General features: G+C 73.1%; 52 protein-coding genes and 1 pseudogene (2 of these 53 only partly in view). 19 read left to right on the plus strand and 34 right to left on the minus strand.

The window, feature by feature from the left end:
* Together ACFYNO_RS24135 and ACFYNO_RS24140 are read left to right on the plus strand one after the other, a co-directional pair.
* A protein-coding gene (locus tag ACFYNO_RS24135; protein WP_388016042.1) for a DUF3099 domain-containing protein crosses the window boundary here: on the plus strand, positions 1 to 239 show its 3' portion. It extends 115 nt beyond the left edge of the window; 239 of the gene's 354 nt are visible here — the last part of the coding sequence; its start codon lies beyond the left edge, outside the window; it ends in the stop codon at positions 237 to 239.
* A 321-nt stretch (positions 240 to 560) separates the two neighbouring features.
* The gene (locus tag ACFYNO_RS24140) at positions 561 to 806 is read left to right on the plus strand and encodes a hypothetical protein (RefSeq protein WP_388016045.1); all 246 of its coding nucleotides are present in this window, start codon (positions 561 to 563) and stop codon (positions 804 to 806) included.
* Between the two features lie 39 nt (positions 807 to 845).
* On the opposite strand, the gene moaA is transcribed toward ACFYNO_RS24140, so the two are convergent.
* The 4 genes from moaA to ACFYNO_RS24160 form a co-directional block, all read right to left on the minus strand.
* Positions 846 to 1,835 (minus strand): GTP 3',8-cyclase MoaA, encoded by a 990-nt coding sequence (moaA, locus tag ACFYNO_RS24145; RefSeq protein ID WP_388016047.1) that lies wholly within the window; start codon positions 1,833 to 1,835, stop codon positions 846 to 848.
* Positions 1,836 to 1,938: 103 nt separating this feature from the next.
* Positions 1,939 to 3,579 (minus strand): cation acetate symporter, encoded by a 1,641-nt coding sequence (locus ACFYNO_RS24150; RefSeq protein WP_388016050.1) that lies wholly within the window; start codon positions 3,577 to 3,579, stop codon positions 1,939 to 1,941.
* Positions 3,576 to 3,965 carry a DUF485 domain-containing protein gene (locus ACFYNO_RS24155; protein ID WP_388016053.1) on the minus strand — a complete coding sequence of 130 codons (390 nt, stop codon included), beginning with the start codon at positions 3,963 to 3,965 and terminating at the stop codon, positions 3,576 to 3,578. The genes ACFYNO_RS24150 and ACFYNO_RS24155 overlap by 4 nt, the downstream gene beginning before the upstream one ends.
* Positions 3,966 to 4,390: 425 nt before the next feature.
* Positions 4,391 to 5,434 carry a zinc-dependent alcohol dehydrogenase family protein gene (locus ACFYNO_RS24160; RefSeq protein WP_388016056.1) on the minus strand — a complete coding sequence of 348 codons (1,044 nt, stop codon included), beginning with the start codon at positions 5,432 to 5,434 and terminating at the stop codon, positions 4,391 to 4,393.
* 85 nt (positions 5,435 to 5,519) lie between these two features.
* Here ACFYNO_RS24160 and ACFYNO_RS24165 point away from each other — a divergent pair, with 85 nt between their 5' ends.
* The 3 genes from ACFYNO_RS24165 to ACFYNO_RS24175 all read left to right on the plus strand — a co-directional run bounded on the left by ACFYNO_RS24165 (position 5,520) and on the right by ACFYNO_RS24175 (position 8,357).
* Positions 5,520 to 6,551, plus strand: a complete 1,032-nt coding sequence (locus ACFYNO_RS24165) for a DEDDh family exonuclease (RefSeq protein WP_388016059.1) — start codon at positions 5,520 to 5,522, stop codon at positions 6,549 to 6,551.
* A 24-nt stretch (positions 6,552 to 6,575) separates the two neighbouring features.
* The gene (locus ACFYNO_RS24170) at positions 6,576 to 7,397 is read left to right on the plus strand and encodes an SURF1 family protein (protein ID WP_388016062.1); all 822 of its coding nucleotides are present in this window, start codon (positions 6,576 to 6,578) and stop codon (positions 7,395 to 7,397) included.
* A gap of 198 nt (positions 7,398 to 7,595) precedes the next feature.
* Complete coding sequence (locus ACFYNO_RS24175; RefSeq protein ID WP_388016065.1) at positions 7,596 to 8,357, plus strand: SDR family oxidoreductase; 762 nt, start codon at positions 7,596 to 7,598, stop codon at positions 8,355 to 8,357.
* A gap of 57 nt (positions 8,358 to 8,414) precedes the next feature.
* On the opposite strand, the gene ACFYNO_RS24180 is transcribed toward ACFYNO_RS24175, so the two are convergent.
* From ACFYNO_RS24180 to ACFYNO_RS24230, 11 genes are all read right to left on the minus strand, one after another.
* On the minus strand, positions 8,415 to 8,618 hold the full coding sequence (locus ACFYNO_RS24180; RefSeq protein WP_388016068.1) for a DUF397 domain-containing protein: 204 nt from the start codon (positions 8,616 to 8,618) through the stop codon (positions 8,415 to 8,417).
* Positions 8,611 to 9,480: a helix-turn-helix domain-containing protein gene (locus tag ACFYNO_RS24185; RefSeq protein WP_388016071.1), complete on the minus strand. Its 870-nt coding sequence runs from the start codon at positions 9,478 to 9,480 to the stop codon at positions 8,611 to 8,613. The genes ACFYNO_RS24180 and ACFYNO_RS24185 overlap by 8 nt, the downstream gene beginning before the upstream one ends.
* A 342-nt stretch (positions 9,481 to 9,822) precedes the next feature.
* Positions 9,823 to 10,470: an alkaline shock response membrane anchor protein AmaP gene (amaP, locus tag ACFYNO_RS24190; protein WP_388016074.1), complete on the minus strand. Its 648-nt coding sequence runs from the start codon at positions 10,468 to 10,470 to the stop codon at positions 9,823 to 9,825.
* A gap of 52 nt (positions 10,471 to 10,522) precedes the next feature.
* Positions 10,523 to 11,062: a DUF6286 domain-containing protein gene (locus tag ACFYNO_RS24195; RefSeq protein ID WP_388016077.1), complete on the minus strand. Its 540-nt coding sequence runs from the start codon at positions 11,060 to 11,062 to the stop codon at positions 10,523 to 10,525.
* 238 nt (positions 11,063 to 11,300) lie between these two features.
* Positions 11,301 to 11,681 carry a hypothetical protein gene (locus tag ACFYNO_RS24200; RefSeq protein ID WP_388016080.1) on the minus strand — a complete coding sequence of 127 codons (381 nt, stop codon included), beginning with the start codon at positions 11,679 to 11,681 and terminating at the stop codon, positions 11,301 to 11,303.
* Positions 11,681 to 11,872 carry a hypothetical protein gene (locus ACFYNO_RS24205; protein WP_388016083.1) on the minus strand — a complete coding sequence of 64 codons (192 nt, stop codon included), beginning with the start codon at positions 11,870 to 11,872 and terminating at the stop codon, positions 11,681 to 11,683. Before ACFYNO_RS24205 ends, ACFYNO_RS24200 begins: the two co-directional genes overlap by 1 nt.
* Before the next feature lie 36 nt (positions 11,873 to 11,908).
* Entirely contained in the window at positions 11,909 to 12,385 is a 477-nt protein-coding gene (locus tag ACFYNO_RS24210; protein ID WP_388016086.1) for an Asp23/Gls24 family envelope stress response protein, read from the minus strand.
* Between the two features lie 184 nt (positions 12,386 to 12,569).
* The gene (locus tag ACFYNO_RS24215; RefSeq protein WP_388016089.1) at positions 12,570 to 13,379 is read right to left on the minus strand and encodes an enoyl-CoA hydratase/isomerase family protein; all 810 of its coding nucleotides are present in this window, start codon (positions 13,377 to 13,379) and stop codon (positions 12,570 to 12,572) included.
* A gap of 356 nt (positions 13,380 to 13,735) precedes the next feature.
* Positions 13,736 to 13,969 (minus strand): helix-turn-helix domain-containing protein, encoded by a 234-nt coding sequence (locus ACFYNO_RS24220; protein ID WP_388016092.1) that lies wholly within the window; start codon positions 13,967 to 13,969, stop codon positions 13,736 to 13,738.
* A gap of 482 nt (positions 13,970 to 14,451) precedes the next feature.
* Positions 14,452 to 16,050, minus strand: coding sequence for an ABC-F family ATP-binding cassette domain-containing protein (locus tag ACFYNO_RS24225; protein ID WP_388016095.1), 1,599 nt, complete (start codon positions 16,048 to 16,050; stop codon positions 14,452 to 14,454).
* A 159-nt stretch (positions 16,051 to 16,209) separates the two neighbouring features.
* Entirely contained in the window at positions 16,210 to 17,163 is a 954-nt protein-coding gene (locus ACFYNO_RS24230) for a hypothetical protein (protein ID WP_388016098.1), read from the minus strand.
* Positions 17,164 to 17,497: 334 nt separating this feature from the next.
* On the opposite strand from ACFYNO_RS24230, the gene ACFYNO_RS24235 reads away from it, so the two are divergent.
* On the plus strand, positions 17,498 to 18,808 hold the full coding sequence (locus ACFYNO_RS24235; RefSeq protein ID WP_388016101.1) for a glycosyl hydrolase: 1,311 nt from the start codon (positions 17,498 to 17,500) through the stop codon (positions 18,806 to 18,808).
* A gap of 103 nt (positions 18,809 to 18,911) precedes the next feature.
* Here ACFYNO_RS24235 and ACFYNO_RS24240 read toward each other — a convergent pair whose 3' ends face one another.
* The 9 genes from ACFYNO_RS24240 to ACFYNO_RS24280 all read right to left on the minus strand — a co-directional run bounded on the left by ACFYNO_RS24240 (position 18,912) and on the right by ACFYNO_RS24280 (position 29,371).
* The gene (locus ACFYNO_RS24240) at positions 18,912 to 20,093 is read right to left on the minus strand and encodes a GNAT family N-acetyltransferase (RefSeq protein WP_388016103.1); all 1,182 of its coding nucleotides are present in this window, start codon (positions 20,091 to 20,093) and stop codon (positions 18,912 to 18,914) included.
* Entirely contained in the window at positions 20,090 to 20,806 is a 717-nt protein-coding gene (locus ACFYNO_RS24245) for a lipopolysaccharide biosynthesis protein (protein WP_388016106.1), read from the minus strand. The genes ACFYNO_RS24240 and ACFYNO_RS24245 overlap by 4 nt, the downstream gene beginning before the upstream one ends.
* A 1-nt stretch (position 20,807) precedes the next feature.
* The gene (locus ACFYNO_RS24250; protein WP_388016109.1) at positions 20,808 to 21,932 is read right to left on the minus strand and encodes a glycosyltransferase; all 1,125 of its coding nucleotides are present in this window, start codon (positions 21,930 to 21,932) and stop codon (positions 20,808 to 20,810) included.
* Positions 21,929 to 22,726: a polysaccharide deacetylase family protein gene (locus tag ACFYNO_RS24255; protein ID WP_388016112.1), complete on the minus strand. Its 798-nt coding sequence runs from the start codon at positions 22,724 to 22,726 to the stop codon at positions 21,929 to 21,931. Before ACFYNO_RS24255 ends, ACFYNO_RS24250 begins: the two co-directional genes overlap by 4 nt.
* On the minus strand, positions 22,716 to 24,446 hold the full coding sequence (locus ACFYNO_RS24260; protein ID WP_388016115.1) for a lipid II flippase MurJ: 1,731 nt from the start codon (positions 24,444 to 24,446) through the stop codon (positions 22,716 to 22,718). The genes ACFYNO_RS24255 and ACFYNO_RS24260 overlap by 11 nt, the downstream gene beginning before the upstream one ends.
* Positions 24,443 to 25,786: an O-antigen ligase family protein gene (locus ACFYNO_RS24265; RefSeq protein WP_388016118.1), complete on the minus strand. Its 1,344-nt coding sequence runs from the start codon at positions 25,784 to 25,786 to the stop codon at positions 24,443 to 24,445. Before ACFYNO_RS24265 ends, ACFYNO_RS24260 begins: the two co-directional genes overlap by 4 nt.
* A 45-nt stretch (positions 25,787 to 25,831) precedes the next feature.
* Positions 25,832 to 27,313 carry an exopolysaccharide biosynthesis polyprenyl glycosylphosphotransferase gene (locus ACFYNO_RS24270; protein ID WP_388016121.1) on the minus strand — a complete coding sequence of 494 codons (1,482 nt, stop codon included), beginning with the start codon at positions 27,311 to 27,313 and terminating at the stop codon, positions 25,832 to 25,834.
* Positions 27,314 to 27,677: 364 nt separating this feature from the next.
* On the minus strand, positions 27,678 to 28,826 hold the full coding sequence (locus tag ACFYNO_RS24275) for a glycosyltransferase (RefSeq protein WP_388016124.1): 1,149 nt from the start codon (positions 28,824 to 28,826) through the stop codon (positions 27,678 to 27,680).
* A gap of 104 nt (positions 28,827 to 28,930) precedes the next feature.
* Positions 28,931 to 29,371 (minus strand): SRPBCC family protein, encoded by a 441-nt coding sequence (locus ACFYNO_RS24280; protein ID WP_388016127.1) that lies wholly within the window; start codon positions 29,369 to 29,371, stop codon positions 28,931 to 28,933.
* A gap of 140 nt (positions 29,372 to 29,511) precedes the next feature.
* Here ACFYNO_RS24280 and ACFYNO_RS24285 point away from each other — a divergent pair, with 140 nt between their 5' ends.
* Together ACFYNO_RS24285 and ACFYNO_RS24290 are read left to right on the plus strand one after the other, a co-directional pair.
* Entirely contained in the window at positions 29,512 to 30,282 is a 771-nt protein-coding gene (locus tag ACFYNO_RS24285; protein ID WP_388016130.1) for a hypothetical protein, read from the plus strand.
* A gap of 10 nt (positions 30,283 to 30,292) precedes the next feature.
* Complete coding sequence (locus ACFYNO_RS24290) at positions 30,293 to 31,162, plus strand: HipA family kinase (RefSeq protein WP_388016133.1); 870 nt, start codon at positions 30,293 to 30,295, stop codon at positions 31,160 to 31,162.
* Between the two features lie 15 nt (positions 31,163 to 31,177).
* Here ACFYNO_RS24290 and ACFYNO_RS24295 read toward each other — a convergent pair whose 3' ends face one another.
* Positions 31,178 to 34,846 (minus strand): ricin-type beta-trefoil lectin domain protein, encoded by a 3,669-nt coding sequence (locus ACFYNO_RS24295; protein ID WP_388016136.1) that lies wholly within the window; start codon positions 34,844 to 34,846, stop codon positions 31,178 to 31,180.
* 401 nt (positions 34,847 to 35,247) lie between these two features.
* Here ACFYNO_RS24295 and ACFYNO_RS24300 point away from each other — a divergent pair, with 401 nt between their 5' ends.
* The 5 genes and pseudogenes from ACFYNO_RS24300 to ACFYNO_RS24320 all read left to right on the plus strand — a co-directional run.
* Positions 35,248 to 42,510, plus strand: a complete 7,263-nt coding sequence (locus ACFYNO_RS24300) for an RHS repeat-associated core domain-containing protein (protein ID WP_388016139.1) — start codon at positions 35,248 to 35,250, stop codon at positions 42,508 to 42,510.
* Positions 42,507 to 42,935, plus strand: a complete 429-nt coding sequence (locus ACFYNO_RS24305) for a hypothetical protein (RefSeq protein WP_388016142.1) — start codon at positions 42,507 to 42,509, stop codon at positions 42,933 to 42,935. Before ACFYNO_RS24300 ends, ACFYNO_RS24305 begins: the two co-directional genes overlap by 4 nt.
* A 160-nt stretch (positions 42,936 to 43,095) precedes the next feature.
* On the plus strand, positions 43,096 to 43,302 hold the full coding sequence (locus ACFYNO_RS24310; RefSeq protein ID WP_388016145.1) for a hypothetical protein: 207 nt from the start codon (positions 43,096 to 43,098) through the stop codon (positions 43,300 to 43,302).
* A 2-nt stretch (positions 43,303 to 43,304) separates the two neighbouring features.
* Complete coding sequence (locus ACFYNO_RS24315) at positions 43,305 to 43,841, plus strand: DUF6879 family protein (protein WP_388016148.1); 537 nt, start codon at positions 43,305 to 43,307, stop codon at positions 43,839 to 43,841.
* Positions 43,838 to 44,134, plus strand: a pseudogene (locus ACFYNO_RS24320) (helix-turn-helix domain-containing protein); the annotation flags it as partial. The gene ACFYNO_RS24315 and the pseudogene ACFYNO_RS24320, both read left to right, overlap by 4 nt.
* 156 nt (positions 44,135 to 44,290) lie before the next feature.
* On the opposite strand, the gene ACFYNO_RS24325 reads toward ACFYNO_RS24320, so the two are convergent.
* Genes ACFYNO_RS24325 through ACFYNO_RS24335 form a run of 3 tightly spaced genes read right to left on the minus strand, consistent with a single transcriptional unit; the run spans position 44,291 to position 47,951 of the window.
* The gene (locus ACFYNO_RS24325) at positions 44,291 to 44,638 is read right to left on the minus strand and encodes a hypothetical protein (protein ID WP_388016151.1); all 348 of its coding nucleotides are present in this window, start codon (positions 44,636 to 44,638) and stop codon (positions 44,291 to 44,293) included.
* Between the two features lie 17 nt (positions 44,639 to 44,655).
* Complete coding sequence (locus ACFYNO_RS24330; protein ID WP_388016154.1) at positions 44,656 to 45,066, minus strand: hypothetical protein; 411 nt, start codon at positions 45,064 to 45,066, stop codon at positions 44,656 to 44,658.
* 5 nt (positions 45,067 to 45,071) lie between these two features.
* Positions 45,072 to 47,951 (minus strand): hypothetical protein, encoded by a 2,880-nt coding sequence (locus ACFYNO_RS24335; protein WP_388016157.1) that lies wholly within the window; start codon positions 47,949 to 47,951, stop codon positions 45,072 to 45,074.
* Between the two features lie 216 nt (positions 47,952 to 48,167).
* On the opposite strand from ACFYNO_RS24335, the gene ACFYNO_RS24340 reads away from it, so the two are divergent.
* The gene (locus tag ACFYNO_RS24340; protein ID WP_388016160.1) at positions 48,168 to 49,679 is read left to right on the plus strand and encodes an FAD-dependent monooxygenase; all 1,512 of its coding nucleotides are present in this window, start codon (positions 48,168 to 48,170) and stop codon (positions 49,677 to 49,679) included.
* Between the two features lie 69 nt (positions 49,680 to 49,748).
* On the opposite strand, the gene ACFYNO_RS24345 is transcribed toward ACFYNO_RS24340, so the two are convergent.
* From ACFYNO_RS24345 to ACFYNO_RS24355, 3 genes are all read right to left on the minus strand, one after another.
* Positions 49,749 to 50,243, minus strand: a complete 495-nt coding sequence (locus tag ACFYNO_RS24345; protein ID WP_388016163.1) for a hypothetical protein — start codon at positions 50,241 to 50,243, stop codon at positions 49,749 to 49,751.
* A gap of 351 nt (positions 50,244 to 50,594) precedes the next feature.
* Positions 50,595 to 50,783 (minus strand): hypothetical protein, encoded by a 189-nt coding sequence (locus ACFYNO_RS24350; RefSeq protein ID WP_388016166.1) that lies wholly within the window; start codon positions 50,781 to 50,783, stop codon positions 50,595 to 50,597.
* A 102-nt stretch (positions 50,784 to 50,885) separates the two neighbouring features.
* Positions 50,886 to 51,119 carry a hypothetical protein gene (locus ACFYNO_RS24355; protein WP_388016169.1) on the minus strand — a complete coding sequence of 78 codons (234 nt, stop codon included), beginning with the start codon at positions 51,117 to 51,119 and terminating at the stop codon, positions 50,886 to 50,888.
* Positions 51,120 to 51,237: 118 nt separating this feature from the next.
* Between ACFYNO_RS24355 and ACFYNO_RS24360 the strand changes: the two genes are divergently transcribed.
* Both ACFYNO_RS24360 and ACFYNO_RS24365 read left to right on the plus strand, forming a co-directional pair.
* On the plus strand, positions 51,238 to 52,098 hold the full coding sequence (locus ACFYNO_RS24360) for a Scr1 family TA system antitoxin-like transcriptional regulator (protein ID WP_388016172.1): 861 nt from the start codon (positions 51,238 to 51,240) through the stop codon (positions 52,096 to 52,098).
* Complete coding sequence (locus ACFYNO_RS24365) at positions 52,055 to 52,270, plus strand: DUF397 domain-containing protein (protein WP_388016175.1); 216 nt, start codon at positions 52,055 to 52,057, stop codon at positions 52,268 to 52,270. The genes ACFYNO_RS24360 and ACFYNO_RS24365 overlap by 44 nt, the downstream gene beginning before the upstream one ends.
* 18 nt (positions 52,271 to 52,288) lie before the next feature.
* Here ACFYNO_RS24365 and ACFYNO_RS24370 read toward each other — a convergent pair whose 3' ends face one another.
* Positions 52,289 to 52,654 carry a winged helix-turn-helix transcriptional regulator gene (locus tag ACFYNO_RS24370; protein WP_388016178.1) on the minus strand — a complete coding sequence of 122 codons (366 nt, stop codon included), beginning with the start codon at positions 52,652 to 52,654 and terminating at the stop codon, positions 52,289 to 52,291.
* 93 nt (positions 52,655 to 52,747) lie between these two features.
* Here ACFYNO_RS24370 and ACFYNO_RS24375 point away from each other — a divergent pair, with 93 nt between their 5' ends.
* On the plus strand, positions 52,748 to 53,587 hold the full coding sequence (locus tag ACFYNO_RS24375; RefSeq protein ID WP_388016181.1) for an SDR family oxidoreductase: 840 nt from the start codon (positions 52,748 to 52,750) through the stop codon (positions 53,585 to 53,587).
* A gap of 64 nt (positions 53,588 to 53,651) precedes the next feature.
* On the opposite strand, the gene ACFYNO_RS24380 is transcribed toward ACFYNO_RS24375, so the two are convergent.
* The gene (locus ACFYNO_RS24380) at positions 53,652 to 54,284 is read right to left on the minus strand and encodes a dihydrofolate reductase family protein (protein ID WP_388016184.1); all 633 of its coding nucleotides are present in this window, start codon (positions 54,282 to 54,284) and stop codon (positions 53,652 to 53,654) included.
* A 259-nt stretch (positions 54,285 to 54,543) separates the two neighbouring features.
* Here ACFYNO_RS24380 and ACFYNO_RS24385 point away from each other — a divergent pair, with 259 nt between their 5' ends.
* Entirely contained in the window at positions 54,544 to 55,023 is a 480-nt protein-coding gene (locus ACFYNO_RS24385) for a GNAT family N-acetyltransferase (protein WP_388016187.1), read from the plus strand.
* An 85-nt stretch (positions 55,024 to 55,108) separates the two neighbouring features.
* Complete coding sequence (locus ACFYNO_RS24390) at positions 55,109 to 55,321, plus strand: hypothetical protein (RefSeq protein ID WP_388016190.1); 213 nt, start codon at positions 55,109 to 55,111, stop codon at positions 55,319 to 55,321.
* A 17-nt stretch (positions 55,322 to 55,338) separates the two neighbouring features.
* Here ACFYNO_RS24390 and ACFYNO_RS24395 read toward each other — a convergent pair whose 3' ends face one another.
* Positions 55,339 to 55,360, minus strand: partial view of an arsenate reductase ArsC gene (locus ACFYNO_RS24395; protein ID WP_388016193.1) — the end only. 392 nt of this gene lie beyond the right edge of the window; the window shows 22 of its 414 coding nt (coding positions 393–414); its start codon lies off the right edge, out of view; the stop codon is at positions 55,339 to 55,341.

Genomic DNA, 55,360 nt, shown 5'->3' on the forward strand with positions numbered 1-55,360 from the left:
GCACGCTCTGCGTGCTGCTCGCCGTGGTGCTGTGGAACGTCCAGCGCTACGTGGCCTTCGGCGCGCTGGCCGGCGCCGTGCTGCTGCCGTACTTCGCCGTGGTGATCGCCAACGCCGGGCGGGAGCGGGCCCCGGGCCTGCCGAGCACCTTCGACGTGCCGCCCACCACCCCGCTGATGCTCGGCCCGGGCGGCCAGGGCGGCGGCGGCGCGGCCGGCCCCGCGGCCGAGCGGGACTGACGGCGGCCGACCGGCTACCATCCCTGTCAGTGACCTGACAGGCCGTCATGCCTACTCTCCGTACACGGGCGAGTCCGGCCAAGAAGTTGAGCTTTAAGCCAATCTATGCCCGATTCACCCTGCTCAGCCCGGATTTGACCGGCTGCAAACTCAGGAAAACCTCAAATAAATCTTGCTGGGTCTAGCCAACGACCCATCCCTTCGTGACATACTGCGTACGCGCTCCGCATCCCCCGTCGGAGCGACAGACCGACGCCGGGCAACTCCCCCCGTGGTTGCCCGGCGTCGTCATGCCCGGCACCGGGTGAGAGACTGCCGATCATGAACATCGACTTCTTCGGCACCGCCCCGGCCGACGGTCCGCAGGGCCCCCCGAAGTGCTCCGCCAAGGGCTGCCGGTCCGCCGCCGAGTGGGTCCTGGTCTGGAACAACCCCAAGCTGCACACCCCGGACCGCCGCAAGACCTGGCTGGCCTGCGAGGAGCACCGCGAGCAGCTGAGCCAGTTCCTGGGCGTGCGCGGGTTCCTCCGGGAGACCGTGGCGCTGGCCGACTGGACCGAGGACTGACGCCTCGGCGCGAGCATCCCGACCGGCCCTGACGGCCCGTCAGCCGCCGATCGCGGACATCGGCCGGTCCGGCTGGTGGAAGTCCGGCGCGTCGATCCCGCCGCCGGCCTTCTTGCCCCACATCGCGGCCCGCCACAGCTCGGCCAGCTCGGCGTCGCCGGCCCCGTCGCGCAGCGCGCCGCGCAGGTCGGTCTCGCCGGTGGCGAAGAGGCAGTTGCGCACCTGGCCGTCGGCGGTCAGCCGGGTCCGGTCGCAGGCCCGGCAGAACGGCCGGGTGACCGAGGCGATCACGCCCACGGTGGCCGGCCCGCCGTCCACCAGCCAGCGCTCGGCCGGGGCCGCGCCGCGGCCGGCCGAGGGCTCGGGGATGAGCGCGAACGCCTCGCCCAGCCGGGCCAGGATCTCCTCGGCGGTCACCATGTCGGTGCGGTCCCAGCCGTGCTGGGCGTCCAGCGGCATCTGCTCGATGAACCGCAGCTGGTAGCCGTGCTCCAGGCTCCAGGCCAGCAGGTCGGCGGCCTCGTGGTCGTTGACCCCTCGCATCAGCACGCTGTTGATCTTCACCGGCGTCAGCCCGGCGGTCTCGGCGGCGGCCAGCCCGGCCAGCACGTCCTGGTGGCGCTGCCGGCGGGTCAGGGTGTGGAAGGTCTCCGGGTCCAGGGTGTCCAGTGAGACGTTGATCCGGTCCAGCCCGGCCGCCCGCAGCGCCTGCGCGGTGCGGGCCAGCCCGATGCCGTTGGTGGTGAGCGAGAGCTCGGGGCGCGGCTCCAGCTGTGCGCAGGCGGCCACGATCGACACCAGCCCGGGGCGCAGCAGCGGCTCCCCGCCGGTGAACCGGACCTCGCGCACACCCAGCTCGCGCACAGCCAGCGAGACCAGCCGGACGATCTCCTCGTCGGTCAGCAGGGTCGGCTTGGCCAGCCACTGCAGGCCCTGCTCGGGCATGCAGTAGGTGCAGCGCAGATTGCACCGGTCGGTGAGCGAGACCCGCAGGTCCACGGCCTGCCGACCGTAGGTGTCCAGGAGCACGGTGCACACCTCCCGAGTCGCAAGCCGGCGCCCGGTCCGCCGTCCTGCACGGTGGACCGGGCGCCAGCTTAATCGAGACCGCGGTGCGATCCCGCGGGCGGACTCAGTGCGCGCCGATCCCGGTGAAGGAACGGACCTCGAGTTCAGCGTACTTCGCCGGATCGGCGGGCCGGCGGGAGAGCACCGTGCCGAGCCAGCCGGCCAGGAACCCGATCGGGATCGAGACCAGCCCCGGGTTCTCCATCGGGAACCAGTGGAAGTCGCTGTGCGGGAAGAGCGAGGTGGGCTTGCCGCTGCCCAGGGTGGAGAAGAACACCAGGCCCACCGAGCTGATCAGCCCGGCGTAGACCGAGCTGACCGCGCCGGTGGTGGTGAACCGCTTCCAGTAGAGCGAGTAGAGCATGGTCGGCAGGTTGGCCGAGGCGGCCACCGCGAAGGCCAGCGCCACCAGGGCCGCGGCGTTGAACTTGTCGACGAAGAGCGAGAGCACGATGGCCACCACACCGATCACCGCCGCCGCCCACTTCGCCGAGCGGACCTCCTCGCGCTCGCTGGCCCGGCCGCGCCGGATCACGTTGGCCCACAGGTCATGGGCGAAGGAGGCGGAGGAGGTCAGCGTGAGGCCGGCCACCACCGCCAGGATGGTGGCGAAGGCCACCGCCGAGATCACCGCCAGCAGGATCGCCCCGCCGGCGGATCCGGCCCCGCCGCCCAGCTCCTGGGCGAGCAGCGGCGCGGCGGTGTTGCCGGCCGCGTTGGAGGCCTTGATCGCCTTCGGGCCGACCAGCGCCGCCGCGCCGAAGCCCAGCGCCAGCGTCATCAGGTAGAAGACGCCGATGATGCCGATCGCCCAGAGCACCGACTTCCGGGCGGTCTTCGCGGTGGGCACGGTGTAGAACCGGACCAGGATGTGCGGCAGGCCGGCGGTGCCGAGCACCAGGGCCAGGCCCAGGCTGATGAAGTCCAGCTTGGTGGTGCCGGATTCGCCGTACTTCAGGCCGGGTTGCAGGAAGGCGTCGCCCTTGCCGCTGGCGTGCGCGGCGGCGCCGAGCAGGCTGGACGGGTTGAAGTGGTACTTGGCCAGCACCATCACGGTCATCAGTGCGGCGCCGAGGATCAGGAGCACCGCCTTGACGATCTGCACCCAGGTGGTGCCCTTCATCCCGCCGATGGTGACGTAGAGCACCATCAGCGCGCCGACCGCGACGATGGTCCAGCGCTTGGCCGCGTCCCCCTCGATGCCGAGCAGCAGCGCGACCAGCGAGCCGGCCCCGACCATCTGGGCCAGCAGGTAGAAGATCGAGACCACGATGGTGGAGATCCCGGCGGCGGTGCGCACCGGGCGCTGGCGCATCCGGAAGGCCAGCACATCGGCCATCGTGTACCGGCCGGAGTTGCGCAGCGGTTCGGCGATCAGCAGCAGGGCGACCAGCCAGGCCACCAGGAAGCCGATCGAGTAGAGGAAGCCGTCGTAGCCGGAGAGCGCGATGACGCCGGCGATGCCCAGGAAGGAGGCGGCCGACATGTAGTCGCCGGAGATCGCCAGGCCGTTCTGCAGGCCGGTGAAGCCGCGGCCGCCGGCGTAGAAGTCGTTGGCGTCCCTGGTCTGCCGGCCGGCCCAGACCGTGATGCCCAGGGTGACCAGCACGAAGGCGGCGAACAGCGAGATGGTCAGGCCGCGGTGGGAGGCGGCCGTGCTCGCCGCGAGCAGGGCGGGCTGGGCGGAGCTGTGCGGGGCGGTCATGCACCCTCCCTGGGGGTGACGACGGACTGGCCGTGTCGGCGGCGCAGGTCCTCGGCCGGCGGGTCGAGCCGGCGGCCGGCGAACCGGGCGTACCAGGCGGCGATGGCGAAGGTGCTGACGAACTGCAGCAGTCCGAGCACCAGCGCGACGTTGATGTTGCCGACCAGCTTGGTGGCCATGAAGCCGTGCGCGTAGCTGGAGAGCAGCACGTACAGCAGGTACCAGAGCAGGAAGGCCGCCGTCACGGGGAAGGCGAAGCTCCGGAAGGTGCCCCGCAGCGTGCGGAACTCCGGGTCCTGCTCGATCTGTTGGGCCGTGGCCTGGGCGGGGACGGATCCGCTGAGGCTGCCGTCCGGCGGGGAGCCGGGCTGCGGGGGATGGTCCACTCCATCTCTCCTGACGTGTGGGTGAGACAGACCGTGCGGTTGGGACGTGTGGGACGGTTTCCGCGCGGTCTGCACGGTGGAGGGCGCGCGAAGTGAGAGGCGTCACATTCGCAGCATGCCGATGCATGCTAAGAGCGACTACCTCATTACGAACAGCGCCTGAGCACATTCAGCCCACTCTTCACACTGATGCGCCGTCAATCTGGCTGAAACGCGCCGGTTCACGCCCCCGGTTGCCGGAAAGCGAAGGGGGCGGTACCGCATGACGGCACCGCCCCCGCAAGGGAGTTGATGGGTAGTGGGTTCGTGTGAAAGTACGACTTAATGGCGGCGATTAAGGGCTTCCATGCGGCCGGAAATGCCGGTGTCACATGCCTCGGTCACGTGCTCAGCCACCTGCCGTGCACACGCCCCGCCACCTGCGCTCAGAGCGCGATCCGCACCTTCAAGGCCGAACGGTCGTCCATCGCCCGGTAGCCCTCCGGCACACCGTCCAGGCCGACCGTGCGGTCGAAGACCAGGCCCGGCTCGATCCGCCCGGCCAGCACGTCCGCCAGCAGCTCGGGGATGTAGGCCCGGGCCGGCGCCACCCCGCCGCCCAGCGCGACGTTGCGGCCGAACATCTGGCCGATGTCCACGCCCGCGCTGCCGCCGTGCGGCACGCCGACGTAGCCCACCGCGCCGCCGTCCCGGGCGATCGAGATCGCCGTACGCATCGACTCCTCGGTGCCCACCGCCTCCAGCACCGCGTGCGCGCCCTGACCGCCGGTCAGCTCCCGCACCGCCTCGATCGCCGCCTCGCCGCGCTCCGCCACCACGTCGGTGGCGCCGAAGGTGCGGGCGATCGAGGTGCGCAGCTCGTGCCGGCCCAGCGCGATGATCCGCTCCGCGCCCAGCCGCTTGGCCGCCAGGACCCCGCACAGGCCCACCGCGCCGTCGCCGACCACCGCGACCGTGGCGCCGGGCCGCACCCGGGCCGAGACCGCCGCGTGGTGCCCGGTCGCCATCACGTCGGAGAGCGCCAGCAGGCTGGGCAGCAGCGCCTCGTCGGTGGCCGCCTCCTTGGGCAGCTTCACCAGCGTGCCGTCGGCGAACGGCACCCGGACCGCCTCGCCCTGGCCGCCGTCCGAGCCGACGCTGCCCCAGAACCCGCCGTGCGGGCAGGAGGTCTGCAGGCCCTCGCGGCAGTAGTCGCAGGTGCCGTCCGACCACACGAACGGGGCCACCACGAAGTCGCCCGGCTTGACCCCGGTCACCTCGCTGCCGACCGCCTCGACGAAGCCCAGGAACTCGTGCCCGATCCGCTGCCCGGCCTCCCGGGCGGCGACCCCGCGGTAGGCCCACAGGTCGCTCCCGCAGATGCAGGCGTTCAGCACCCGGACCACCGCGTCGGTGGCCCGCTCCACGACGGGGTCGGGCACCTCCTCGATCCGGATGTCCTGGGGACCGTGGATGACGGTGGCGCGCATGTCAGCTGTTCCTTCGTAGTACGACTAATCCCATCCGTCACTCTATGCGCAGGGCTGGGTGCCTCGCCCCTTAAGCTGGTGCACCATGCATGCGCTCCCGCCGACGGCCCTCCCGACCCAGCGCACCGCCGCATCCTCCGCCGGACAGCCGCAGGCTCCCGGTTTCGCGGTGGTCGACGTCGAGACCACCGGCCTCGGCCGCACCGACCGGGTGATCTCGATCGGGCTCTACCGGCTGGACGCCGAGGGCAACGAGATCGACCACTGGTACACCCTGGTCAACCCGCAGCGCGACCCCGGCCCGGTCTGGATCCACGGGCTGACCGCCGCGATGCTGGACGGCGCCCCGAGCTTCCCGGAGATCGCCGAGGAGTTCGCCGAGCGGCTGCGCGACCGGGTGCTGGTGGCGCACAACGCGCTCTTCGACTGGAACATGATCTCCCGCGAGTTCTCCCGCGCCGGGCTGCGCGCACCGGTGGACCACCGGATCTGCACCATGGTGCTCTCCCGCGACCTCGGCCTGCCGCTGGCCAACGGCCGGCTCGCCACCCTCGCCGACTACTTCGGCGTCCGCCAGCTGCACGCGCACAACGCGCTGGACGACGCCCGGGTACTCGCCGAGACCTTCCGGCCCAGCCTGCGGCTGGCCCGCAGCGGGGGCGTGCCGCTGCCGCTGACCAACTGCGTGGCCGTCACCGACCTCGGCGAGGACCCGGCCGCCCTGCCGCTCGGCGGCGCGGCCCGCGGCTCCTGGTCGGCCGGGTCCGCCGCGGTCTCCGCCGGGTACCGTCCGGCCCGCAAGCGGCCGGCCTGCCCGTACCCCAATCCGGGGCGCTGGCGGGAGGGCGGGCCGCTGGTCCAGGGCATGCGGGTGGCGATCACCGGCGACACCGCCACCGACCGCGAGGTGCTGGAGGACCGGGCCATCGCGGCCGGCCTGCACATCGCGAGTTCGGTGAGCCGGCTCACCAGCCTGCTGGTCACCAACGAGCCCGGCAGCTGGAGCGGCAAGGCCCGCAAGGCCCGCGAGGTGGGCACCCCGGTGATCGGCGAGGACGCCTTCCTGCAGCTCCTCGGAGACGTCGTGCCACACTCCGACCCCGGTGCCGTCCGCTGAGGAGTGTGGGCGTAGCGTGCCGGTGTGTACCGTTTTCTGCTCACCGGCCGCTGGGTGCTCACCGTACTGATCGCCCTGCTGCTGATCCCCGCCTGCATCCGGCTGGGGTTCTGGCAGCTGCATCGGCACGAGGCCCGGGTCGCCCGCAACAACCTGATCGGCGCCAGCCTGAAAGCCGCGCCGGTCCCGTTCGACTCGCTGTCGCCGCGCCCCGGCTTCCACGTGCCGGGCGACCTGACCTGGCGCACGGTCACCGCGACCGGTGAGTACGACACCGCCCACGAGTTCGTGGTCCGGCAGCGGACCGCGGCCGACGGCGGCACCATCGGCTACTTCGTCATCACCCCGCTGAAGCTCGCGGACGGCCACGGCGAGGTGCTTGTCAACCGCGGCTGGGTGGACTCCGGCAGCGACGCCACCCAGTACCCGCCGGTGCCGGCCGCCCCCCGCGGCACGATCACCGCCACCGGCCGGATGCGCGCGGACGAGACCTCGGCCAGCAGCGGCATCCGCGACCGCGGCGGGCTGCCGGACCGGCAGTTCATGCTGATCAACACCGCGGAGCAGGCCAAGGCCACCGGCGCCACCCTGCTCGGCGGCTACCTGGAACTCGCGTCCACCGACCCCGCGCCGGCCGACCAACCCCAGCTGATCCCGGCCCCGGACCACTCCGACATCGGCCCGCACATGGCCTACGCCATCCAGTGGTGGCTCTTCGCCGCGATGGTCCCGGTCGGCCTCTGGATCATGATCCGCCGCGAGGCCCGCGAGCGCGCCAACCCCGCCCCGGACACCCCGGCCCCGACGGCACCCCCGATCCCGGCCCCAGCCGCCCCGGCTGCCTGACACCGCCTCCGCACCCGGCCCGCCGCCCCAGCGCGCGCGGGCCGCCGCGTTTCCGGCCCGCATCGCCCAGCGCGCCTCCCCGCCTCTCGCCCGCTCGGGGCCGCTCCCTGGCCGCGGAGCCGGCTGCCCGCCCGCTCCCCCTCGCGAAGCCGACAGCCCTCCGCACGCCACCCACCCCCATCCGGCAGGATGTCCCGCATGGATCTCGGACTGCAGGACAAGGTGTACGTGCTCACCGGCGCCAGCCGCGGGCTCGGCTTCGCCGCCGCCCGCGAGCTGGTGGCCGACGGGGCCCGCGTGGTGCTGACGGGTCGTCAGCAGGACCGCCTCGACGCCGCCGTCGAGGCGCTCGGCGGCCCCGATCACGCACTCGGGGTGGTGGCCGACAACGGGGACGAGGCCGCCGCCGAGCAGGTGCTCGACACGGCCACCGCCCGCTTCGGGCGGCTCGACGGGGTGCTGATCAGCGTCGGCGGCCCGCCCGCCGGCCCCGTGCTCAAGGCCACCGACGCCGACTGGCGGACCGCCTTCGAGACCGTCTTCCTCGGCGCCCTCCGCCTGGCCCGGGCCGCCGCGGCCGTGCTCCCCGAGGGCGGGGTGATCGCGTTCGTGCTCTCCAGCTCGGTGCGCGAGCCGATCGCCGGGCTCGGGATCTCCAACGGGCTGCGCCCCGGGCTCGCCATGGCCGCCAAGTCCCTGGCCAACGAGCTGGGCCCGCGCGGCATCCGGGTCCTGGGCCTGCTCCCGGCCCGGATCGACACCGACCGCGTCCGCGAACTCGACTCGCTCGCCCCGGATCCGGCCGCCGCCCGCGCCGCTGCCAGCGCCTCGATCCCGCTGGGCCGCTACGGCACCCCGGAGGAGTTCGGCAAGGTGGCCGCCTTCGCCCTCTCCCCCGCCGCCTCCTACCTCACGGGCCTGATGATCCCGGTCGACGGCGGCGCCATGCGCGCCCTCTGACCGCACCCCGCGGGCCCGCCCTGGGCGGGCCCGCGGCCGGGAGCCCTCCCCGCACCCCTACCCCCTGAAATCCCCGTGCTGGTCGAACTCCCCCGCCTTCACCCCCGACAGGAACCGCGCGAACTTCACCGGCGTGGTCCGCACGATCACGTCCCCGTTCTCCGACTCCCGCAGCTCCACCACCCCCTCCACCGTGCGCACCTCGATGCAGTTGTTGCTGTTCGCCGTGAAGCTCGACCGCTGCCACTGCGTGCTACGCATGCCCCGCACCGCCGCCCAGCTCCTTCGCCAGCGAGCGCACCAGCTCCCGCGACGCCTCCTCCGACAGCGCGACCGCCGCGATGCGGTCCATGATCTCGCGGTAACTGCCCAGCGTGGCCGGGGAGTCGAAGAGGTGCGAGCCGACCGAGGAGTCCGCCTGCACGGTGTCCAGCGCCGCTATCGGGCCCTCGGCGTAGGCGAAGTTCTCGGCGGGGCCGGGGAAGGCGACGGTGTCGAACGGGACGATCCGCAGCGAGATCGCCGGGTGCTCCGAGTCGGCCACCAGCGACTCCAGCTGCGCCCCGTGCACCTCCGGCCGGCCGTAGCGGATCCGCAGCGCCGCCTCGTGCACCAGCGCCCGCAACGGGGTCTGACGGGATCTCAGGTGCTGTCTGCGCCGTTGTCGGAAGCCGATCCGGACCTCCGCCTCGTGCTGCGGCAGCGGCGGGTAGCCGTTGGCGAAGACGGCGGCGGTGTAGGCGTTGGTCTGCAGCAGTCCCGGGATGAAGGCCATGGTGAAGACGGTGATCCGCCGCGCGTTGGCCTCGATCTCCGCCACGTCCAGGAAGTCGGCCGAGATGACTCCCCGGTACTCCTCCCACCACCCCTTGCAGCGCTCGGTCGCGATCTCGGCCAGCGCCTCCACCAACCCCTGGTCCGCGCACCGGCAGGCCGCCGCCACGGTGCGCAGGCGCTCGGCGCTGACGCCGATCCGGCCGGCCTCCATCTGGGTGACCTGAGTGGGGTTCAGGCCCAGGGCGCGGGCGAGTTGGCTGCCGCCCAGGCCACCGTGTTCTCGCATTCTGCGCAGCTCGGCGCCCAGTCGGCGCTGGCGCAGGGTCGGGTCGCGGCGAAGCGGCATGACGTCCTCTCAGTGGATGTGGAGGCTCAGTCTGCCGTCTGCGGTCGACCGCCGGTCGCCGTTAACCCGAAAGGGGGAACCTCCGGCGGCCGCCTTCAATTGAAGTCGCCACGCACTATGGTCGATCCGACCCGATCCGACGGCCGCCCGATCACCCGGCCGCCCAGCTGTCTGTCCGATCGTTCGTCCGTCCATCCGGACGGCCGCTCACCGGAGGTCCCCATGCGCACCTTCTCCCCGCCTCCCGAACCGGACGGGACCACGTGATCTGGCTGGCGACCGCCGCGCTGGTAGCCCTCGGGGTGGCCGGGCTCGGGGTGGTCGCCGCGCTGCGGATGCCCGTCATTCCACCCGAGGCACCCGACGACCGCGACGGGCCCGGCGCTCGCGTACCGGGTGCTCGGCCGGCTGCGGCGCGACCTGGATCCGCAGGTCCAGCGGAAGCGCGCTCCCCAGTGCCGCTGCCGCGTGATCCAGCGGCCCCGACCGGAACGCCTTGACGGCGGCCACCGGATCCCCGCCCGGCTCCAGCAACAGCTGCGCCCGCAGCGCCAGTCGCCGGCGCCGCCCCACCAGCCGCACCCGGGCGGCCGCCACCCCGGGCAGCAGCAGCGCCGCCTCCCGCACGGCGGCGGTCAACGCGGCGGCGCGCAGCCGCAGGCGCAGCTGCGGCTCGCCCTCGGTCCGCAGGTCGAACTCGGCGACCGCCGAGCGCCGGAACTGCGCGACCAGCCACCAGAGCGACAGCAGCACCACCACCGCCAGCCCCGCGACCACCACCGGCCAGTACCAGCCCTGGTCGTGCCAGCGGGTCCGCGAGGCGTGGCTCAGCACCGGCTGGTCGGGCGAGGTGAGCGGCCACCAGGACGGCGGCACCACACCGAGCCGGCGGTAGGCGTCGAAGCCGCCGAGCAGCACCAGCAGCGCGCCCACCAGCAGCACCAGCCCCACCAGTGCGAGCAGCACCCTGTTCACCGCGGACCGGCTCACCGACCCACCACCTCTCTCCGAAGCACCACCGGAAGCAGCATCCGAAACAGCGTCAGTGCACGTGCGGCCGGTGCTTGGCCGGCCGCCGGCGGATCCTCAGCGACGGCTCCCTGACCAGCTCGACCCGTGCCAGCTCGGCCGCCAGCTGCTCGCGCACCTGCGCGACGTCGGCGCTGCCGTGCACGGTGACCCGGGCCCGCCTCCGCCCGACCCGGACCCGCGCCGAGGCCACCATCGGCTGCTCGCAGGCCCGCCGCTCCAGCAGCGCCGCCACGCCCAGCCGGTCCACCACGGCACCGGGCCCCTGGCGCAGCACCAGCCAGCGCCGCTCCCCGGGGGCGAAGGCCAGCGCCAGCAGCAGGCAGCCGAGCAGGGCGACCACCGAGGCGCCGGCCAGTACCCACGGCGAGTCCAGGTGCCGGGTGGCCAACTGGTGCGCCGGCCACCGGCGCCAACTGCCCGCCTGGTGTCCGGTCCACACCGCCACCGCGTCGTAGAGCAGCACCCCGGCGCCGGCCAGTACCACCGCGGCGACCAGCGCCGACGCCCCGGCCCGCGCGGACCGCGGCCGCGGCCCCGCCTCGGCGCTCACCCGAGCCCCCGTCCGAACCCGTCCCGATCGACCCGACCGTCCAAGCCGTCCGAACCGTCCGAGCCGTCCCGGCCGTCCAGGCCGACCCGCCGCCGCACGGCCCGCAGCACCGCCCGGGGCGGCGCCCCGCCGCCCCGGCGCCAACTGCCCGCGGCCCCCACCGCGGCCGCTCCGACGGGCCGCGCCCGCCACCCCACGCCCGGCCAGCCCTGGCCCGCGAACCGAACCGTCCGCACCGTCACAGCGCGCTCCTCACCGGCACCAGCCGCTCCACCACCACGTCGACCTCCCCCACCGCGATCCCGGTCAGCTCCCCCACCTGCTCGGCCATCGCCGCCCGCACCGCCCCGGCCCGCTCCCGCAGGTCGGCGGGGAACGGCAGCTCCAGGCCGACCCGGATCCGCGCGCGGCCGCCGACCACCGTCACCGAGACCCGCGGCCGCCCGCCCACCGGCTCGGGCCCCAGCGCCTGCGCCGCCGCCACCAGGGCGATCCGCTCCAGCACCCGGTCGGCGATCCGCAGCCGTCCGCGCCGGGCCGGCGGGGTGGCCGCACCGGTGTCACCGCCCCAGCCGGCCTGTTCGGCCGGGCGCTGCGGCGCCGTTTCGCCCGCCGCCATCAGCGGCGCCGGTCGCGGCTGCGCAGCAGGTCGCCGAGGTCGCCCAGATCGAGGTCGCCCTCCAGCAGCCGCCCGGCGACCAGGCCGACGGCGCCGAGCGCGGCGACCAGCAGGAAGGCGGCGAACCCGCCGAAGTAGCCGGCGAAGCCGAGGGCCATGCCGGCCAGCAGGCCGAGGTGGGCGAAATTCATCTGGTGCTCCCGAGCGCTGTGGTTGGGTGGCGGCGGCTACTGGACCCTGGAGCGCCGGTCCGGGGAGGCGACGGCTTCCTCCTCCTCGTCCGGCTCGTCCGGCAGGTGGACGTCGTTGACCGCGATGTTGACCTCGACCACTTCCAGTCCGGTCAGGCGCTCCACCGAGGTGATGATGTTGCGCCGGACGGCGGCGGCCAGCTCGGGGATCACCACCCCGTACTCGACGACCAGGGCGATGTCGATCGCGGTCTGCTTCTCCCCCACCTCGGCCTTGATGCCGCGCGAGACGCTGGTCCGGCCGCCGGGCACCCGGTCCCGCATCGCGCCGAAGGTGCGGGCCAGGCCCGAACCGAGGGCGTGGATGCCGTGCACCTCCCGGGCCGCCATGCCGGCGATCTTCTCCACCACGCCGTCGGCCAGCGCGGTGCGGCCCCGCTGCTCGGCCTCGTACGGGTCGTCCTGGTGGACATGCGGCTTGATCAGGTCGGACGGCTTCGGGGTCTCGGGCATGGGGTGCCTCCAGAGGTGTGGCTCCAGCTATACCGTAATCTGCCCCAACTCTGACATTCCGCCACGAAACGCGCCCCTGGAACTCCGCCCCAGCGTGACGGCACGACCGGCTCCCGGCACGACGGAGCCCCCGGCGACCGAGCAGGTCGCCGGGGGCCCGTACCGCGCGGTGCCCTACGGAGCGTCAGTCCCCGATGCCCGCCAGGTCCCGCAGCCGCCGCGCCTGCGCCGCGCGCTCGGCCGCCACCTGCTCCTGGTAGCTGCGCTGCCCGGCGCCGAGCAGCAGCGCCTTGGTCTCCACCACCGCGTTGCGCGGCGCGGCCAGTAGCGGAGCGGCCAGGTCGCGGGCGGCCGCCTCCAGCTCGGCGGCCGGCACCACCAGGTTGGCCAGGCCCAGCTCGACGGCCTCCTTGGCGAAGACCCAGCGGCCGGTGGCGCAGATCTCCAGCGCCCGGGAGTAGCCGACCAGGTCGGTCAGCGGCTTGGTGCCGGTCAGGTCGGGCACCAGCCCGAGCGAGGTCTCGCGCATCGCGAACTGCGCGTCCTCGGCGCAGATCCGCAGGTCGCAGGCGAGCGCCAGCTGGAATCCGGCGCCGACCGCGTGGCCCTGCACGGCGGCGATGGTGATCACGTCGGGCCGGCGCCACCAGCTGAACGCCTCCTGGAAGGCGGCGATGGCGGCATCGAGCTCCTGGTCGGCGGCGGCCGCCAGGGAGAGGAAGTCGGGCTCGCCGGGGATGCCCTCGGGGGTGAACATCGCCCGGTCCAGGCCGGCCGAGAAGGAGACGCCCTCGGCGCGCAGCAGCACCACCCGCACCGCGGCGGGCAGCTCCCGGCCGACGCCGGCCAGCGCGCGCCACATCGCCGGGCTCTGGGCGTTGCGCCGCTGGGGGTGGCAGAGAGTGACCACGGCGAACTCGTCCTGGACCTCCAGGCGGACGCCGGACGCCTCCCACTCGTCGGGGTGGGAGAAGGCGGGGACGGGCGCGGTCATCGGGACCTCCGGCGGGTTCCGGGCAGGCGTCGGCGCACTGCCCACGGCATCATTTACCGGAGAGTAACTTACTGGGCGGCCATCTGAGTACCATCCCGGGGCGGGCAATCCGCGCGGCATTCACAGCGGACCCCGGACCGGCTTCCGGGCGGCTTTCGCAGCACACCCGGGCGGCTATATTCCGGCGGACATGACGATCGGCGGCCGGACGGAATCGTCTCCCGGTCGCCGATGCGTCGGATCGCACTTCTGGAAACTGACGGAACGTCGGAACGGTGCGCTTCCTGGCGCCGCCGTGACCGCCTCGCACGGCCGGGTCCACCGGCCGGGCCCGGTCGATCCGGGCTGACGGGCCGTCAGGACCCTGCGGCAGCAGCCGCCTTGGCCTTGCCACGCGTGGCACCACCGCGACCCCGGAGACTCACCCCGGTCTCGCTCAGCATGCGGTGCACGAAGCCGTACGAGCGGCCGGTCTCCTCCGCCAGAGCGCGAATACTCGCCCCGGAGTCATACTTTTTCTTCAACTCGGCCGCGAGCTTCTCACGCGCGGCACCAGTTACCCGGCTGCCCTTTTTCAGAGTCTCGGCCACCCGTGCCTCCTCGTAGCTGTGCTCGGTCAGATTCCCATGATCACCCATCCCCTGCCTCCTGGCCACCCATTCGACAAGGTCTGTCCGGGGAAAGGAGCGCGGACGGGGGGTACCTCCAGCGCATCGGGGCGCTCACCCAGGGTGCACACGCCCCCGGGCCGATCCCGCCGCCCGGAGCGAAACCGCTGATCAGCGGGGGCGCTCCGACCTCCTGACGGGTGGATCAGATTAAAACGGAATCCACGGCCCCGGGATTCCCGGATCGCCCCGGCTGATGAGGGGGCATCGGCCGGATGCAGGAGCGCGTGTCTACGTTCCATCGCGCGTCCATCCACCGAGCGTGAGCGCCGCCGGAGGTTTGGCTCCAGGCCGAACAGCGAGCGGAGCAGCGAAAAGGCCGCCATCTCCGACGTCCGAGGACGGAGGAATGGCGGCCGTGCCACCCGGACGGCGGCGGCGGTGGTGGTGACGGTGGCGGCGGATCAGGCCAGCGCGACCAGGTCGTGGTAGGCCGGGGTCCACAGGTCCTCGACGCCGTCCGGCAGCAGGATGATCCGCTCCGGCTCCAGCGCGTCCACCGCGCCCTCGTCGTGGGTGACCAGCACCACCGCACCGGTGAAGGTGCGCAGCGCGCCCAGGATCTCCTCGCGGCTGGCCGGGTCCAGGTTGTTGGTCGGCTCGTCCAGCAGCAGCACGTTGGCGGAGGAGACCACCAGCGAGGCCAGCGCCAGCCGGGTCTTCTCACCGCCGGAGAGCACCCCGGCCGGCTTGTCCACGTCGTCGCCGGAGAAGAGGAAGGAGCCGAGGATCTTGCGGATCTGCACCAGGTCGGTGTCCGGCGCGGAGGAGCGCATGTTCTCCAGCACCGTGCGCTCCGGGTCCAGGGTCTCGTGCTCCTGGGCGTAGTAGCCGATCTTCAGGCCGTGACCCGGGATCACCTCGCCGGTGTCCGGCGCCTCGACGCCGGCCAGCATCCGCAGCAGGGTGGTCTTGCCCGCGCCGTTCAGGCCGAGCACGACCACCCGGGAGCCGCGGTCGATCGCCAGGTCCACGTCGGTGAAGATCTCCAGCGAGCCGTAGGACTTGGAGAGCCCACTGGCCGTCAGCGGGGTCTTGCCGCAGGGCGCCGGGTCGGGGAAGCGCAGCTTGGCCACCTTGTCGGAGGCGCGCACCTCCTCCAGGCCGGAGAGCAGCTTCTCGGCCCGGCGGGCCATGTTCTGCGCGGCCACCGTCTTGGTCGCCTTGGCGCGCATCTTGTCGGCCTGGGCGTTGAGCGTGGCGGCCTTCTTCTCGGCGTTGGCCCGCTCGCGCTTGCGGCGCTTCTCGTCGTCCTCGCGCTGCTGCTGGTACTGCTTCCAGCCCATGTTGTAGACGTCGATGCAGGAGCGGTTGGCGTCCAGGTAGAAGACCTTGTTGACCACCGTCTCGACCAGGTCGACATCGTGCGAGATCACGATGAAGCCGCCCTTGTAGGTCTTCAGGAAGTCACGCAGCCAGGCAATCGAGTCCGCGTCCAGGTGGTTGGTGGGCTCGTCCAGCAGCAGGATGTCGGCGTCCGAGAAGAGGATCCGGGCCAGCTCGACCCGGCGGCGCTGGCCGCCGGAGAGGGTGTGCAGCTCCTGGCCGAGGATCCGGTCCGGCAGGCCGAGCGCGGCGGCGATGGTGGCGGCCTCGGCCTCGGCCGCGTAGCCGCCCTTGGTCAGGAACTCGGTCTCCAGCCGGGCGTACTTCTTCATCGCGGCGTCCCGGGTGGCGCCCTTGCCGTTCGCCATCCGGTCCTCGTTCTCGCGCATCTTCTTCAGCACGGTGTCCAGGCCGCGGGCGGAGAGGATCCGGTCCCGGGCCAGCACGTCGAGGTCGCCGGTGCGCGGGTCCTGCGGGAGGTAGCCGACCTCGCCGGAGCGGGTGACCGTGCCGCCGGCCGGCAGGCCCTCGCCGGCCAGCACCTTGGTGAGCGTGGTCTTGCCGGCGCCGTTGCGGCCGACCAGGCCGATCCGGTCGCCCGGGGCGACCCGGAAGCTGGCGGACTCGATCAGGATGCGGGCACCGGCGCGCAGTTCGAGGGCGTTGGCGGCAATCATGGCTGGAAAGGACTCCTGGAAGGGCGGGCGGGGGCGGACCGGGCGGAGGGCGTGCCGCCGCCGCTAAACGGGAACAGCCATGCCGGCCAGTCTACCGGGCACGCCGGGGGTGTCCGGGGCCATCCGTGCCCGGAGCACCGGACCGGGCCGCCGCCGGGCTCATGGCGCGGGCAGCGCCGAGGGGGCCGGGCAGCCGCCGTTGAGCTGCTCCGCGGCGAACGGCGCCTGCGGGCTGCCGCAGGGCACCTCCACCACGCCGAGGTCGGAGTCCAGCACCTTGCTGCCGACCAGCGGTCCGTCGTCCAGCTTGACCCGGCGGCCGTCCAGCTTGGTCAGCTGCACCTTGGAGCCGGTGGTGAGCACGTAGCCGTGGCCGTCCAGCTTGAAGCCGACCACCGAGCCGGCCAGCGGGCGGCCGGAGCCGTTGGTGCCGGTGCAGGAGCGCGGCAGCAGCACGGCGGTGTCCATGCCGACCGCCGCCAGCGGGTCCAGCAGGCAGCCGGCCGACGGGCGCAGGTTGAATCTGAGATCTCCGTCACGGTCCCGGAAGCCCATGGTCAGGCTCGGGACGAGCACCTGGACCCAGGGCTCGGGCACGGTGACCACCTGCACGGCGGCCGCGGCCCGCTCCAGCTCGATCTGCTTGCGCTGGGCGTCGGTGCGCTGGTCCGCCCCCTGGTCGCCCTCGCCGTGCAGCCACTCGGACAGGCCCGGCACCCCGCGGTGCCAGCGCACCTGGTGGTCGCTGACCCGGACCGAGGTGACCATGCCGTCGTCCCAGACCACGACGGCGCTCTGGTCCGGCGAGGAGTTCGCGCCCAGCATCGACAGGTGCAGCGCGGTCGCGCCGTCCCGGCGGTAGGACCAGAGCAGCGCGCCGGTGTTCGGGTCGTAGGCCTCCAGGCCGGGCCCGACCTTGAAGTCCGGGGTCACCGGGTCGGCCGACTGCGCGCTCACCGGGCTGGCCTCGGCCTTGCCGGGTGCGGAGACCTGGTCGCCGAAGGGCACCGGCCGGTTGGCGTGCGCGGCGGCACCGGCGGCGAGGACCAGCAGCACGGCGGCGGCGGGCAGGGCGGATCGGGGGCTCAGGGTTCGAAACGGCTTCCAGGACACCACCGGAGGGTACCTGGCCCGGGTTTCGCCGTCTGCACGGCGGGGCCGTTCGATCACTTCGCAGGCGGATAACCGGACATTCGGCGGGGTAACTCGGCGGGGTCCGCCACCCGGGTGAACTGGCCCGATCCGATCGCACGGAGTGCTGACGATCGGTCAGGAACGCGCCCTTTTCATCCGCTGTTCCACCAGACTCGCGATATCTGCCCACTTTAGGGTGACATTCGGCTTTTCTGACGGCCCATCGGCTTACTGTCGAGCCAGTAGCCACTGTCGGTACCGGTGCGGACACGGAGAGCTCCCCGGTCGCCGGAGCCAGACCCGAGGAGAGACCATGCGCATCGGCCGCCTGGCCCTGGCCGCGTCGGCGCTGCTGCTGCTCACCACCGCCGGCATCTCGTCCGGCGGCGACCCGCTGAGCACCGCGGACCGCTCGCCCGCCGCCACCGGCTCGCCGAGCCCCGACGCCACCGCCGGCGCCCGGGCGAGCCGCGGCGCCGCCCCCAAACCGGCCACCCGCCGGGCCGAGCACGAGGTGCCGTTCGGCGCCTTCGTCGGCTCCTGGGACGACTACATCCCGCAGATCGCCAAACTGGCGACCTGGCTGAACGGCGCCAACCTCCAGGTCGGCCACACCTACCTGGCCGGGAACGGCTGGGGCGACGTGGAGGGCGACACCAAGGTGCTGGCGCTCTGGTCGCAGTGGCGGATGGCCGACCGCAGCCGGACCCTGGTGCTCAACGTGCCGATGCTGGTGCCCAACGAGGGCGACCTGCCGGACGACCAGGTCGCCGACCTGCTCAACCAGGGCGCCCGCGGCTCCTTCGACCAGCACTACCTGCGGCTGGCCCGCAAGCTGGTCGCGCTCGGCGGCGGCGACACCGTGGTGGTGCTCGGCTGGGAGATGAACGGCGTCACCTACACCGGGCGCTGCCGGCCCGACCCGGCGGCCTGGAAGGCGTACTGGCGGCGGATCGTCGGCGTGATGCGCTCGGTGCCGGGCCAGCACTTCCGGTTCGACTTCACCCCCAGCCGCGGGCTGGACGACATCGCCTGGACCAAGTGCTACCCGGGCGACGACGTGGTGGACATCATCGGCACCGACAACTACGACCAGCCGGCCGGCGCCACCTTCGACGACTACGTGCACGAGCCGTACGGCCTGGAGGACCAGGTGGAGTTCGCCGCCAAGCGCGGCAAGCCGGTCTCCTACCCGGAGTGGGGGCTGTTCCGCAACGGCGACAACCCGGAGTTCGTCCGGCGGATGATCGACTGGGTCCGCACCCACGACACCGCCTACGAGACGCTGACCGACTACTGCCCGCACGGCTTCTGGGAGTGCAAGGACAACCCGCGCTCCAGCGCGGTCTACCGGAACCTGATGAGCGGCTCGCGGGGCGCCGGGGGCCGCCCGCCGCACCCGGGCCGCCCGAGCCCGAGCGACAGCCCGAGTCCGTCCGACGGCACCTCCGCGCAGGCCACCGCGCAGGCCTCCGAGCCGCCGGTGGACGGCCCGGCGCCGGGCGCCTCGGCCACCGCCACCCCGGTGGCCCCGCTGGTGCCGGGGCTGCCGGACTTCCCCAACCTGCCGGGCCTGCCCGACCTGTCGAAGCTGCCCGGCCTGCCGCTGGTGCACCGGCACTGACCGGAGCCGACAGCGCGTCAGCCGACCGGCCCGCGGGCCGGTCGGCTGACGTTGATCTTTATCGTCGGATCAGCTGAAGGATCTTCGGCATGCCATCGGGGTACTACCGGGCCAGACGCTCCCGCAGCCGCCGCACCGGTCCGCGCAGCCGCCGGGCCAGTGCCACCCGCGAGCGCACCGCCGCCAGCCGCAGGCTCAGCAGCACCGCGCCCCGGCGCGGCCCGAAGAGCAGCCGGTGGTTGTGCTCCCGGTTCGGCCGCCAGCGCTCCTTGTACGGCTCCTCGCCGCGCAGCAGGTTTATCTCCGGCACCCCGGCCGCCACCGCCTCGGCCAGCCCGGTGGCGAACAGCAGCCCGGCGACGTCCAGCCGCTCGCGCAGCCGCGGGTGCGCACCGTAGAGGTAGAGCCCGGCGAAGCGGCGCCCGAGCAGCATCAGGTCCACCGCCACCGGCTCGCCGTCCAGCTGGTAGCGGTAGAGCACCGCCTGCCCGCGCCGGGCCAGCCCGGCGGTGGACTCGGTCAGGTGCGCCCGGAACCGCTCGCTGGTGTGCTCGGGGGTGACGCCGCGGCCCTCCCACTGCAGGGCGTGCAACCGCAGCAGCTCGGCCACCGCCGCCCCGACCGCGGCCGGCTCGACCCGCTCGGCCCGCACTCCGGCGGCCTCCAGCTTGCGCTGCTTGGCCCGGCGGCGCTGGGCGGTGCGGCCGGGCAGCCGTTCGTAGATCTGCTCCATCGGGATCGCCGGCAGGCTCTGGCAGAGCGAGTCCAGCAGCTGGTGCCGGCGGCCCGGCCAGAGCGCGTAGAGCTGGTGGGCCGCCGAGCCGGGCCGCACCTCGCGCAGCTCCAGCGCCTGCCAGGGCCGTCGCACCGGCAGCGCGGCGGCCAGCCGGGCGGCGGCCTCGGCCGCGTGCTCGTCGTCCAGCAGCACATCGGTGAAGTCGATCAGCGCGCCGCCGAGCCCGGTGAGCACGCCGGTGCGGCCGCGGACCAGCGCCGCCGCGGCGACCAGCAGGCCGCCGCGGCGCACCAGCACCACCCGCAGCCGCCCCGGCCGCCCGTACGCCCGCCACCAGGAGGCCTGCCAGGCGGCGGACTGGAACGGGGTGGCGCTGGCGCAGCGCGCCGCCAGCCCGTCCCACTCCTCGGCCAGCTCGTCCAGCGCGCCGTCATCGCGCCGGACCTCGGCCTGCCACTGCTCGGCGCCGTCCGGCCCGGTGTCGTCCCCCGGGCGGGCGGGCGCGGGCAGCGCGGCGGACCGCCGGCGGACCGAGTGCGGGGAGGTCACTTGGCGCTCCCGGCCGGCTCCTCTTTCTTCTTCTGCTGCCCCTCGCGGCCGGCCTGCTTCGCGGGGGCCGGCACCACGGGCTCGGGAGCCTCCTCGACCGGCGCCACCGCGACCGGCTCGGCGGCAGCCGGCTCGGGGGAAGCCGGCGCGGCGGCGCCCGGCCGCCGACGGGTCATCAGCACCAGTGACCCCAGCAGCACCCCGGCCGCGCCGCCCACCGCCACATCCAGCCTGCGGCTCGGCGTGCTCGGCCCGTCCGGCTCCGCGGCGGCGGCCAGCGGCACCAGCTTCACCCCGGTCTCCTTGCTGCTGCCGTTGGCGAACGTGACCAGCGCCCGGGCCACCGCGTCCGCCGACCGGACCGCCTCGCCCGGGTGCGCGCCACTGCCGTCGATCTCGATCACCGGCGCGTCTGGCGAGGTGGTGCCGTGCACCAGACTGCCCAGCTCGGCGCCGGTCTTGCCGGCCTCCGCGGCGGCCAACGCCAGCACCTGCGGCTGCCCGGCCAGCCGGCCGTAGGCCTGGGCGAAGTTGGTGGTCTGCGCCGACTCGGCGGGCTCCACCGGCACCACCACCACGTAGGAGTTGGCCGCGTACACCGGCGGCGCCAGCACGGCGTAGCCGGCGCCGCCCAGCGCCCCCACGGGGATCGCCACGGCCAGCGGCCACCAGCGGCGGGCCGTGGTGCGGATGCTCTGCAGTCGATCGGACATCTCAGATCTCCCTCTCGGCCGGCACGGGTGTGAGGCCCCGCTCCAGCCGCTGGTACAGCTCGCCCAGGTGGGCCGCTGTGCGAACAATGTCGTAGTGCGCCACCGCGGCCGGGCGGGGCAGCGGTGCGGCCGGGCGGCCGGTGGCGAGGTCGAAGAGGGCCGCGCGGTAGGCGGCCTGGGTGGAGGGCAGCTTCTGCGCCCCGGGCGCGGCGTCGGCGGGCAGCTCCTCCAGCGCCGGGCAGCCGCTGTGCAGGATCGGCAGCCCGGCGGCCAGCCCCTCCAGCACGGCCAGCCCGAAGGTCTCCTCCTCCGAGGGCGCCGCCAGCACGTCCATCGCGGTCAGCAGCTCCGGCACGTCGGCCCGTTCGCCGGTGAGCACGGTGCGCGGGCCGCCGAGCCGGGCCAGCCGCCCGCGCTCCGGCCCCTCCCCCACCACCAGCAGCCGGACCTGCTCGGGCAGCGCCCCGAGCGCCCCGGCCAGCAGGTCGAACCGCTTGCCGGGCACCAGCCGGCCGACCGCGCCGATCACGAACGCGTCCCCGGGCAGTCCGAGCTCGGCCCGCAGCGCGGCCCGCAGCCGCAGCCGCTCCTGCTCGGTGCGCAGGAACCGGCCGGCCTCGATGCCGTTCGGCAGCACCGCCACCCGCTGCCCGGGCACGCCCCAGTCGGCGAGCGTGCCGGCCACCTGCCGGGAGACCGCGACGGTGGTGCTGCCGAGCCGCTCGGCCACCAGGTAGAGGGACTTGACGCCGAGGCCGACCGGGCGGCCCTCGATGGTGCCGGAGTGCAGCGAGTGCTCGGTGGCCAGCACGGTGCGCACCCCGGCCATCCGGGCGGCGAGCCGCCCGTAGAGGCCGGCCCGGTAGAGGTGGGTGTGCACCACGTCGAACCGGCCGCGCCGGATCAGCCGGGTGAGCCGGGGCAGCACGCCCAGGTCCCGGTTGCCGCGCATGCCGAGGTCATGCACCGGCACGCCGTCGGCGCGCAGCGCCTCGGCCACGCTGCCCGGCTTGGTCAGCGCGGCCACCTCGCAGTGGATGCCGGGCGGCAGGTGGCGGATGGTCAGCAGCAGCTGCTGCTCCGCGCCGCCGGCCGCCAGGCCGGTGATGATGTGCAGGACCTTCACTGGCTGGCTCCCCGTCGGCGGAGTTCGGTGATCACATCGCGCAGTTCGTGCCGGCCGCGCTTGGCGCGCAGCCGCCAGCCGCCGTCGCGGTCCCCCACGTAGCAGCGCGGCAGCGCGAACCGGCCGGCCAGCGGGCTGTGCCGGATCGCCACCGCGTAGTCGTAGCCCGCCTCCTGCACGGCCCGGGCGCTCGGCCCGTCCACCGCGCCGTACGGGTAGCAGAAGCCGCGCACCGGTTCGCCGACCAGCCCGGCCAGCACCGCGCGGCTCTCCCGCACCTCGGCCCGCAGCTGCGCGGCCGGCACCCCGGGCAGGGCGATGTGGCTCAGCCCGTGCGAGCCGATCTCCCAGCCGGCGGCGGCCAGTTCGCGGACCTGGCGGTCGGTCAGCAGGGCCTTGCGCGGCCCCTCGGTGTCCCAGCCGTTGTCGCCGCCGAGCCGCTGGGTGACCACGTAGGCGGTGGCGGTGAAGCCGTAGGCGGAGAGCACCGGGACGACGTGCCGGGCGAAGTCCGCGTAGCCGTCGTCGAAGGTCAGCCCGACCAGCCGCTCCCGCCGTCCGGCGGCCCGGGCCGCCAGCAGCTCGCGCACGCTGACGCCGCGCCAGCCGCGCACGGCCAGCCAGCGCATCTGCGCGGCGAACCGCTCGGGGCTGACGGTGACCAGGTAGGGGTCCTCCTCCTCGTCGGCCACCGAGTGGTACATCAGGATCCAGGGCATCGTGGCCCGCCGGCCCGGTCCGGTGGGTCCGCCCTGGCGCGGCAGCCGGGTGCGGCGGGTGAGTTCAGCGACCATCGGGCACCGTTCCTTCCTCCAGACGGGGCGCCGGCACGGCGCCCTCCCCGGCGCCGGCGGCCGGCCGGGTCGCCCGCGCCCGTACCAGGCGCAGCAGCCGCCGCGCCGGGCCGGCGAGTTCGCGCGCGCCGAGCAGCACGCCGAGCACCAGGTAGGCCGCGAGCACCGCACCGCCCCCGGCCAGCAGGGCCAGCGGGGCGGAGCCGATCGCCTGGCTTACCGGGGCGCCGGCCAGGGCGGCGCCGACGGCGGCCAGCACCAGCCGGGCCTGGCCGCCGAGCACCCGGCGGGTGCGCAGTGCGATGCCGCGCAGTGCCAGGCCGCGCAGCAGCAGGGCCGCGGTGGTGGTGATCCCGGCGGCGTTGCCGGCCGCCAGGCCGAGTGCGCCGAAGTGCGGGGCGGTGCAGACCCCGACCAGCGTGGTGACCACCAGTCCGACGGCCATCGCGCCGACCGGGTACCAGTCGAGCAGCCGGTCGGCGGCGTCGGCCGGGCGCGGGTCGTCGGCCCGCCGGACAGCCGGGCGCATCGAGAAGAACGGCCGGACCATCACCCCGATCAGCGCCTGGGCCAGCAGCCCGAAGCTGTAGACCTGGATCACCTCGGCGGTGGCCTCGGTGTCGGCGGCGCTGAACGCGCCGCGCTCGAAGAGCAGCGCGACCACGGCCGGGGCGCAGGCGATCAGGAACGCCATGCCGGCCAGCACCACCGCGGCGGCCTGGCCGAGGTCCTTCTCCACCCGGTCCCGGGCGGCCACCAGGTCGCCCGCGGCCAGCGCCCGGGCGACCAGCGGGAAGGTGACGGTGCAGATCAAGATCGCCGCGGTCATCGCCAGCTGGGAGACCTTGGCGGCGTAGTTGAGGTGCGAGATGGTGCCGGGCGGCAGGCCGGAGCCGAGGTAGCGCTCGATGAAGACCTGGGACTGCCGGGTGAGGGTGAAGGCGGCCACCGGCAGCAGCGCCAGCGGGCTGAGCAGCAGCCGGTGCCCGGCCCGCTGGCCGCGGCTGCGCCGGAACCGGCCCTGCTTGATCGCCCTGCCGTACGGCCCGATCAGCACCCCGGCCATCAGCAGGCTGCCGAAGGCCACCCCGAGCGCGGCCGAGCGCACCCCGAGGAAGCTGTGGCAGACCGTCAGCACGGCCAGGATGCCCAGGTTGTAGGCCACGTAGATGGCGGCCGGGGCGGTGAACCGGTGGTGCGCGCGCAGCGCCGCGCCGAAGTAGCCGACGGCGCCGAACGGCAGGATGGTGATCGCGGTCAGCCGGGTGCAGGTGACGGCCAGCGCGGGGTCGGCCAGCCCGGGGGCGAGCAGGTGGACCAGCTCGGGCGCCCAGAGCATGGTGGCGCCGGACAGCGCGCAGAGCCCGGCGAGCAGCCAGGGCAGGGTGACGGCGGTCAGCTGCCGGACCGGGTCGCGGCCCTGCGGGTCCTCCTCGCGCAGCACCAGGGCCAGGCTGAAGGCGGGCACCATCAGGAACGCCATCGCGTCCTCGATCAGCAGCGGCGCGGCGGTCTCCGGCACGGTCCAGGAGACCAGGAAGGCGTCGGTGCCCTCGTCGGCGCCGAAGAACCGGGCCAGCAGCAGGTCGCGGAGCAGTCCGAGGCCGGAGCCGGCCGCGCTGAGCACGGCGGTGACGCCGAAGGCCTTGGCCAGGAAGGAGGCCTGCCGCCCGGCGCGGCGCGGCTCGGCGGCGGCCGGGGCCTGTTCGGTGGTGGTCACGCGCGCTCCCCCTCCGGCCGGCCCGGCGCCTCGGCGGGCAGCGCCCACCAGGCGGCCAGGCCGAGGATCACCGAGGTGAGCACGGTGGTGGTGCCGCCGATGTCCGCGTAGAGGAAGTCCACCAGCACCCAGCAGAGCAGCCCGGCCACCGCCGGCCCGGCCCGCCCGGGGCGGCGCAGCGCGCCGATCAGCAGCGTGCCGAAGAGCACCCCGTAGGCGGTGATCCCGACCAGGCCCTGCTCGCTGAGCACCAGGAGGTACATGTTGTGCGGGGAGAGCAGCGGCTCGCGCTGGTAGCCGAGGGTGGGGTCGGCGGTGTCGCTGCCGGAGGAGAGCCGCAGCGGGGCGTGCGAGTCGCGCAGCTGCTGGAAGCTCTTCGGGCCGGCGCCGGTGACCGGGTGGTCGGCCCAGATCGCCCGGGCGGTGGTCCACAGGTCGTAGCGGTCGCTGACCGAGTGGTCCTCGTTGCCGCCGGAGACCGAGCCGATGCTGCTGAGCCGGGCGGTCACCCCGCCGCCGCCCGCGCCGAGACCGCCGACCAGCACCACGGCGGCGGCCAGGCCCAGCCCGGCCCAGCGCAGCGCCAGCCGGGCGTCGGCCTTGAGCAGCAGCACGGCGGCGGCCAGCGCGGTGGCGATCCAGCTGCCCCGGCTGAACGAGACGGCGAGCGGGAAGGCCAGGAAGGCGGCGGTGGCGAGCAGTCCGCGCCGGGCCCAGCCGCCCTGACGGGCGCTCAGCCCGAGGGCGAGCGCCGCGAGCAGCCCGAAGCTGACCACCCCGGACATGGCCATCACGTCCAGCGCGCCGAAGGTGCCGACGGCCCGGATCGGCTGCCCGGTGTAGGAGGCGCCGGTGCCGGTGAGGTACTGCACGGCGCCGACCGTGCCCTCGACCACGGCGGCCGCGGTGAAGGCGCCGAGCACCAGCCGCAGGTCGGTGCGGTCGCGCAGCGAGGCCAGCACGGCGACCGGGACCAGCACGAAGATCTGTTCCAGCCGGACGAAGCCGGTCAGGCTGGCCGTCGGGTCGATCGAGGTGAGGGTGGCCAGTGCGGCGGCCAGCGTGACGGCGCCGAAGACGGCGCAGGCCCGGCGGCCGAGGCCGATCGGCCGGCCGCGCAGCAGGTCCAGGCCGAGCAGCCCGACCAGCAGCAGCGAGGCCAGGTCGGCGGGGGTGACGTGCACCGAGGCGGCGACGTCCTTCTCCCCGGTCGGCACGCAGACCAGCAGCACGGTGGCCGCGGTGAGCAGGCTGGGCCGGCGCAGCAGGCCGCGGACGGCGGGCAGCGCCGGCACCCGGTGTCCCACCGCCGGCGGGCGGTGGGGCAGGGTCAGAACCACGGTGCGTCAGCTCCCGTCCGGGCGGAGTTCGATGGCCACGGTTCGTCAGCTCCCATCCGGGCGGATGATCATCGCCACCGTGCGCAGCAGGATCTTGACGTCCTGCCAGAGGCTCCAGCTCTCGATGTAGCGGTTGTCGAAGCGGGCCCGGTCCTCGATCGAGGTGTCCCCGCGCAGTCCGTTGACCTGGGCCAGGCCGGTCAGCCCGACCGGGACCCGGTGCCGGTCGGCGTACTCCGGGTCGGTCTGGCTGAACCGCATCACGAAGTACGGGCGCTCGGGGCGCGGGCCGACCAGGGTCATGTCGCCGCACAGCACGTTCCACAGCTGCGGCAGCTCGTCCAGCGAGCTGCGCCGGAGCAGGCGTCCGATGGGGCTCATCCGGTGGTCCTGGGAGATGTTCCAGTGGGTGGCCGACTCGTGCTCGTTGGCCGGGCGCAGGCTGCGGAACTTGAGCACGGTGAAGGCCCGGCCGTCGAGCCCGGTGCGCTGCTGGCGGAAGAGCACGCCCTTGCCGGTGTCCAGCCGCACGGCGAGCGCGCAGAGCGCCAGCACCGGGGCGAGCAGCAGCAGCCCGGTGCCGGCCGCGAGCACGTCCAGCGCCCGCTTGCCGAGCCAGCCGGGCCGGCGCATCGCGGTGCACGGCAGCGGCAGGCAGGGGTAGCCCCAGAGGTGGTCGGCGCCGCGCCGGATGCCGCCCTCCAGCGCGCCGTACTCGCGCAGCGCCGGGACCAGCCAGACCTGGCAGCCGAGCCGGGCGGCATCGCGCAGGGTGCCGGCGGTCTCCTCGCTCTCGCCGGTGTCGGCGGTGACCAGCAGCCGACGCACCCCGTAGCGGCCGATCACCCGCTCCAGCACCTCGCGCCCGCCGAGCACCGGCACCGGGGAGTCGGCGGGCAGCCGCACCGGGTCGGGGTCCAGGTAGCCGACCGGGCGCATGCCGTACTCGGCGCGGTCGCGCAGGGCGGCGGCGATCCGCTGGCCGAGCGGGCCGGCGCCGAGCAGCAGCACCGGCACCGGGCGGCGCCGGCGGATCCGGCGGTGCAGGGAGTAGAGCGCGGTGCGGCCGAGCGCGGCGAGCAGCACCAGGCAGCCGAGCAGGGCGAGCAGCCGCAGGCCGGCGGGCGGTCCGGCGGCCGGCCAGGCCTCGGGGAGACAGGCGGCCAGGGTGACGGCGAAGGCGAGCGCGACGGCGGCCCGGCCGGCCAGCACGGGCAGCTCGTCCAGGGCGGAGGGCGACATCCGGATGCGGTAGAGGCCGGCGGCCAGGTTGAGCGGGAGCAGCAGCGGGAGCACGGCGAGCGCGTCCGCGAACGGGTGGGCCGGGTCGGCGGCGCAGGCGGCCGATCCGGCGGCGAGCGCCAGCAGGTCGACGGCGAGCAGTCCGGCGGGCAGCGCCGCCCGGGGGCGTAGTCCGCGCCGGTGGCGGCCCAGTTGGGCCACGGCCGGGGCCGGCCGGGCCGGGCGGTCGAGGAGTCCGGTGGCGATCCGCCGGCCGCCCGCCGAGGATCGCCCGGGCCACGGCACACTATCGTGGTCAACTGTCATTTGCGCACGAACTCCCCTGCTGTGTGGGCGGTGCTCGTCCCATTCGCACAAGGGTCTGATCAACGATCTCGCACTATAAGAACGAAGCAGGCAAAATCAGACATTACCGAACGCGGTCTGTATCTCCGGAAGTTGACTTGCCATTTCATCCCACCCGCCCATTAATACGAATTTCCGATTTACGACGGTCCATCAGGACCTCGCACACCCAAGGATTCCGCGCCCCGCGCCGCGCCTTCCCCTGCCCTCGGGCAACCAGATCGCCGAACACCCCGGATGACACCGGGGATTCACCGGCGGCGAGCTGGCCGGAATATCGTCAGTTTCACTCCCTGGGAAACGATCAGATGCGCGCGGGGACACGGGGAGTCGGCTGGCCGAAGCTGATCGACTTCTGGTACAGCTCCGACACTCGGCCGATCACCGTGCGGATGTCGTGCCGCTCGGCCACCCAGGCCCGGGCCGCCGCGCCGCGCCGCGCGCAGTCCAGCGGGTCGGCCAGCGCCGCCGCCAGCGCGTTGGTCAGCGCGGCGGGGTCCTCGGGCGGGATCAGCCCGGGCTCGCGGTCCTGCGGCGGCAGCTGCTCGCGGGCCCCGGGCACATCGGCCAGCAGCACCGGGCGGCCCATCGCCATCGCCTCCAGCGGCGCCAGCGCCATGCCCTCCCAGCGCGAGGGCAGCACCACCAGGTCGGCGGCGGCCAGCCAGGGGCGCGGATCCGTGACGTCCCCGGTCAGCCGCACCCGGTAGGGCTCGGGCAGCGCCCTCGCCTGGGCGGCCAGCGCCGCCGCGTCCGGCCCGCCGCCGACCAGCGCCAGCTGGGCGGTCGGCACCCGGCGGGCCACCGCGGGCCAGGCCGACAGCAGCAGGTCCTGCCCCTTCTGCCGGCAGAGCCGCCCGACGCAGACCGCCAGCGGCACGGAGAGGTCCAGGCCCAGCGAGAGCCGGGCCGCCCGGCGCTCGGCCGGGGCGTAGTGCGCCAGGTCCACCCCGTTGGGCACCACGGTGTAGTCGGCCAGCACCCCGGCGGCCTCGCCGTCGCCGCGCTCCTGCTCGCTGACGCAGAGCACCGAGGTGGCCCAGCGGGTGGCGTACCGCTCCCAGCGGGCGCTGACCTCGGCCAGTCCGCCGGTCGCGGCGGCGAACGACCAGGCGTGCGGCTGGAAGACGGTGGGCCGCCGGCCGCGCACCGCCAGCCGGCCGGCCAGACCGGCCTTGGCGCTGTGCAGGTGGACCAGGTCGGGGCCGGCCTGCCGGACCAGCCGGCGCAGCCGGGCGGTCTCGGCGGGCACGCTCGGCCCGGGCGAGCGGCGGGCCGGCCACTCCAGCAGCTCGGCCCCCGCCGCCAGCGCCTGCGGCCCGAGCCGCCCGCCCGGCGGACAGGCCACCAGCACCCGGTGGCCCTGCGCCCGCTGACCGCGCACCAGGTCGGCCACCACCCGGGCGACGCCGCCGTCCACCGGCTGTGAGACATGAAGGATCGTCAGTTGCACGGCGGCGAGCCTATGGTGACGGAGCGCGACGAATCGTCCACCGTCAGCCCGGCGTGCCGGAGAGTCGCCCGTACGGGGCGGGGTGTTCGGATGAGCGTCTGACGCTACTTCAGATGATCGGCCAGGTTGGCGAGCACCGCGTCGTGGATCCGGTTCAGGCCCTTCGGGGCGAAGGTGCGCTCGAAGAAGCCGCCGATGCCGGTGGCGCCCGACCAGGTGGCGTCGATCGCCACGGTGGTCTGCCCGGCGCCGGCCGAGGAGACCGTCCAGGTGATCACCATCGAGGAGTTGCCGTCGGTCTCCACCAGGGTGCCCGGCTCGGGGGCGCTGACGGTGAAGAGGCAGTCCCGGATCCGCTTCTCGGTGGCCTGCAGCTTCCAGTGCACCTGGGTGCCCGCGCCCACCCCGCCGGCCCGCACCTCGTACTCGCTGTACTGCGCCGGCAGCAGCTGCGGGCGGACGGTGGCGTAGTCGGCGATCGCCTCGTACACCTGCTCGGGGGTGGCGGAGTACGTCCGCTCGGTGCGGGCGTGGACCTGGGGCATGGCGCTCCTCGTGCGGACTGCGGTGGCAGCGGACTGCTGCGCTGACAGCTTAGGCGGGGCCGGCGCGGCGGGCGGGCGCGGGCGGTCCGGCGCGATCGTCGGTGGGCAACCGACTCCCGGCGGCGCGCGTCTTGGAGGCCATGGCTTCCGACACAGAGCAGGACCACCCGGGCGGCACCCTGATACCCGCGCAGCGGGAGCACCGCGGTGAACCGCTGGTCGGCGAGGCGACGGCGAACCGCCCGGTGGTCGTGGTCAGCGCGATCGCACTGAAGAAGCCCGCCCGCGAGGCGCTGGCGGAGCGGCTCGGCCCCGGGCACATCGTGGTGGACATCCGGGTGGCCGGCCCGGAGGCCGACATCGTGCTGGTCCCGCCGGCCAGCGCCATGCTGCTCGGCATCCTGCGCGCGCAGTTCCCGCAGGCCCGGCTGCTGGCCACCGAGTTCACCGACGACAGCTTCGGCGCCGACTTCCGGGGCCCGATCAGCCGCATCCTGGACTCCGACATCGACGGGTACTTCATGGCGCCGACCATGGACGACCTGGCCCAGGTCACCCGGAGCGCCGGCCGGGCGGTGCTGGGCGCGCTCCCCGGCGCAAGCACCGGCGGGCCCCGCCCGGTCGACTTCCTGGCGGCGAACCGGCGGCTGATGCTGGAAACCGGCGCGGCAGACCCTGCGGCGGAGCCCGGCGTCCTGGTCGACCTCGACGCCTGGGCCGGTGCGCTGGACGGCGACGCCCGGGTCCTGGCGGACCTGGCCTGGCCGCTGGTCCTGCAGTTCCTCGGCCAGGGCCTGCCCGTCACCGTCCTCGGCGCCCCGCCCGGCGACTGGACCGCGCGGGCCCGGGCCGCCGGGGTCCGGGTGCGGCCGCCGGCCGGCGCCGCCGGGGCGCCCGGGGGTTCGTCGTAGGCTGATCACCATGCCGACCCAGCTGCCTCTGGTGAACGCCCTGCACTACCTGGCCCCGCTGCGGGCCGGCGGTTCCGTGCCCGCGATCGTCGAGACCGACGACCTCGGCACCTACGTGGTCAAGTTCAGCGGCGCCGCGCAGGGGCGCAAGGCGCTGGTGGCGGAGGTGATCGTCGGCGAGCTGGCCCGGCGGCTCGGGCTGCGGGTGCCGGAGCTGGTGGTGGTGGACTTCGACCCGGCGGTGGCCGCGCACGAGGAGGACCCGGAGATCCAGGACCTGCTGCGGGCGAGCGGCGGGCTGAACCTCGGGATGGACTACCTGCCGGGCTCCGCCGACTTCCGCCCGGGGCAGGCGCTGGACATCGACCCGCTGGAGGCCGGCTCGGTGGTCTGGCTGGACGCGCTGACCGCCAACGTCGACCGCACCACCGCCAACCCCAATCTGATGGTCTGGCACAAGAAGCTCTGGCTGATCGACAACGGCGCCGGCCTGGTCTTCCACCACCGCTGGTCCACCGCGCTGACGGCCGTGGACCGCGCCTACGACCTGAGCTCCCACGCACTCGGCTCCTACCGGCCCGACCTCACCGCCGCCGACGCGAAGCTGGCGCCGCAGGTCACCGAGGAGCTGCTGCGCGAGGTGGTCGCGCTGGTGCCGGAGGAGTGGCTGGCCGGCGAGGACGGCTTCGCCTCGGTCGGCGAGCTGCGCGAGGCCTACGTGGGCCACTTGGCCGCCCGTGCCGCCGTCTCCGAGCGCTGGCTGCCGCGCTGCTTCGCCACCGCGGAGGAGCAGCGCGCGGCGGAGGCTGCCGCGAAAGCGCGCAGCCAGGCCGGTCGCCCGGCCTGGCTGCAGCAGGTGCCCGATCTGCACGGGCGTTGAGGGTCCGTCAGGCGGTCAGCCCGCGGGGTTGACCGACGGGAGCCACTTCTGTGCCGGGCTGCCGTTGCAGTCGTACAGCTGGAGCTGCACGCCGTTGGCGGGGTTGCCGTTCGGCACGTCCAGGCAGCGGCCCGAGGCCGGGTTCAGCAGCGAGCCGTTGGCCTGCATCACCCACTGCTGCTCACCGTGGCCGCTGCCGAGGCAGTCCCAGAGGATGACCGCGGTGTTGTTGGCGGTGCCGCCGCCGCTGGCGGCCACGCAGTGGCCCTGGTTGCGCAGGGTGCCGTCGCCGAAGAAGTGGTAGTGCTCGTTCGCGCCCTGCCAGCAGCCGTAGAGCGAGACCATGCTGCCGTTGCCGGAGCCGAAGGCGTCCATGCAGGAGGTGCCGTTGAGGGCGGTGTAGAGGGTGAGGCTGCCGCCGGGGTAGCCCATCGAGCCGTTGCCGGTGAAGCCGGTCAGCGCGGTGGCGGCGGTGCCGTCGGCGGTGCCGCCGGTCCAGTAGACCAGCTGGCCGTGGCCGTCGACCGCGTAGAGGTCGGGCAGGCCGTCGCCGTTGAGGTCGCCGGCCGAGCCGATCACCGGGTAGGAGGCCGGGGTGACGCCGCCGGTGTTGGCGATGTAGCCGGTGCTCGGGTCGGCCAGGGCGGAGAGGTCGAGCTTCCCGTTGGTGACCTTGACCGGGTAGGCGTGGATGGTGCCGTCGGTGCGGTTGCGGGTCCACAGGGTCGGCAGGCCGGTGCCGCTGGCCGAACCCGGCCCGATCAGGTCGAAGTTCTCCCAGTTCTTCGGGTTGCTGCTCGCCGGGCCGGCGTTGCCGGTGGTGGAGACCTCGACGGCGTCGGCGTCCAGGTGGTCCACGCTGGCGGACCGGTAGAGCCAGAGGTTGCCGTTCTCCACCGCGAGCAGCGAGGTCTGCTTCTCGGTGATGTCGCCGTCGTAGGCGCCGAGCGGCGCGGTCAGGGCGCCGAGCGCGAGGATCTGGGTGGTCTTGGACCAGTCGCCGGTGAAGTCGGCCGGGCGGCTGATCGAGTTGCCCGACAGGTCCACCCAGCTGGTCGGCTTGGTGACCGGGACGGCGGTGCGGAAGGTGCCGTTGCCGACGTTCGGGTAGAGGTAGAGGTTCTTCGCCAGGACCGGCGTCTTCTTGGTGTAGCCGAAGACGTCGTCCACGCCGACCGAGCGCAGCGCGCCGCGGTGGGTGGTCTGGACGTCGTTCCAGGTGGTGGTGGTCCCGCTGGTCGGGTCCTGCGGGGCCAGGCCGAGCGGGGCGGCCCGGGTGACGGCCGGGTCGGTGCCGGTGGGCACGACGGTGAGGTTGCCCGCCGCGTCGGGCAGCAGGATGTCGGCGCGGCCGTCACCGGTCAGGTTGCCGGGCACGGGGGTGGCGGTGGCCGGGTCCCAGGGCGCGTAGAAGCTGTAGGTGAAGGGCTGGCTGTAGTTGCCGGCCCGGTCCTGCGCCTGCACGTAGACGACGTTGGTGCCCCAGAACTGCGGCTTGTAGGGGAAGCTCGCGGTGCCGTCGGCGTTGGCGTTGACGGTGTTGGCGTCGCCGCAGTGCCAGCCGGTGGAGATGGTGCCGCTGCTCCAGGTGAAGCAGGCCAGGCCGGAGGCGCTGCCGGAGGCCGGCGCCGGGTCGGTGCCGGTGACGGTGAAGTTGCCGGTCTGGCCGGCCTTGACCTTCGGGGTGGCGTTCAGGGTGCCGGTGGGCGGGAAGTCGCCGGAGGTGACGTTCAGCGTCGGCGCGGTCTTGTCCACCCGGAAGTAGCACCATGGGGTGTCGCCGGAGCCGAGCCAGCCGTCGGTGGAGTTGGCCGACCAGCCGTACTGGTGGCCGTCGGTCAGCGAGCCGGCGTTGATGCTCATCGACTGGTAGGCGCCGCCGTAGCCGGTGTCGTGCTGGAAGGTGAAGCCGCTGTCGTTGTCGTCCCAGAGGTGGAAGTTCATGTCCAGGCCGGCGCCGATCGGCGACCAGGTGCTGGCGTTCAGCGTGATGTTCTGGTTGGCGCCGACCCAGCCCGGGTTGTACCAGGCGTACGGGGCGCCCGCGGTCTGGCAGTCGCTGTAGGCCTTGGTGTCCGCGAAGCCCGGGGTGGGCGTGGTGCGCGGGTACCAGATGGTGGGCGCGATGTCGTAGTTGGTGGTGAGGTGGACGTTGTTGGAGATGTGCTCCCGGTAGTACATGTTGTTCTCGTCGTCCGGCGCGAACGCGACCGTCCAACCGCCCCACTGGTTGTTGACGGCCTGCTGCATCCACCAGGTGACGTCGTACTGGAACGGCGAGGCGCCGGTGACGTTGGTCGACGCCACCTTGGAGCAACCGGACATGCCGTCCTTGCACGGCTGGTTGTTCCAGTTGGTGCCGCCGCCGATCGCGCCCGTGGTGCCGACCGAGTAGAGGCCCATCGGGGCGGTGGTGCCGGGGCTGGAGGAGCTGGCGACCTGCGCGTACAGGGTGGCGTCGTGGACCACCGGGTTGCCGTGGGAGGCGTCCCGGGTGGTCAGCTGGCCGGGCACGGCGAGCTGGAAGTAGGCGCGCTCGCGGCCCCGGCCGGTGCAGTCCGAGTAGCCGCAGAAGCCGGTGCCGTAGGAGCTGAGGGTGTTCACGTAGGAGGTGCCGGCGTGGTACTCCTGCACCTGCAGCGAGATCTGCGAGCCGCCGTCCACGCTGACCGTCGGGTCCAGGTACCAGGGGCCGGTGCCCTTGCCGAGCTTGCTCTGGTCGGGCGTCAGGTCGATGCCGCCGGCGTCGGCCGCCAGGCCGATGGTGCCGACCGCGGCGTCGTCGCCCGGGCCCTCGGCGGTGGAGCCGCTGGTCGCCGGGCGGTCCGCCTCGGGGGCGGCGAACCGCGGCTGGGCGGTGCGCACGGGCGGGGTGGCGGCGCGGCCGGAGTCCCACTGGAACGGGGTGGGGGCGTGCATCCGCACCTTGCCCGCGGCGTCCTTGAGCACCAGGGAGCCGGAGGCGTCGGCGGACAGGTCGAGCCCGCTGGTGCTGACCGGGAAGTGCAGCTTGGCCAGCTGCGGGGAGGCGGCGGCCGCGGCGGTGTTGACCACCAGGACCTCGCGCCAGCCGCCGGTGGGCAGCGCGGTGATCCTGAGGTCGACGTCCTTGAGCACGCCGGTGTAGAGCGCGCTGTCGCCGGTCACCGTGGGCGCGGGGAGGCGGAACGGCGAGCCGAGGGTCAGCTTCTTGCCGTCGGGGGTGGTGGCGGTGGCGAGCGGGCCGTCGCCGCCGGCCGAGAAGACCACCTGGGCCGGGGTGTTGACCGGGCTCAGGGTGCCGTCGGCGTTGCGGCGCAGGGTGGCGTCGATGTCCTGCCAGCCGTTGCCGTGCTTGGTGCGCACGGGCTGGGCCGCGGTGTCGGTGGTGAGCGTGCCGTCCGGCTTGGCCCAGGTCATCGAGCTCTCGGTGGTGAGGCTGTCGATCACCGCCTGCTGCCCGGTCGCCTTCGCCCTGGTGCGGGCGTCGTTGATCTCCTTGGCCAGCCCGGTGAGCGCCGGGGCCTGGCCGGTCGCCTGCGGCGCGGCCGAGTTGACGGGTGCTCCGGTCTGCGCGTGCGCCAGGTCGAGCGACGGCAGGGTCAGTCCGAGCGTGCTCGCGACGATGACGGCCGCGGCGCGCAGCGCCCGGCCGGTCGACTTGGTCCTGACCTGGGCCGATGGGCCTCTGGTCCCCGTGGACATGCGGGTGTCCCCCTCCCCTTGAGCCTGGCTCGAGGCGCGCAGGCGTTCGAGCCGAACGATGCAGTCCTGGCCAACGGGTGGTCAAGTTTGGTGAATGAGTTGTCACTTACTCGTGTGGTATGTCTGATTTGTGAGAGTAACGGGAGCATAAAGATCCCCTCGGTTGATGGCATGTCACCATCCGGATTCTTAAGATCCGCTAAGAACGGGTCACTGACGACCCGTCGGCAATCTCGGACATTTCGGGCATAGCTGTCGGCGCGACCCGCCACGGGCTCTGCTCCGCTTCGCCATGCCCGGATGCATGAGGGGGAAGTGTGATGGGTCTCAGGCGTAGCTCTACGCCAAAACGACCAGCACCGCTACTTCGCAGGGCAGTTGGACTGTCCGCGCTGTTCGCGATGCTGTTCTCGGTCACGGCGGTACCGGATGCCGAGGCGCTGGCCGCGAAGGGGCCGCACCCGAAGGTCTGGACGCCGCCGAACACGCCGCTGGCCAAGACCAAGTCGGTGTCGGGCGCCAACGCCCCGGCCAAGTCCGGCGGCCAGGCGCTCTCCGGCCCGGTGCCGAAGACCTGGCAGCCGCCCGCCACCGCGGCGGCCGCGCCGGGCGGCGCCACGGTGAAGCTGCCCAAGGGGGCGTCCGCCGAGCAGAAGGCGGCCCGGGCGCTGAGCGGCGGCGCCGCGCCGGGCTCCGGCGGTGCGCCGCTGGTGCAGGCCGGCTCGCTGCCGGTGCAGGTCGCCGACCTCGGCCCGGCCGCCCAGGGGCGCGCCGCAGCCGCGGCAACCACCGCCGATGGTGCGGCAACTGACAGCAGCTCGGTCCACGTCGAGCTGGTCGACCCGAAGAAGGCGCAGGCCGCCGGGGTCAACGGCCCGCTGGTCACCCTCCAGGGTGCCGACGCCTCCGCGCCGGCCGACGAGCGGCTGCAGGTCTCGCTCGACCTCAAGTCGCTGACCGGCGCCGCCGGCTGGGGCGACCGGGCGAAGCTCGTCGAGCTGCCCGCCTGTTCGCTGACCACCCCGGAGAAGCCGGAGTGCCGCACGGCCACCCCGGTCCCGGCGACGGTGGACCCGGAGCGGGGCACCCTCGCGGCCGAGGTCGCACTGCCCGCCCAGACTCCGGCCGGCACGGTCCAGCGGTCCGCGGCGCCCGCCTCGGGTGCCGACGCCGCTCCGGCGGCCGCGCCCGCAGCCGCTCCCGCGGCGAGCGGCATGATGGTGCTCGCCGCCCAGGCCACCGCCTCCGGCGGCGACGGCAGCTACGCGGCCTCCGCGATCGCCCCGTCCGCCGCCTGGAGCGCGGGCTCCAACGCCGGCAACTTCACCTACGGTTACGGCCTGGACCTGCCGGCCCCGCTGGGCGGCGCCGCCCCCGCGGTCTCGCTCGGCTACGACTCCTCCTCGGTGGACGGCAAGACCGCCTCCACCAACGCCCAGTCCTCCTGGATCGGCGACGGCTGGGACTACCAGGCCGGGGCCATCACCCGCAGCTACAAGGCCTGCACCAACGACGGCATCACCAACTCGGGCGACGAGTGCTGGGCCGGACAGTTGCTCTCGCTGAGCCTGGCGGGCCACGCAGGCACCATCGTCAAGGACGACAGCACCGGCGCCCTGCACCTGCAGGGCGAGGACGGCACCCTGATCGAGCCGCTCACCGGCCTCAACAACGGCGCCGCCAACGGCGAGGGCTTCAAGGTCACCACCACTGACGGCACCGTCTACTACTTCGGCGCCAACCACCTGCCCGGCGGCGACGGTTCGGACCCCGCGTCCAACTCCGTGCTGACCGTGCCGGTGTACTCGCCGAACAGCGGCGACCCCTGCTACAACTCCGGGACCGGCAAGGGGTCCTGGTGCCAGCTCGGGTACCAGTGGAACCTCGACTACGTGGTCGACCCGCACGGCAACCTGATCACCTACGGCTACGCCACCGAGGGCAACTACTACTCGCGCGGCGGCGGCCAGAACAACGGCAACGGCACCCTGACCGCCTACCAGCGGGCCGGCTACCTGACCCAGATCGCCTACGGCCAGCGGCTCTCCGACCAGATCGCCGCCAAGGGCGCCGCCAACCCGGCGGTGAAGGTGCTCTTCACCACCGCCGAGCGCTGCCTGCCCTCGGGCTCCATCACCTGCGACCCGTCGCAGCGGACCACCGCCAACCAGAACTCCTGGCCGGACAGCCCGCTCGACCAGAACTGCGCCTCCTCCGGGAGCTGCACCAACTACCAGCCGACCTTCTGGACCACCAAGCGGCTCACCGCCATCGCCACCCAGGTGCTGGTCGGCTCCGCCTACACCACGGTGGACAGCTACGCGCTGAACCAGACCTTCCTGGACCCGGGTGACGGCACCAAGCCGACCCTGTGGCTCAACTCGGTCCAGCGCACCGGCAGCAACGGCCAGACCCCGCAGAGCGTGCCGCCGGTCTCCTTCACCCCGTGGGAGATCGCCAACCGGGTCGACGGCCTGGTGCCCTCCGCCCCGCAGTTCAACCGGCCGCGCATCCAGCAGATCACCACCGAGACCGGTGGCCAGATCAACGTGCACTACAAGCCGGTCGAGTGCTCGCGGGTCAACCACACCATGCCGTCCTCCCCGGACAGCAACACCATGGCCTGCATGCCGGTGAACTGGGTGCCCCCGGGCTCCGCCCCCGGCGCCGACCCGGTGGCGGACTGGTTCCAGAAGATCCTGGTCGCCCAGGTCACCGAGGCCGACGCGGTCGCCGGCTCGGTGCAGAAGGTCACCAACTACAGCTACGGCGGCGGCGCGGCCTGGCACCGCAACGACTCCGAGCTGGCCGACGACAAGTCCCGCACCTGGGACCAGTTCCGCGGCTACCAGACCGTCACCACCACGGTGGGCAACGGCTCGGACGGCGTGCAGACGCAGTCCGTCGCCACGTTCCTGCGCGGCATGGACGGCGACGTCAAGGCCGACGGCACCACCCGCTCGGTCAGCGTCCCCGACAGCTGGGGCGGCTCCACCCAGGACGTCGCGGCGCTCGGCGGCTTCGTCCGCGAGACCCAGAGCTACGACGGCGCGGGCGGCAAGGTCGTCTCCGGCGCCCTCAACACTCCGTGGATCTCGGGCGTCACGGCCACCCACACCCAGTCCGGCTCGCTGCCCAAGGTGACGGCGCAGATCGTCGCGATGGGCCAGGTGAAGGAGCGCGGGCTGCTGGCGAACGGCAGTTGGCGCACCACGGAGCGGGACGCGACGTACGACGCGGGGCATGCGGGGCGGGTGCTGACCACGGATGCCAAGGGCGACCTGGCACACCCCGAACAGGAGCAGTGCACCAGCGTCAGCTACGCCTCCGGGCCCAACCCGCTGATGGTCGAGATGTCCTCGCGACTGCTGACCCTCGCCGGCCCCTGTGGTCAGACACCGACCGCGGCCAACACGCTGACCGACGCTCTGACTCTCTACGACGGCAAGCCGCTGGGCCAGTTGGGCTCCACTGCCGACCAGACCTCGGCGCAGGTGCTGACCGGCTACGACAGCTCCGGCAACCCGCAGTACCGCACCACCATCATCACCGGCTACGACGCGTACGGGCGCAAGACCAGCACCACCAACCCGAACCGCACCGACGCCACCCACCCGAACGGGGCGGTGACCACCACGGTCTTCACCCCGGCCACGGGTGCGCTGCCGACCGCGATCACCAGCACCAACCCGCTGGGCTGGTCCTCGACCACCGTGATGGACCCGGGGCGCGCCGTCCCGACCCACTCGACGGACGAGAACGGCCACTTCACCGACGAGGCCTACGACGCGCTCGGCCGGCTCACCGCGGTCTGGGAGCCGGGGCGTGACAAGAACAGCCAGACGGCGAACAAGACCTTCGTGTACGCGCTGAACGGCAGTTCCTCGCCGTCCACGGTCACCACGCACGCGCTGCGCGACGACGAGACGTACACCACCAGCATCGAGATCTACGACGGCCTCGGCCGGGTCCGCCAGACCCAGGCCAACCCGGCCTTCGGGACCGTCGGGCGACTGGTGACGGACGCGACCTTCGACTCGCACGGGTGGCAGATCAAGTCGTCCTCGGCGTACTACAACAGCGACTCGGGGCCGGTCGGCACGATCTTCGTGCCGCAGGACTCGCAGGTGCCGGCGCAGACGTGGAACGAGTACGACGGTGCCGGACGGGTGACGGCGGCGAAGTTCATGTCATTCGCGCAGGAGCAGTGGCGGACCACCGCTTCGTACCCGGGCGTGGACGAGACCGACACCACCCCGCCGGCCGGCGGATTCGCCTCGGCAACCATCACGGACGCCACCGGGGCGACCACCGCCCTGCGGCAGTACAAGTCGAACACGCCGACCGGCGCGTACGACGAGACCACCTACGGACACGACGTCACGGGCCTGAACTCCTGGCGCACCGACTCCGCGGGCAACACCTGGCGCTACGGGACGGACCTGCTGGGCGAGTCCGTGTCGGTATCCGACCCGGACACCGGCGCCTCCAGCAGCACCTACAACAGCGCCGGCGACGTGGTGAGCTCCACCGACGCCAACGGAAGCCAGCGCAGCTTCACCTATGACCTGCTGGGTCGCAAGACCGGCGAGTACGACGGCCCGTCCACCACCGACCAGTCCAAGCTGCGCTCCTCGTGGCAGTACGACTCGCTCGCCAAGGGCAAGCCGAGCTCCTCCACCTCGTACCAGAACGGCGCGGCCTACACGACCGCGGTGCTCGGCTACGACAACGGCTACCGGCCCACCGGTAGCACGGTCACCATTCCGTCCAGCGAGGGCAGCCTCGCCGGCAGCTACACATCGAGGGTCGACTACACCCCGAACCGCGGTCTGGTGGCGCACAGTTACCTGCCCGCCGTCGGCGGCATCGCGGCCGAGCGGGTGACCAACAGCTACGACGTGGACGGCAACTTCGTCGGCTCCAGCGGCCTCGGTTACCTGGTCACCGACGTGCAGTACGACGTCTTCGGGCGCCCGACCCGCACCACGGTCGGTCCGTGGGGCACCCAGGTGGTCTCCACCCAGGTGTACGACGCCGGCACCGGCCGGGTCACGCAGTCCATGCTGGACAAGCAGACCGCGACCACGGCGAGTGCCGACGCCTACAGCTACACCTACACGCCGTCCGGGTCGATGACCTCGGCGCGCGACGTGCAGGACGGCACGGCGGTCGACCAGCAGTGCTTCACCTACGACTACCTCGGCCGGCTGACCGCCGCGTGGACCGACCAGGGCGGCCAGACCACCCAGCCGGCCCCGTCGGTCTCGGGGGTCGGCGGCTGCGCCAACGCCGCTGAGCCGACCTCGGCCACCGCGGCCTCGCGGATCGGCGGTTCGGCGCCGTACTGGCAGTCGTACGGCTACGACAAGTCGGGCAACCGGACCCAGCTGGTCCAGCACGACCCGACCGGCGTCACCGGCAAGGACAAGACCTACACCCAGGTCTTCAACGCGCCGGGCACCGTCAACCAGAAGAGCACCGACCCGAAGACCGGTGGCGGCACCGGCGGTCCGCACGCGCTGCTGTCCTCCAGCCTGACCGTCAACGGGACGACCACCCGGACCAGCTACACCTACGACGCGGTCGGCAACACCGCCTCCATCACCGCCACCGCGGGCACCAAGAACCTGACCTGGGACAGCACCGGCAAGGTGTCTTCCGTGCAGGCCACCGGGACCCAGGGCGGCACCACCTTCGTCTACGACGCGGACGGCAACCAGCTGCTCCGCAAGGACCCGGGCAAGACCACGCTGAACCTGGGCAGCGACGAGGTCGTCCTCGACACCTCCACCCCCAATGGCTCGCTCTCCGACAACCGCTACTACGCGGCGCCCGGCGGTCTGACGATCACCCGGGTGACCGCTGCCGGCGGCGGGAAGCTGGTCTACCAGGCGGCCGACCCGCACGGCACCGGCAACGTCCAGTTGGACGCCACGACCCTCGCGGCCGTCCGGCGCCCGACCGACCCGTTCGGCAACGTCCGCGGCAGCCAGCCGCCGGCCGGTACCTGGGCCGGCGACAAGGGCTTCGTCGGCGGTACCCAGGACGATGCGACCGGGTTCACCAACCTCGGTGCCCGCGAGTACGACCCGACCACCGGCCGGTTCCTCTCCGCCGACCCCGTTCTGGTCCCCGGCGATCCGCAACAGTGGAACGCGTACGCGTACGCGGACAACAACCCGGTCGACCACGACGACGCGTCCGGTGCCTGCATTCCTGATGACCAGGGACGCTGCTGGAGCCCGAAGGCCCTGGCCGAGCACGAGGCCGCCGGCACCGGTGGCGGCGGCGGCACCGGCGCCGACACCCCTGGTCAGCAGACGCAGACCGCCGACGACACCAAGGCCGCGGAGCAGAAGGCGGCCGCGGACGCGGCCGTGACGCACGCCAAGCAGGCCCGCAACGACATCGTCCACAAGGTCATCGACGTGGTGGCCGACCTGATCGGGTACACCGACGCCCGGAACTGCTTCACCAAGGGCGACGTGATGGGCTGCATCAACACAGCCCTGAACTTCGTGCCGTGGGGCAAGATCTTCAAGGCCGTGAAGGTCGGCATCAAGGCCTTCAAGCTCTGGAAGGAAGCCGAGAAGGCCTACGACGTCATCCATGACGCCGAGCGGGTCGCGGCCGATGCCGACAAGGCCTACAACGAGCTCCGGACCACCGAACGGGAGGCGGCCGAGGCCGAGAAGGCGGCCAAGGAAGCCGACGCGGCCAAGGCGGCCGAGCATCCGGAGGACCACTCCGGCGGTGGTGACTCGGGCGGCGAAGGCGGCGGCAAGAGCGAGGAAGGCGGCGGCGAAAGCTCGAACGGGAGCTGCCCGATCGGTGCCGGAGCGGTACACAGCTTCCTCGCCGGCACGCTGGTCCTGCTGGCCGACGGCACCACCAAGCCGATCGAACAGCTCAGCACCGGCGACCGGGTGGCGTCCACCGACCCTCAGACCGGGGTCACCAAGGGCGAGCCGGTCGTCAGGCCGATCACCACGCTCGACGACCACGACTTCACCGGCCTCGCGCTCCAGGCGGCCGACGGCACCACCAGTGCCATCACCTCCACCTGGCACCACCCCTACTGGAACACCAGCACCGCCCGTTGGACCGACGCCCACGACCTCAAGGCGGGTGACACCCTCCGCGAAGCGGACGGCACCACGCTGACCGTCACGGCGGTCCGCGACTACCACACCGACGCGGTCACCCACGACCTGACGGTGGCCGAGCTCCACACGTACTACGTGCTGGCCGGGACTACTCCCGTCCTCGTCCACAACAACGACGAGTGCGGCCCCGCCGCAGCAGCGGCCGATGTCGACCACGTGGCCCTCGGCATGCGTCACCACAACCTCAAGGAGTTCGCGGAGAAGGTCGGCGCCAGGCACCTGCTCGGCGCGACCTCTGCCACCTGGCGCTCCGAGGTGAAGGAGGCGATCGCCCAGGTCGGACGTGGCGAGGGCCGGATCTCCTTCATGCTCGACGGCCTCCAGGGCGCGGGCGGTGGGCCTGCCAAGGCCCTCGCCGCCGCCCAGAAGGCGCACGAGGGGGAACTCAAGCACACCCAGTGGGAACTCCTCCAGGTGGCCGAGGCAGGCTTGATGGACAAGGTCGACTTCTATCGTTGGAACAGGAAGCTAGGAGACTGGACAAAGGTGGAATGAGCATCGACATCGGACCGGGCGCGCTTCCGCTCGCCCTCGGGGGCACGTTCCAGCCGTGGAGCATCGAAGCGGGCCACAGCAAGCTCCTGCTGCGCGGCTTCCTCGGCGACCCCGAGAGCGAGGATCCGCCCCGTGTCTTCGACGTCCTCTTCCAGGACGTTTCGCGGATCTCCATCGGCGACTACTACGACGGTCTGAACATCACCGTCGCAACCGCCGAGGAGCTGGCGCGAGAGGAACAGCGGGTCGGTGGAAACTGGCGCGACTCACGCCTGTTCCGGCTCAGTGACCGGAGCATCTGCGACTACGTGGTCGCAGGGTTCCTGTTCTGGGCGGAAGTCGGCGTCCGCGCGAACGATCCGAGCCCGCTGCTGCTGGAGGCTCCGGCAGTCGGCTCGATCAAGGGCAGGCTCTACCGGCTCTAGCCGGTGAGCTGGCCGGGCCCCGGAGTCCCCATGGACTCCGGGGCCCGGTGCTGTTCCGGGCGGAGTCCGGCTGAACCTCAGCCACCCGAAACCCCCGGTTCCGCCGCGCCGAACGGCCCCATGTGGGCATCCTGGTAGCCCGCCCTGAGAGGAGAGCAGGATGAAGCTCACGTTCCTCGGAAGTACCAGCGAGGCCGGCGACTGCCCCACGCTGTACGAGACCAGGACACCGCTGCGAGAGATCGTCGTCCAGGGCGACCAGGTGGTCGATACCGCGCAGCTCAGTCGCCTACCGAACGCCGACCCCACGCAGGCGGACGTCGTCGTCCCGCGCGAGCTACTGCTGCGCTTCGCCCCGAGGGGGTGACCGTGCCTGAGATCGTCCCGTTCCGCGACGCTGCGAGCCTGTTCGCCGACTTCCAGCACACGGCCTTTCGATTGGAGACCCGCCGCGGGTACACCACCGACCGTGTCGGCGCCCGCTACCAGGCGTTCATGGCGGGCACGATGCCTGCTTACGAACCGGATTCCGAGTGGAGTCGCCTGGTCCGGCAAGCCGTCGCGGCCGGCAAGCGGTTCGAGCGCGTGCGTCTGGTGGACGATCCAATGACGGATGGTCAGCGGTTCCTCCTGGCCTCCGGGCTCGGCAATGTGCGCGCGGGCGAGGACATCCGCAATCTCCGTCGTGAGCGGGCGGAATCGCTCGGGCTCCCGTTGTTCGACTTCTGGCTCTTCGACTCCCGGATGCTGGCCACATTCCACTTCGACGCGGATGACGTCACCCTCGGGGTCGAGCTCACCACCGATCCCGCCGTCGTTCTCCGTGCGTGTCAGGCACGGGACGCCGCCTGGCACTTTGCCGTCCCAACGGCCGAGTTCCAGGCGACCGTACAGTCTGGGACGTGAGCACGGACTACCAGCGGAGCCGGGTCGCCCTCGGTGCGCGCCTGCGTGGACTGCGCACCGAGGCGCGCACCGGCGGCCGACTGTCCGGCCGGACACCGGCCGAGCGGCTCGGCTGGACGCAGTCGAAGATCAGCAAGCTTGAGAGCGGCCGACAGACTCCGACGGTCGCCGACCTGGAGGCCTGGGCCCACGCCACGGGCTATCCCGAGGCAGCAGCCGAGCTGATCGCCCGGCTGCGGAGCCTGGAGACCACTTACCGGTCGTTGCGGAGGCAGTTGGCCACTGGCCACCGCTTTCGCGGCCTGACCGCAGCGCGCTGGTCCAGGTCCAGGTAACCCGCCAAGTGATGGACCGCAACGCCGTACCGAGGTTCATGAGGTCGGCGGGCCGCGCCGACGATCAGTCACTCCGGCGCGCTCACCGGCCCGAAGTCCCCTCGGGCTCGCGGGTCAGGAGCGCGAGCAGCACCGGGTCCGCGTGGACCTCTGCGGTGTGGCGCCACTGGGTGAGCAGAAGCGCGACCGCGGCGGGGTCACCCAGGGCGGTCGCGGCGGCCAGTTCCGTCCCGTCCGCAGCATCTCGACGTCCTCGGCGGGCAGGGCCGCGATCCACGGCAGCGCCTCGCGCCTCGTGGCGATCTCCTCGGTCATCCGGTCGCTCCCGTCTCCGTACTCGTCGCGCAACGAGGCCCTGGTGGCCACGAAGGTCCAGGGCTTGCGGCGCTCCGCCATCCGCTCGGCATCGGCCTTGGAGATCACGGTGATCCCCTGCTCCCCCGGCGCTTCCGTGATCGCCACGACGTCCACCGGCGACCTCACCCTTCGGAAAGACTCCGCACGTCCGCCGCCTGGACGCAGGCGGCGCGGGCCAGTTCGGCGTCGTACTCGTCGGCCTCGAAGTGGAACTCCAACGGCCGCTCCACCGTGTCCAGGTACGGGATCTCCCAGTCCGACCACTGCACGATGCCCCCGAAGCGCTGCACGACCACGGAGAGGAAACCGCAGCAGCCGCCCGTGCACTCCGGCTCCCCCAGCTCCACGCGCATCGGCTCGCCGGTTGCGCGCAGCGGGCTGGGGGCGTCGGCGGGCAGCGCCTCGGCGGCGTACGGGCCGCGGCCGTTCGGGCCGACGGCGCTCTCCACCACGTCCTCGCCGTTGACGAAGAACCGGAGTTGGGGGGCGAACCGGTCGGCGCGGGGTACCACCTCGATGCTCAACCGGTCCATCGCCATCAGCTCGCCCCCGCCGCCGCACTCGTCCGCCGCACCATCGCCAGCACACCGTATCCCGCCAGCGGCAGGGCCAGCAGCAGTGCCGCCCAGAAGCCGTCCGTCCCCCACCAGGAGGCGAGCCAGTCGAACAGCCACTGCAGGACGGGGATCCGCAGCGCCTCGACCGGGGTGATGCGGCCGGGCCAGGCGCCGAGGAAGAGGGTGGCCAGGGTCCAGAGGACCAGCAGGGCGCGGGCCGACGGCGGGGTGGCCAGGGTGCTCAGGAGGGAGACGGTGGCGAGCAGGATCACGAAGCCCGCCTGGTACGAGGCCGCCGTCTGGCCCGGGTGCCAGGTGCCGTGGGCGTGGTGGTGGTGCAGGCCGGTGGCGACGAGACGGACCACCACCGCCGACCAGAGCAGGGTGACCAGGACGAGCGTGCTCCAGGCCGCGAAAGCCAGCCGGTCGCGCAGGCCTGGGCGGCCGTCCTGCCACTGCTTGCGCATGGTCGTCTTCGCGGCCGGCGTGCGCGCGGTCTTGAGCAGCTTCGCCGTGGCCCGGCCGTTGAGGACCAGGGCGGCCACGATCGCGACCAGCCCCGCGACGCCCGCCCAACTGCCCATGCCGCCCTCGAACATCACCACCCGGTCCGCCACCGCCTGCGGCGGGTTGAGGAGTTCCGTCGGCGGTCCGAGGCGCAGGCAGCCGATGGCGAGGGCGCCCGCGCCGGCCAGGGTGACGGTGCCGTGGCCGACCCGGCCGCGGCCCGGGAAGAGGGTCAGGACCAGTGCCGCCCCGATGGCGGCGCCGAGTTGGCCGGCGACCTGGTGCGCCGCCAGCTCGCCCGCCCTCCGGCACGGGCCGGCGAAGCCGCCCAGCGGCCAGATGTCGGCCTTCGCGTCGATCGGGTAGCGGAAGACCGCGCCGGCCCAGAGCAGCAGCGTGAACCCGAGGGTCAGCAGCATCGCCGCGCCCGCCCGGCGCGGGAGTTCGCGCCAGGCGCCGGCCAGCCAGCCGCCGGCCCGGGCCCGCCAATCCGTGGCGGGACGCGTCGTCGCCCCGCCGGCCGGCTCCGCCCGGTGCCGCAGCACCTCCGCCGCGACCAGCGCCGCCCGTCCCGCCGGCTCGGCCGGGTCGGCCGCCAACGCCCGTCGGCGCAGCGTCGACCAGCGGCGCGGCAGGCCAGGGGTGCCGCCGCGCACCGCCAGCGCGGCATCCGCCGTCCAGGCCGCGAGCCCCGCCACCTTCGCGGAGACCGCCGGGGAGACGAAGAGCCGGTGCACCGCCGCGGGCAGCGGCGACAGCCGGGCCACCGACTCCTCGTGTTCCTCCGCGCGGACGGTCAGCAGCAGCGCCCGCCGGAACGCCTCCTCGCGTTCGGCCGTGCCGAGGCCGTCGCCGCCGCGTCGGCCGCCGCCGAGCTCGCGGGCGCGCCGGTCCACCTCCGCCATCACGGCGGGGAGTTCGGCGAGCGCGAGCAGCCGGGTGCAGCGCTCGCCCTCGCACTCGGGGTGGCGGCAGTTGTAGCGGGCGGCGACCGCGGGGGCGTCGACCGCGATCATCGCCTCGATGAAGTCCGTCGCGCCCGGCTGGTGGACGAAGTACTCGAGGCCGGCGGTGTCGATGGCATGGTCGCGGTAGTGCGGCACGGCGGACGGGCGGAAGGCGGCGCCGAACGCCAACACGGCCAGGGCGGCCGCCGTCTGGCGCTGGGCGCCATTGCCCCGCTTGACCTCGGCGAGGTGGTTCAGGTCGAAGACGGTGTCCCCGACGTCGTCCCGCAGCCAGGCCAGCAGCCTCGGCGCGGCGCCGTCCACCAGCCAGCGCGCCGCGTCCCCCGAGTTCCGCAGCATGTCGGCGGCGAGCTCGGACGGGTCGTGGTACGGCGTACTGCGGAAGGTGATCGGCCGGTGCGCCGGGGCGCTGGCCGTCCGGGCGCCCGAGCGCACCACCTCGGGGCTGCCGCCCGCCAGCCAGCCGCGGACCTCGGCGGCGGTCCAGCGGTGGCCCGGGTTGCGGGTGAACAGGCCCTGGAGCAGCAGCCGTTGGCGGGGGTCGGGGACGGCCGTAAGGTTCACCTCGGCGCCCATCACCAGGTCGAGTTGGAGGTCCTGGTCGCTCAGCAGCCAGCCCTGCGCGTCCAGGTAGCGCGGGCGCCCGGCGAACAGCTCGTAGAGCACGTCGCCCAGCGACCACCAGGGCCCGGCCGGGTGGTTGGTGCCGGCCAGCTGCTCGGGGGCCATGTACGGCACAGTGACCTGCATCCCGGGGTCGAACCGGCGGCTGGCGCTGAGCCGGGCCACGCCGCCCAGGTCGGCGATCACGAACTGTTCTCCACGGCCGCCGAGTTGGCGGATCAGGATGTTGGCGGGCTTGAAGTCGACCGGGTTGCGCCGGATGGTCTGCTGCCAGAAGTCGAGCAGCGCGACCAGCTCGCCGACGATCGGCTCCACCTGCGTGCCGCCCCCGGACTGGCGCAGGGCGGCGAACCGGTCGGCGAGGGTGAGCGGCAGGTACTCCATGGCCACCCAGGCGAGTTGGGCGCCCTGGTGGTCGACCGTGCCGAAGTCCAGCAGCTGCGGCACGTGGCGGCGGAAGGCGTCGTTGCGCAGGTAGGCCAGCAGTTCGGTGTCCATGGCCGGCCCGGCGGCGAGCTTGACGGCCGCGTCGGCGCCGGTGTCGGTGCGCCGCACGTGCCAGACCACGCCCTCGGTGCCGGAGCCGGCGATCTGCTGCGGGTCGTAGCGGTCGCGCAGGGCGTCGGGGAAGCCGGTGACGGACGGCCGCTCGGCGGGGCCGGCGGTGCCGCGGGTTGCGGCGTCGGGGTCGACCCTGGTCCCGGGAAGCGGAGCCCCGGAGCCGCTGCTCGGGCCCGGGTCCGGCTCCGTTGGTGCGGCCATGGTTCGCTGTCCTCCCCCGCTGCCACTCCGGCGGCCGGAGTGATCTCTGACGGGGCATCATCCCGCAGCCGGGACCGAAAGGCACGCGGCGGCACGGGATCCCGCTCGCACGGGTGATCGGTACACTGCTCGCCGATCGGGCGGGGGCGCAGCAGGCGGTCGAGGACCCGGCCGACGTCTTCCGATGGCACGAACACGAACTGCTGAGGACTACTGGTGAGCGATCCGATCATTGTCGTAGGTGCCGGCCCGGTGGGCCTGACCACCGCCCTGGAGCTGGCCCGGCGCGGGGTGCCGGTGCGGATCGTGGACCGGCTGGCCGAGCCGACCACGGAGTCGCGCGCCATCGTGGTGCACGCCCGCAGCCTGGAGATGTTCGAGCGGCTCGGGTTGGTGGACGAGGTGATCCGGGCCGGCGTCCGGACCACCGCGATGGAGATGCACGCGGACGGCGAGGTGGTCGCCCGGATCGCCCTCGACCTGGTGGACAGCCCGTTCCCGTACTCGGTGACGCTCGCGCAGACCGAGACCGAGCGCATCCTCACCGAGGCGCTGGCCGGCCACGGCGTCACCGTCGAGCGCGAGGTGACGCTGACGGGGCTGACCCAGGACGAGCACGGGGTCGAGGCGACCCTGGAGCACGCCGACGGGAGCCGGGAGACGGCCGTGACGGGCTGGCTGGTGGGCGCCGACGGAGCCCACAGCCGGGCCCGGCACCTGGTCGGCAGCGCGCTGGCGGGGACCTTCAAGGGCGAGAGGTTCCTGATGGGCGACGTCAACGCCGGCCACGGGCTCGACCCGCACAGCATGTACACCTTCTTCTCGCCGCAGGACGGCCCGCTGCTGGTCTTCCCGATGGAGGGCGACCGGCTGCGGCTGATCGCGAACATCGCCGCCGACGAGGAGCGCACGGCCACCCTGGAGTGGCTGCAGCAGGTGGTGGACGAGCGCGCCGGACAGCCGATCCGGATCCGCGACGCCCGCTGGCTGACCGTCTTCGAGGTGCGCCACGCCCAGGTGCCGCAGTACCAGGTCGGCCGGGTCCTGCTGGCGGGCGACGCCGCGCACGTGCACAGCCCGGCCGGCGCGCAGGGCATGAACACCGGCGTCCAGGACGCGCACAACCTGGCCTGGAAGCTGGCGCTGGTCAGCCGCGGCGAGGCGGGGCCGGGCCTGCTGGCGAGCTACCACGCGGAGCGGCACCCGGTGGGCGCCGAGGTGGTCAGGTTCGCCACCGCCCTGACCCGGGCCGGGACCATCACCAACCCGCTGCTGCAGAAGGTCCGCAACAAGGGGATGCACCTGCTCACGGCGCTCGCGCCGGTCCGGCAGGCGATGGCCGACCGGACGGAGGAGACGGCGGTCGGATACCGGAAGAGCCCGGTGGTGGTGCCGGGCCCGCGCGGCGGCGAGGTGCGCGCCGGGGACCACCTCCCGGCGGCCGGCGAGGAGTTGCGCGCGGAGCTGGCGAGGGCGTGCGAGCACGTGCTGGTGACGGTGGGCGAGGCCGCGCCGGCCGTCGGGGTGACGGCTCGTCAGATACTGGTCGGCGGAACGGCGGAGGGCTATGACGCCGTGATCGAGGACGCGGCGGGTGTGGCGGCCGCGCGGTACGGGATGCCCAACGGCGGGCGGATCATGGTGCGGCCGGACGGGTACGTGGGTGCGATCGCCCCACTGGAGGACGATGCGCCGCTGCACGCCTATCTGGAACTGCTGAAGGCGTAGGACGGAAGCAGACCGGGCGGTGCCACGGATTTCCGTGGCACCGCCCGGTTTCGAGTTCTTCTCGAACTACTAGTTCCAGAGCCAGTACTGGTAGTTCCCGCCATTGCACGGGAAGGAGATGGCGTTCCCGCTCTGGCCGCCGTCGAGGCACTTGCTGGTGTCGTGCACGTTGCGGAAGCGGTAGTACGTCTGGCCGTTGACGGACATGGGGGCCTCCTTGGTCCACCACTGCCAGGAGCCGCCGTTGCAGGGGCCGATCCCGTTGTTGCTGCCGACGCCGGGGTCGACGCAGTCGCCGTTTCCGTCCTGGAACTGGTACCAGGAGGCCCCCGGAGTGGAGATGTCGTGCCAGATCTGGACCGGGGAACCGTTGCAGGACCACGAGCTCACGTAGCCGCCACCGCCGTCGAGGCACTGCTGCTTGGCGAGGTTGAGCATCTCGCCGTTCTTCCAGGCGGCGTTGGCCGTGCCCGTCTGCGCCACGACGAAGAGGGCCGCGGGCGCCACCACACCTGCGACGATCCGCACCATGGCGCGCTTGACGCCCTGCTTGTTCTTGAACATACCGCCTCTTTCTCTGGGGGACGGAATCCAACTCCGGTTCCCTGAAAGGGATTCCCGAGCCACGACTGCCCTGGACCTTAGGTGGATTGTCAGGAGCCGGTCAATGGTTCGGACACGGGAGCTTCCGCCGGAGAGAAACGGCCGGAGATGCGAGGAGTCCCGACTGCGGCGATGACATGGAACGCACCCGCACCAAACCCTTCCCCCGTGTGAGCTAGTTCACTCCCACCCCTGCCGTTCCTGCTCGAACAGCAGCCCGGGAACCGCGTTCCCGACACACCCGGCACTGCCGGCCCCCGGCCGGGCGGTGTCACGGGCGAGCCCGTGACACCGCCCGGTGCGCGCCTGCGGTCAGGCGGGCTTCCAGCACCGGGGGCAGCGGCACGCGGGCCACTCGCCGGTGATGGGGCGGGTGTAGGGCTCGCCGTTGCGGACGGTGCGGGTGCTGAGTTCGGTGCGGGTGCCTTCGGCGTCGATGCGGTAGGTCCGCAGCGTCATCTCGCTGGTGCGCTCTTCGTAGTCGTATTCGTACCTGGTCACGGTTTCCCCTGGCAGAGCGGACAGTTGGGCCAACGCAGCGGGCAGGCGACGGAGCCGGCGGTGCGGCGGGCGAACCTGCTGCGCATGGTGAGGAGCCAGTCCTCAACGGTCCGCAACGGCGATCCCGGCGATCAGCAGGTCGGAGATCCGGCGGACGGTCTCGGGGCGGGCGCGGCCGAGCTCGATGAGGACCTGGCCGGTGACCAGGGACGGGGCGTCGAGACCGAGGGAGGGGAGGATCAGGCCATCCATGGAGAGGGCGATGCGGAAGCGGCTGAGCGCCTGCTCGGCGGAGATGCGGTGGGGGGTGAGGTGGCGGTGGAGGTGGACGTTCACGGGGGGTCACTTTCTTTGCGGGTTTCACCGACTGTGCCTCCAGGGTTGCTGCGCGCAACTACGATTGGTAGAGGGGGAGTGCTTACGCTCTCGCGATGTAGAAGAGGTAATTGAACGTATGGGCGAGGAAATTGACCCCAAGTCGTCTCTTGCAGCGTTCTACGCGGACCGCGTGCGGCGCGCCCGGAAGAAGCTGGGGAAGTCCCAGATCGAGATCGGGGCGGAGGTGCACACGGTCGGGTCGAGGATCAACCAGCTCGAGCGGATGACGGGTGGTCAGCCCACGCTGCCGCTGTCGCAGGCGCTGGACCAGGCGCTGGATCTGGATGAGTTGCTGGAGGACATCTGGCACCACATGAAGAGGGAGCAGTTCGCCAACTACGCCAAGGACTACATGCGCGCCGAGGCCACGGCCACGCAGATTCTCGAGTACGCCGGCCTCTACATTCCTGGCCTGCTGCAGACCAGGGACTACGCCCGTGCGGTACTCAGCGTCAATCTCCCGGGAGTTCGACCGAACACCGAGGCAGATGTCGTGGCTCGAATGGAGCGACAGCAGCGCCTGTTCCACCCGAACGGCCTCAAGTGGCACGGGATCATCGATCAGGTGACGTTGATTCGTGAAGTCGGCGGGCCCACCACGATGCGCGCTCAACTCACTCGCATCCTACGAGCCGCCGAGCGACCGAACATCACCGTTCAGGTCCTCCCCCTGGATGCGGGTGTGCACAATGCCCTCAACTCATCACTCAGCATCCTCACCACCCCCAGGAACAAGCAAGTCGCCTACACGGAAGAGGCCTCGACAGGCCGCTACTTCGACGACCGAGCCGAGGTCAGGGGGCGCACCGAGGTCTACGATGACCTCCGGAGCAAGGCACTGCCGCCCACCATGTCGCTCGACCTGATCCGCACGATCTTGGAGGACCTACCTCGTGATCCCCGCCACGGCCACTGCAGTCGTTGCCGAGTGGAGTAAGTCCAGCCACAGCAACTCCTCGCAGGGCAATTGCGTCGAAGTAGCCCTCAACCTCCCCACCCACACCCCCATTCGCGACAGCAAGGACCCCCAGGGCCCCTCCCTCGCGGTCCCCACCCCCTCCTTCGCCGCCTTCCTCACCGCCCTCCGCGCCGACACCCTCCTCCCCTGACCCACGGGCTCGTCGTTTTCATGGAGCCGGCGGCAGCCTGCGGGTGATCAGGTCGAACAGCTCCGTCAGCGGCTCGCTCACCTCGCGGCCGAACCCGGTGAGCCCGTAGGTGACCTGGGGCGGCGTCGTCGGCTCGACCCGCCGCCAGACCAACTCGTCCCGGACCAGCAGCCGCAGGGCCTGGGCGAGCATCTTCTCGCTGATGCCCCGGATGCCCTCGCGCAGCTCGAAGAAGCGCAGGTCGTTGCTCCGCAGCGAGATCAGCACCCACACCCCCCACCTGCTGGTCACGTGGTCGACCATGTCGCGCGCCGGGCAGTCGGTGTGAAGCACGTCACACCGGCTGCCCGCCCCGGCCGCGCTGTCCTGCACTCCTCCCGCCATATCAGGAGCTTACCCCCAGGTATGTCCTTACCAGGAGTGAGCCCGCCCGCCTAACGTCGCCCGCACCGAGGAGATCTGACGAGGAGTCGACACATGATCGTGGTGACCGGGGCGACCGGGAACATCGGACGGCCGCTGACGCGGGCGCTGGCCGAGGCGGGGCAGCAGGTGACGGCGGTGTCGCGGCGCCCGGCGGCGGTGCCGGAGGGCGTCCGCCACCTGGTGGCCGACCTGTACGAGCCCGCCGAGCTCAGGCCCGCGCTGGCCGGGGCGGCGGCGCTCTTCCTGCTGCTCGCCGGCGACCTGCACGCCGCCGGGGCCGGCCCGGCCGAGCTCGTCGGCGAGGCCGTGGCCGCCGGGGTGCGGCGGGTCGTGCTGCTCTCCAGCCAGGGCGTGGTGACCAGGCCGTTCGGGCCGACCCGGATCGCGATGCGCGAACTGGAGGGCGCGGTGCGGGAGTCGGGCGCGGAGTGGGCCGTCCTGCAGCCGGGCGGCTTCGCCTCCAATGCGCTCTGGTGGGCGGAGTCCGTCCGTACGCAAGGGCTCGTCGCCGCGCCGTTCGGGGACGTCGGCGTGCCGGTCGTCGACCCGGCGGACATCGCGGCGGTCGCGGCGGCCTGCCTGCTGGACGACCGGCACGCGGGCGGCGTCTACCAGTTGACCGGGCCCGAGGTGATCTCGCCGCGGCAGCAGACGGCCGCGCTCGCCGGGGCGCTGGGCGCACCGGTGCGGTTCCACGAGCTCACCCGGGCCGAGGCGAGGGCCGCGATGAGCCGGGCGATGCCGGCCGAACTCGCCGACGACACCCTGGACATCCTCGGCGCGCCGAACCCGGCCGAACTGCGGATCAGCCCGGACGTCGAGCGGGTCCTCGGCCGCGCGCCGCGGCCGTTCGCCGCCTGGGCGGGCCGCAACGCCGCCGCGTTCCGCTAGCCGGCAGCGGCACCGGGCGCCGCCCGACCCGGCGGAGGCCGCCGGGTCGGGCCCGGGTCGGCGGTCAGCCCTCGGCGCCGCGCCGCAGCTCGTCCATGTCCCCGGTGGCGGGCGTGCCCTCGGCCAGCCCGTACTGCAGCAGGACGGTGCCCTTGGGGCTGGCTGCGGGCGGGGCGAGGAGGGTGAGGTTGGTGGGCACCTCGCCGCCGTCGAACACCTTCTTGCCGGTGCCGAGGACGATCGGGTGCACCCAGAGGTCGATGCGGTCGAACAGCTTCTCCCGCAGCAGCGTCTGCACCAGGTTCAGGCTTCCGACGACCTTCACGTGCTGGTGCCGCTCCCGGAGCTCCCGCACGGCGGCGGGCAGATCGGGGCCGAGCAGGGTGGAGCCCTCCCAGCGGGCGAGGTCGGGCTCGCCGTGCGAGGCGACGTACTTCGGGACGCGGTTGAAGAGCTCCGCGAACGGGCTGTCCCCGGCCTTCGGCCAGTAGTCGGCGAAGATGTCGTAGGTCCGCCGGCCGAGCAGCAGGGCGTCGGTGCCCTGGTAGGCGGCGTCGACCTGGGCCCCGGCGACCTCGTCCAGCAGCGGGACCTGCCAGCCGCCGAACGGGAAGTCGGCCGGGTCCTCGTCGGGCCCGCCGGGCGCCTGCCCGACGAGGTCGAGGGTGGTGAACAGTGCGAGGTGGATGAGGCCCATGGCGTGCTGCTTTCGGTGAGTCGGTCGTCCTGTCACATGGGTGGACGGATCGGGACGGCCGAACTCATCGGTCCGCCGCGATCCGGTCGTGCCCCTCGATCCTCGCCCCATCGGCGCGCCATCGCCGTTCCGGCCCCCTGCGGGCCGTCGTGTCGCACGGCGCGGTTCCTGCGCGGGACCTATCGACTAGTCAGTCCGTGTGCGTCATGATCATCACCAAATCACCCGTCACGACCTCCCGAACGGACTCCGCGCCACGATGACCGACTCCGCCGTCGACCTCCACCTGCTCGACCCCGCCCAGGCCGCCCGCATCGCCGCCTCCTCCCCGGCCCCGGAGGACCGCTGGGCCGAGGGCTTCCCGCGCGAGGACGACTCCGCCCCGGCCTCCATCGTCGCCAAGGCCGACCCCTCCCCCGGCGTCTTCGGCGTCTACACCCTCGTCCCCCGCGCCCACGGCCGGGTCATCGGCACCGCCGGCTTCTTCGGCCCGCCGAACGAGTCCGGCGAGGTCACCATCGGCTACGGCATGGTCGAACCGGAGTGGGGCCAGGGCTACGGCACCGAGGCGGTCGCCGCCCTGGTCGCCGTCTGCCGCACCCACGGCGGCGTCACCGCCGTCAACGCGGACACCGACCTGGACAACATCGGCTCCCAGCGCGTCCTGCTGAAGAACGGCTTCACCCGCACCCACGCGGACGAGTCCCTGGAGTACTACGTCCTGCGGCTCGACAGCTGAGCCCCGCGCCGTCCCCGGCCCGGGCCGCCGGGGACGGCGGGGTACCCTCCTCGTTCCAGCAGGAGAGCAAGAGGAACGAGCAGCAGTGCACACCATCACCACCCTGACGGGCCTCGCCGTGTTCGGCGCCGTCTTCGTCGCCGGCCTGCTGGTCTTCCTGGGGATCTGGACCCCGGGAGCCTGGTCCAGCACCTCGGAGTCGTTCCAGCGCTCCTTCCCGAAGCTCTGGGGCGGCCTGGTGATGCTGCTGGGCGGCATCCCGGTCATCGGCACGCTGGTCCGGGCGCTCCTCGGGTAGGCACCGGGCCCCTGCCGCTACCCGACCCCGAGCTCGCCC

The sequence above is a fragment of the Kitasatospora sp. NPDC006697 genome, from assembly GCF_042869935.1.
Taxonomy (GTDB): Bacteria; Actinomycetota; Actinomycetes; order Streptomycetales; family Streptomycetaceae; genus Kitasatospora.

What these genes read in the sequence shown, in the direction of transcription:
- ACFYNO_RS24140 (WP_388016045.1), top strand. Translation starts at nt 561, where the DNA reads ATGAACATCGACTTCTTCGGCACCGCCCCGGCCGACGGTCCGCAGGGC.
- ACFYNO_RS24150 (WP_388016050.1), bottom strand. Translation starts at nt 3,579, where the DNA reads ATGACCGCCCCGCACAGCTCCGCCCAGCCCGCCCTGCTCGCGGCGAGC.
- ACFYNO_RS24160 (WP_388016056.1), bottom strand. Translation starts at nt 5,434, where the DNA reads ATGCGCGCCACCGTCATCCACGGTCCCCAGGACATCCGGATCGAGGAG.
- ACFYNO_RS24165 (WP_388016059.1), top strand. Translation starts at nt 5,520, where the DNA reads ATGCATGCGCTCCCGCCGACGGCCCTCCCGACCCAGCGCACCGCCGCA.
- ACFYNO_RS24175 (WP_388016065.1), top strand. Translation starts at nt 7,596, where the DNA reads ATGGATCTCGGACTGCAGGACAAGGTGTACGTGCTCACCGGCGCCAGC.
- ACFYNO_RS24180 (WP_388016068.1), bottom strand. Translation starts at nt 8,618, where the DNA reads ATGCGTAGCACGCAGTGGCAGCGGTCGAGCTTCACGGCGAACAGCAAC.
- ACFYNO_RS24185 (WP_388016071.1), bottom strand. Translation starts at nt 9,480, where the DNA reads ATGCCGCTTCGCCGCGACCCGACCCTGCGCCAGCGCCGACTGGGCGCC.
- ACFYNO_RS24200 (WP_388016080.1), bottom strand. Translation starts at nt 11,681, where the DNA reads ATGGCGGCGGGCGAAACGGCGCCGCAGCGCCCGGCCGAACAGGCCGGC.
- ACFYNO_RS24205 (WP_388016083.1), bottom strand. Translation starts at nt 11,872, where the DNA reads ATGAATTTCGCCCACCTCGGCCTGCTGGCCGGCATGGCCCTCGGCTTC.
- ACFYNO_RS24210 (WP_388016086.1), bottom strand. Translation starts at nt 12,385, where the DNA reads ATGCCCGAGACCCCGAAGCCGTCCGACCTGATCAAGCCGCATGTCCAC.
- ACFYNO_RS24215 (WP_388016089.1), bottom strand. Translation starts at nt 13,379, where the DNA reads ATGACCGCGCCCGTCCCCGCCTTCTCCCACCCCGACGAGTGGGAGGCG.
- ACFYNO_RS24225 (WP_388016095.1), bottom strand. Translation starts at nt 16,050, where the DNA reads ATGATTGCCGCCAACGCCCTCGAACTGCGCGCCGGTGCCCGCATCCTG.
- ACFYNO_RS24235 (WP_388016101.1), top strand. Translation starts at nt 17,498, where the DNA reads ATGCGCATCGGCCGCCTGGCCCTGGCCGCGTCGGCGCTGCTGCTGCTC.
- ACFYNO_RS24245 (WP_388016106.1), bottom strand. Translation starts at nt 20,806, where the DNA reads ATGTCCGATCGACTGCAGAGCATCCGCACCACGGCCCGCCGCTGGTGG.
- ACFYNO_RS24255 (WP_388016112.1), bottom strand. Translation starts at nt 22,726, where the DNA reads ATGGTCGCTGAACTCACCCGCCGCACCCGGCTGCCGCGCCAGGGCGGA.
- ACFYNO_RS24280 (WP_388016127.1), bottom strand. Translation starts at nt 29,371, where the DNA reads ATGCCCCAGGTCCACGCCCGCACCGAGCGGACGTACTCCGCCACCCCC.
- ACFYNO_RS24285 (WP_388016130.1), top strand. Translation starts at nt 29,512, where the DNA reads ATGGCTTCCGACACAGAGCAGGACCACCCGGGCGGCACCCTGATACCC.
- ACFYNO_RS24290 (WP_388016133.1), top strand. Translation starts at nt 30,293, where the DNA reads ATGCCGACCCAGCTGCCTCTGGTGAACGCCCTGCACTACCTGGCCCCG.
- ACFYNO_RS24295 (WP_388016136.1), bottom strand. Translation starts at nt 34,846, where the DNA reads ATGTCCACGGGGACCAGAGGCCCATCGGCCCAGGTCAGGACCAAGTCG.
- ACFYNO_RS24300 (WP_388016139.1), top strand. Translation starts at nt 35,248, where the DNA reads ATGCTGTTCTCGGTCACGGCGGTACCGGATGCCGAGGCGCTGGCCGCG.
- ACFYNO_RS24305 (WP_388016142.1), top strand. Translation starts at nt 42,507, where the DNA reads ATGAGCATCGACATCGGACCGGGCGCGCTTCCGCTCGCCCTCGGGGGC.
- ACFYNO_RS24310 (WP_388016145.1), top strand. Translation starts at nt 43,096, where the DNA reads ATGAAGCTCACGTTCCTCGGAAGTACCAGCGAGGCCGGCGACTGCCCC.
- ACFYNO_RS24330 (WP_388016154.1), bottom strand. Translation starts at nt 45,066, where the DNA reads ATGGACCGGTTGAGCATCGAGGTGGTACCCCGCGCCGACCGGTTCGCC.
- ACFYNO_RS24335 (WP_388016157.1), bottom strand. Translation starts at nt 47,951, where the DNA reads ATGGCCGCACCAACGGAGCCGGACCCGGGCCCGAGCAGCGGCTCCGGG.
- ACFYNO_RS24345 (WP_388016163.1), bottom strand. Translation starts at nt 50,243, where the DNA reads ATGTTCAAGAACAAGCAGGGCGTCAAGCGCGCCATGGTGCGGATCGTC.
- ACFYNO_RS24360 (WP_388016172.1), top strand. Translation starts at nt 51,238, where the DNA reads ATGGGCGAGGAAATTGACCCCAAGTCGTCTCTTGCAGCGTTCTACGCG.
- ACFYNO_RS24370 (WP_388016178.1), bottom strand. Translation starts at nt 52,654, where the DNA reads ATGGCGGGAGGAGTGCAGGACAGCGCGGCCGGGGCGGGCAGCCGGTGT.
- ACFYNO_RS24375 (WP_388016181.1), top strand. Translation starts at nt 52,748, where the DNA reads ATGATCGTGGTGACCGGGGCGACCGGGAACATCGGACGGCCGCTGACG.
- ACFYNO_RS24380 (WP_388016184.1), bottom strand. Translation starts at nt 54,284, where the DNA reads ATGGGCCTCATCCACCTCGCACTGTTCACCACCCTCGACCTCGTCGGG.
- ACFYNO_RS24385 (WP_388016187.1), top strand. Translation starts at nt 54,544, where the DNA reads ATGACCGACTCCGCCGTCGACCTCCACCTGCTCGACCCCGCCCAGGCC.